The 54,444-nt window shown below is 72.7% G+C and carries 59 protein-coding genes and 3 pseudogenes (1 of these 62 only partly in view); 37 read left to right on the top strand and 25 right to left on the bottom strand.

What is annotated here, in order from left to right:
* Both lysX and B0E53_RS01285 read left to right on the top strand, forming a co-directional pair.
* A protein-coding gene (lysX, locus tag B0E53_RS01290; protein WP_281492821.1) for a bifunctional lysylphosphatidylglycerol synthetase/lysine--tRNA ligase LysX crosses the window boundary here: on the top strand, positions 1-2,048 show its 3' portion. The gene continues 1,288 nt to the left of window position 1, outside the view; 2,048 of the gene's 3,336 nt are visible here — the last part of the coding sequence; its start codon lies beyond the left edge, outside the window; it ends in the stop codon at positions 2,046-2,048.
* Entirely contained in the window at positions 2,045-2,701 is a 657-nt protein-coding gene (locus tag B0E53_RS01285; protein ID WP_107074234.1) for a DUF998 domain-containing protein, read from the top strand. Before lysX ends, B0E53_RS01285 begins: the two co-directional genes overlap by 4 nt.
* On the opposite strand, the gene B0E53_RS01280 is transcribed toward B0E53_RS01285, so the two are convergent.
* Positions 2,698-3,243, bottom strand: a complete 546-nt coding sequence (locus B0E53_RS01280; protein WP_246835157.1) for a glutaredoxin domain-containing protein — start codon at positions 3,241-3,243, stop codon at positions 2,698-2,700. The two genes, B0E53_RS01285 and B0E53_RS01280, sit on opposite strands and share 4 nt — an antisense overlap.
* Before the next feature lie 78 nt (positions 3,244-3,321).
* On the opposite strand from B0E53_RS01280, the gene B0E53_RS01275 reads away from it, so the two are divergent.
* Positions 3,322-4,743 (top strand): DHA2 family efflux MFS transporter permease subunit, encoded by a 1,422-nt coding sequence (locus tag B0E53_RS01275; RefSeq protein WP_107074233.1) that lies wholly within the window; start codon positions 3,322-3,324, stop codon positions 4,741-4,743.
* 294 nt (positions 4,744-5,037) lie between these two features.
* Here the strand turns inward: B0E53_RS01275 and B0E53_RS01270 are convergent, their stop codons facing one another.
* Positions 5,038-5,430, bottom strand: a complete 393-nt coding sequence (locus B0E53_RS01270) for a metalloregulator ArsR/SmtB family transcription factor (RefSeq protein WP_210405850.1) — start codon at positions 5,428-5,430, stop codon at positions 5,038-5,040.
* Positions 5,431-5,474: 44 nt separating this feature from the next.
* On the opposite strand from B0E53_RS01270, the gene B0E53_RS01265 reads away from it, so the two are divergent.
* Complete coding sequence (locus B0E53_RS01265) at positions 5,475-7,466, top strand: heavy metal translocating P-type ATPase (RefSeq protein ID WP_107074232.1); 1,992 nt, start codon at positions 5,475-5,477, stop codon at positions 7,464-7,466.
* Between the two features lie 128 nt (positions 7,467-7,594).
* Here B0E53_RS01265 and B0E53_RS01260 read toward each other — a convergent pair whose 3' ends face one another.
* The 3 genes from B0E53_RS01260 to B0E53_RS01250 form a co-directional block, all read right to left on the bottom strand.
* The gene (locus tag B0E53_RS01260; RefSeq protein ID WP_107074231.1) at positions 7,595-7,966 is read right to left on the bottom strand and encodes a metalloregulator ArsR/SmtB family transcription factor; all 372 of its coding nucleotides are present in this window, start codon (positions 7,964-7,966) and stop codon (positions 7,595-7,597) included.
* Between the two features lie 160 nt (positions 7,967-8,126).
* Complete coding sequence (locus B0E53_RS01255; protein ID WP_246835156.1) at positions 8,127-8,417, bottom strand: phosphatase PAP2 family protein; 291 nt, start codon at positions 8,415-8,417, stop codon at positions 8,127-8,129.
* 30 nt (positions 8,418-8,447) lie between these two features.
* Positions 8,448-9,290 (bottom strand): LysR family transcriptional regulator, encoded by an 843-nt coding sequence (locus B0E53_RS01250; RefSeq protein WP_107074229.1) that lies wholly within the window; start codon positions 9,288-9,290, stop codon positions 8,448-8,450.
* A 71-nt stretch (positions 9,291-9,361) separates the two neighbouring features.
* On the opposite strand from B0E53_RS01250, the gene B0E53_RS01245 reads away from it, so the two are divergent.
* On the top strand, positions 9,362-10,603 hold the full coding sequence (locus B0E53_RS01245) for an MFS transporter (RefSeq protein ID WP_107074228.1): 1,242 nt from the start codon (positions 9,362-9,364) through the stop codon (positions 10,601-10,603).
* A 114-nt stretch (positions 10,604-10,717) separates the two neighbouring features.
* Here the strand turns inward: B0E53_RS01245 and B0E53_RS01240 are convergent, their stop codons facing one another.
* Together B0E53_RS01240 and B0E53_RS01235 are read right to left on the bottom strand one after the other, a co-directional pair.
* Entirely contained in the window at positions 10,718-11,032 is a 315-nt protein-coding gene (locus tag B0E53_RS01240; RefSeq protein ID WP_107074227.1) for a TraR/DksA C4-type zinc finger protein, read from the bottom strand.
* 32 nt (positions 11,033-11,064) lie between these two features.
* The gene (locus B0E53_RS01235; RefSeq protein WP_107074226.1) at positions 11,065-11,880 is read right to left on the bottom strand and encodes a rod shape-determining protein; all 816 of its coding nucleotides are present in this window, start codon (positions 11,878-11,880) and stop codon (positions 11,065-11,067) included.
* A 520-nt stretch (positions 11,881-12,400) separates the two neighbouring features.
* On the opposite strand from B0E53_RS01235, the gene B0E53_RS01230 reads away from it, so the two are divergent.
* On the top strand, positions 12,401-12,625 hold the full coding sequence (locus B0E53_RS01230; RefSeq protein ID WP_107074225.1) for a hypothetical protein: 225 nt from the start codon (positions 12,401-12,403) through the stop codon (positions 12,623-12,625).
* A 54-nt stretch (positions 12,626-12,679) separates the two neighbouring features.
* Positions 12,680-12,910, top strand: coding sequence for a potassium transporter TrkA (locus B0E53_RS01225; protein ID WP_107074224.1), 231 nt, complete (start codon positions 12,680-12,682; stop codon positions 12,908-12,910).
* Between the two features lie 4 nt (positions 12,911-12,914).
* Here B0E53_RS01225 and B0E53_RS01220 read toward each other — a convergent pair whose 3' ends face one another.
* The 4 genes and pseudogenes from B0E53_RS01220 to B0E53_RS38910 all read right to left on the bottom strand — a co-directional run bounded on the left by B0E53_RS01220 (position 12,915) and on the right by B0E53_RS38910 (position 15,520).
* Positions 12,915-14,144, bottom strand: a complete 1,230-nt coding sequence (locus tag B0E53_RS01220) for a helix-turn-helix domain-containing protein (protein ID WP_107074269.1) — start codon at positions 14,142-14,144, stop codon at positions 12,915-12,917.
* A 94-nt stretch (positions 14,145-14,238) separates the two neighbouring features.
* A complete protein-coding gene (locus B0E53_RS38920) occupies positions 14,239-14,793 on the bottom strand; it encodes a hypothetical protein (protein ID WP_246835155.1) in 555 nt (184 codons plus the stop codon).
* A 173-nt stretch (positions 14,794-14,966) separates the two neighbouring features.
* Positions 14,967-15,071: pseudogene (locus B0E53_RS38915) on the bottom strand (hypothetical protein); the annotation flags it as partial.
* Positions 15,068-15,520 carry a helix-turn-helix domain-containing protein gene (locus tag B0E53_RS38910; RefSeq protein WP_246835154.1) on the bottom strand — a complete coding sequence of 151 codons (453 nt, stop codon included), beginning with the start codon at positions 15,518-15,520 and terminating at the stop codon, positions 15,068-15,070. The pseudogene B0E53_RS38915 and the gene B0E53_RS38910, both read right to left, overlap by 4 nt.
* 89 nt (positions 15,521-15,609) lie before the next feature.
* Between B0E53_RS38910 and B0E53_RS01210 the strand changes: the two genes are divergently transcribed.
* Together B0E53_RS01210 and B0E53_RS01205 are read left to right on the top strand one after the other, a co-directional pair.
* Complete coding sequence (locus tag B0E53_RS01210; protein ID WP_107074223.1) at positions 15,610-16,203, top strand: dihydrofolate reductase family protein; 594 nt, start codon at positions 15,610-15,612, stop codon at positions 16,201-16,203.
* The gene (locus B0E53_RS01205) at positions 16,200-16,670 is read left to right on the top strand and encodes a PPOX class F420-dependent oxidoreductase (protein ID WP_246835153.1); all 471 of its coding nucleotides are present in this window, start codon (positions 16,200-16,202) and stop codon (positions 16,668-16,670) included. Before B0E53_RS01210 ends, B0E53_RS01205 begins: the two co-directional genes overlap by 4 nt.
* A gap of 42 nt (positions 16,671-16,712) precedes the next feature.
* On the opposite strand, the gene B0E53_RS01200 is transcribed toward B0E53_RS01205, so the two are convergent.
* Positions 16,713-17,132 (bottom strand): PPOX class F420-dependent oxidoreductase, encoded by a 420-nt coding sequence (locus B0E53_RS01200; protein ID WP_107074222.1) that lies wholly within the window; start codon positions 17,130-17,132, stop codon positions 16,713-16,715.
* 61 nt (positions 17,133-17,193) lie between these two features.
* On the bottom strand, positions 17,194-18,396 hold the full coding sequence (locus B0E53_RS01195) for a serine hydrolase (RefSeq protein ID WP_210405849.1): 1,203 nt from the start codon (positions 18,394-18,396) through the stop codon (positions 17,194-17,196).
* A gap of 598 nt (positions 18,397-18,994) precedes the next feature.
* Here B0E53_RS01195 and B0E53_RS01190 point away from each other — a divergent pair.
* Both B0E53_RS01190 and B0E53_RS01185 read left to right on the top strand, forming a co-directional pair.
* On the top strand, positions 18,995-19,396 hold the full coding sequence (locus B0E53_RS01190) for a hypothetical protein (RefSeq protein WP_107074220.1): 402 nt from the start codon (positions 18,995-18,997) through the stop codon (positions 19,394-19,396).
* A pseudogene (locus B0E53_RS01185) lies at positions 19,387-20,825 on the top strand (RICIN domain-containing protein). Before B0E53_RS01190 ends, B0E53_RS01185 begins: the two are co-directional and overlap by 10 nt.
* 88 nt (positions 20,826-20,913) lie before the next feature.
* Here the strand turns inward: B0E53_RS01185 and B0E53_RS01180 are convergent.
* A complete protein-coding gene (locus tag B0E53_RS01180) occupies positions 20,914-21,864 on the bottom strand; it encodes a helix-turn-helix domain-containing protein (RefSeq protein ID WP_107074219.1) in 951 nt (316 codons plus the stop codon).
* Positions 21,865-21,962: 98 nt separating this feature from the next.
* Here B0E53_RS01180 and B0E53_RS01175 point away from each other — a divergent pair, with 98 nt between their 5' ends.
* The gene (locus B0E53_RS01175; protein WP_107074218.1) at positions 21,963-23,024 is read left to right on the top strand and encodes a saccharopine dehydrogenase NADP-binding domain-containing protein; all 1,062 of its coding nucleotides are present in this window, start codon (positions 21,963-21,965) and stop codon (positions 23,022-23,024) included.
* A gap of 157 nt (positions 23,025-23,181) precedes the next feature.
* Complete coding sequence (locus tag B0E53_RS01170; protein ID WP_107074217.1) at positions 23,182-23,604, top strand: DUF6223 family protein; 423 nt, start codon at positions 23,182-23,184, stop codon at positions 23,602-23,604.
* A gap of 36 nt (positions 23,605-23,640) precedes the next feature.
* Here B0E53_RS01170 and B0E53_RS01165 read toward each other — a convergent pair whose 3' ends face one another.
* Complete coding sequence (locus B0E53_RS01165) at positions 23,641-24,303, bottom strand: response regulator transcription factor (RefSeq protein ID WP_107074216.1); 663 nt, start codon at positions 24,301-24,303, stop codon at positions 23,641-23,643.
* Positions 24,300-25,445, bottom strand: coding sequence for a sensor histidine kinase (locus B0E53_RS01160; RefSeq protein ID WP_107074215.1), 1,146 nt, complete (start codon positions 25,443-25,445; stop codon positions 24,300-24,302). The genes B0E53_RS01165 and B0E53_RS01160 overlap by 4 nt, the downstream gene beginning before the upstream one ends.
* A 74-nt stretch (positions 25,446-25,519) precedes the next feature.
* On the opposite strand from B0E53_RS01160, the gene B0E53_RS01155 reads away from it, so the two are divergent.
* The 6 genes from B0E53_RS01155 (at position 25,520) to B0E53_RS01130 (ending at position 29,930) form a co-directional block, all read left to right on the top strand.
* Positions 25,520-25,843, top strand: coding sequence for a metalloregulator ArsR/SmtB family transcription factor (locus B0E53_RS01155; protein ID WP_210405848.1), 324 nt, complete (start codon positions 25,520-25,522; stop codon positions 25,841-25,843).
* Positions 25,840-26,328 (top strand): SRPBCC family protein, encoded by a 489-nt coding sequence (locus tag B0E53_RS01150; protein ID WP_107074213.1) that lies wholly within the window; start codon positions 25,840-25,842, stop codon positions 26,326-26,328. The genes B0E53_RS01155 and B0E53_RS01150 overlap by 4 nt, the downstream gene beginning before the upstream one ends.
* A 102-nt stretch (positions 26,329-26,430) precedes the next feature.
* Positions 26,431-27,174, top strand: coding sequence for a hypothetical protein (locus B0E53_RS01145; RefSeq protein WP_146167537.1), 744 nt, complete (start codon positions 26,431-26,433; stop codon positions 27,172-27,174).
* A 62-nt stretch (positions 27,175-27,236) separates the two neighbouring features.
* Positions 27,237-28,073, top strand: coding sequence for a peptidoglycan-binding domain-containing protein (locus B0E53_RS01140; RefSeq protein WP_210405847.1), 837 nt, complete (start codon positions 27,237-27,239; stop codon positions 28,071-28,073).
* A 214-nt stretch (positions 28,074-28,287) separates the two neighbouring features.
* Positions 28,288-28,485, top strand: coding sequence for a hypothetical protein (locus B0E53_RS01135; RefSeq protein ID WP_107074211.1), 198 nt, complete (start codon positions 28,288-28,290; stop codon positions 28,483-28,485).
* A gap of 77 nt (positions 28,486-28,562) precedes the next feature.
* Entirely contained in the window at positions 28,563-29,930 is a 1,368-nt protein-coding gene (locus tag B0E53_RS01130; protein ID WP_107074210.1) for a pyridoxal-dependent decarboxylase, read from the top strand.
* A 42-nt stretch (positions 29,931-29,972) separates the two neighbouring features.
* On the opposite strand, the gene B0E53_RS38905 is transcribed toward B0E53_RS01130, so the two are convergent.
* Together B0E53_RS38905 and B0E53_RS01120 are read right to left on the bottom strand one after the other, a co-directional pair.
* Positions 29,973-30,653, bottom strand: a complete 681-nt coding sequence (locus tag B0E53_RS38905) for a hypothetical protein (RefSeq protein WP_246835152.1) — start codon at positions 30,651-30,653, stop codon at positions 29,973-29,975.
* Between the two features lie 117 nt (positions 30,654-30,770).
* A complete protein-coding gene (locus B0E53_RS01120; RefSeq protein ID WP_210405846.1) occupies positions 30,771-31,388 on the bottom strand; it encodes a DinB family protein in 618 nt (205 codons plus the stop codon).
* Between the two features lie 62 nt (positions 31,389-31,450).
* On the opposite strand from B0E53_RS01120, the gene B0E53_RS01115 reads away from it, so the two are divergent.
* The gene (locus tag B0E53_RS01115; protein WP_107074265.1) at positions 31,451-32,488 is read left to right on the top strand and encodes a WYL domain-containing protein; all 1,038 of its coding nucleotides are present in this window, start codon (positions 31,451-31,453) and stop codon (positions 32,486-32,488) included.
* Here B0E53_RS01115 and B0E53_RS01110 read toward each other — a convergent pair.
* Positions 32,459-33,013, bottom strand: coding sequence for a hypothetical protein (locus B0E53_RS01110; protein WP_210405844.1), 555 nt, complete (start codon positions 33,011-33,013; stop codon positions 32,459-32,461). The two genes, B0E53_RS01115 and B0E53_RS01110, sit on opposite strands and share 30 nt — an antisense overlap.
* Positions 33,014-33,101: 88 nt before the next feature.
* Between B0E53_RS01110 and B0E53_RS01105 the strand changes: the two genes are divergently transcribed.
* From B0E53_RS01105 to B0E53_RS01070, 8 genes are all read left to right on the top strand, one after another.
* Positions 33,102-33,563 carry an SRPBCC family protein gene (locus tag B0E53_RS01105; RefSeq protein WP_107074209.1) on the top strand — a complete coding sequence of 154 codons (462 nt, stop codon included), beginning with the start codon at positions 33,102-33,104 and terminating at the stop codon, positions 33,561-33,563.
* Positions 33,560-33,910, top strand: coding sequence for a metalloregulator ArsR/SmtB family transcription factor (locus B0E53_RS01100; protein WP_107074208.1), 351 nt, complete (start codon positions 33,560-33,562; stop codon positions 33,908-33,910). The genes B0E53_RS01105 and B0E53_RS01100 overlap by 4 nt, the downstream gene beginning before the upstream one ends.
* A 23-nt stretch (positions 33,911-33,933) precedes the next feature.
* Positions 33,934-34,377 carry an SRPBCC domain-containing protein gene (locus B0E53_RS01095; RefSeq protein ID WP_107074207.1) on the top strand — a complete coding sequence of 148 codons (444 nt, stop codon included), beginning with the start codon at positions 33,934-33,936 and terminating at the stop codon, positions 34,375-34,377.
* A gap of 90 nt (positions 34,378-34,467) precedes the next feature.
* The gene (locus B0E53_RS01090; RefSeq protein WP_107074206.1) at positions 34,468-35,058 is read left to right on the top strand and encodes an NAD(P)H-dependent oxidoreductase; all 591 of its coding nucleotides are present in this window, start codon (positions 34,468-34,470) and stop codon (positions 35,056-35,058) included.
* Between the two features lie 694 nt (positions 35,059-35,752).
* Complete coding sequence (locus B0E53_RS01085; RefSeq protein ID WP_107074205.1) at positions 35,753-36,424, top strand: hypothetical protein; 672 nt, start codon at positions 35,753-35,755, stop codon at positions 36,422-36,424.
* The gene (locus B0E53_RS01080) at positions 36,421-36,816 is read left to right on the top strand and encodes a phage holin family protein (RefSeq protein WP_107074204.1); all 396 of its coding nucleotides are present in this window, start codon (positions 36,421-36,423) and stop codon (positions 36,814-36,816) included. The genes B0E53_RS01085 and B0E53_RS01080 overlap by 4 nt, the downstream gene beginning before the upstream one ends.
* 22 nt (positions 36,817-36,838) lie before the next feature.
* Entirely contained in the window at positions 36,839-37,435 is a 597-nt protein-coding gene (locus B0E53_RS01075) for a DUF3618 domain-containing protein (RefSeq protein ID WP_107074203.1), read from the top strand.
* Between the two features lie 517 nt (positions 37,436-37,952).
* Complete coding sequence (locus B0E53_RS01070; protein WP_246835151.1) at positions 37,953-38,495, top strand: winged helix-turn-helix domain-containing protein; 543 nt, start codon at positions 37,953-37,955, stop codon at positions 38,493-38,495.
* 107 nt (positions 38,496-38,602) lie between these two features.
* On the opposite strand, the gene B0E53_RS01065 is transcribed toward B0E53_RS01070, so the two are convergent.
* Complete coding sequence (locus tag B0E53_RS01065; protein WP_107074201.1) at positions 38,603-43,012, bottom strand: S8 family serine peptidase; 4,410 nt, start codon at positions 43,010-43,012, stop codon at positions 38,603-38,605.
* A gap of 297 nt (positions 43,013-43,309) precedes the next feature.
* On the opposite strand from B0E53_RS01065, the gene B0E53_RS01060 reads away from it, so the two are divergent.
* Positions 43,310-43,870 carry a winged helix-turn-helix domain-containing protein gene (locus B0E53_RS01060; RefSeq protein ID WP_107074200.1) on the top strand — a complete coding sequence of 187 codons (561 nt, stop codon included), beginning with the start codon at positions 43,310-43,312 and terminating at the stop codon, positions 43,868-43,870.
* A gap of 100 nt (positions 43,871-43,970) precedes the next feature.
* Positions 43,971-44,600: a VOC family protein gene (locus B0E53_RS01055; RefSeq protein ID WP_107074199.1), complete on the top strand. Its 630-nt coding sequence runs from the start codon at positions 43,971-43,973 to the stop codon at positions 44,598-44,600.
* 18 nt (positions 44,601-44,618) lie between these two features.
* Here B0E53_RS01055 and B0E53_RS01050 read toward each other — a convergent pair whose 3' ends face one another.
* The gene (locus B0E53_RS01050; RefSeq protein WP_107074198.1) at positions 44,619-46,193 is read right to left on the bottom strand and encodes an FMN-binding glutamate synthase family protein; all 1,575 of its coding nucleotides are present in this window, start codon (positions 46,191-46,193) and stop codon (positions 44,619-44,621) included.
* Positions 46,194-46,387: 194 nt separating this feature from the next.
* Here B0E53_RS01050 and B0E53_RS37250 point away from each other — a divergent pair, with 194 nt between their 5' ends.
* Positions 46,388-46,540, top strand: coding sequence for a hypothetical protein (locus tag B0E53_RS37250; protein WP_168215167.1), 153 nt, complete (start codon positions 46,388-46,390; stop codon positions 46,538-46,540).
* A complete protein-coding gene (locus tag B0E53_RS01045) occupies positions 46,540-47,502 on the top strand; it encodes an N-acetylmuramoyl-L-alanine amidase (RefSeq protein ID WP_107074197.1) in 963 nt (320 codons plus the stop codon). Before B0E53_RS37250 ends, B0E53_RS01045 begins: the two co-directional genes overlap by 1 nt.
* 31 nt (positions 47,503-47,533) lie before the next feature.
* Here the strand turns inward: B0E53_RS01045 and B0E53_RS01040 are convergent, their stop codons facing one another.
* Positions 47,534-47,983 carry a VOC family protein gene (locus tag B0E53_RS01040; RefSeq protein ID WP_107074196.1) on the bottom strand — a complete coding sequence of 150 codons (450 nt, stop codon included), beginning with the start codon at positions 47,981-47,983 and terminating at the stop codon, positions 47,534-47,536.
* 143 nt (positions 47,984-48,126) lie between these two features.
* On the bottom strand, positions 48,127-48,330 hold the full coding sequence (locus B0E53_RS37245) for a substrate-binding domain-containing protein (protein ID WP_281492820.1): 204 nt from the start codon (positions 48,328-48,330) through the stop codon (positions 48,127-48,129).
* A gap of 33 nt (positions 48,331-48,363) precedes the next feature.
* Here B0E53_RS37245 and B0E53_RS01030 point away from each other — a divergent pair, with 33 nt between their 5' ends.
* Together B0E53_RS01030 and B0E53_RS01025 are read left to right on the top strand one after the other, a co-directional pair.
* Positions 48,364-48,531, top strand: coding sequence for a CGNR zinc finger domain-containing protein (locus B0E53_RS01030; RefSeq protein WP_246835150.1), 168 nt, complete (start codon positions 48,364-48,366; stop codon positions 48,529-48,531).
* A gap of 81 nt (positions 48,532-48,612) precedes the next feature.
* Positions 48,613-49,164, top strand: coding sequence for a DUF5872 domain-containing protein (locus B0E53_RS01025; RefSeq protein ID WP_107074195.1), 552 nt, complete (start codon positions 48,613-48,615; stop codon positions 49,162-49,164).
* 20 nt (positions 49,165-49,184) lie between these two features.
* Here B0E53_RS01025 and B0E53_RS01020 read toward each other — a convergent pair whose 3' ends face one another.
* Positions 49,185-50,528, bottom strand: a complete 1,344-nt coding sequence (locus B0E53_RS01020; protein ID WP_107074194.1) for a glycoside hydrolase family 18 protein — start codon at positions 50,526-50,528, stop codon at positions 49,185-49,187.
* A 268-nt stretch (positions 50,529-50,796) separates the two neighbouring features.
* Between B0E53_RS01020 and abc-f the strand changes: the two genes are divergently transcribed.
* From abc-f to B0E53_RS38895, 3 genes and pseudogenes are all read left to right on the top strand, one after another.
* The gene (gene abc-f, locus B0E53_RS01015; protein ID WP_107074193.1) at positions 50,797-52,434 is read left to right on the top strand and encodes a ribosomal protection-like ABC-F family protein; all 1,638 of its coding nucleotides are present in this window, start codon (positions 50,797-50,799) and stop codon (positions 52,432-52,434) included.
* 140 nt (positions 52,435-52,574) lie between these two features.
* Positions 52,575-52,793 (top strand): annotated as a pseudogene (locus B0E53_RS38900) (acyl-CoA dehydrogenase family protein); the annotation flags it as partial.
* Positions 52,794-52,906: 113 nt separating this feature from the next.
* Positions 52,907-53,659 (top strand): transposase, encoded by a 753-nt coding sequence (locus B0E53_RS38895; RefSeq protein ID WP_246835162.1) that lies wholly within the window; start codon positions 52,907-52,909, stop codon positions 53,657-53,659.
* Here the strand turns inward: B0E53_RS38895 and B0E53_RS01000 are convergent.
* Positions 53,633-54,444 (bottom strand): CHAT domain-containing protein (locus B0E53_RS01000; RefSeq protein WP_146167536.1); only part of this gene is annotated, 812 nt, incomplete at its 5' end. The two genes, B0E53_RS38895 and B0E53_RS01000, sit on opposite strands and share 27 nt — an antisense overlap.

Raw genomic sequence — 54,444 nt, 5'->3', positions numbered from 1 at the left:
TCTCGATGGCGCTGGGCCGGCTCGGCGACCCGGCCGACGGCGACTGCGTGCTCGTCGAGGCGCGGGACGCGGACGGCCGGGTGCGGGCGCTGCTGTCGCTGAGCCCGTGGGGAGCCGACGGGCTCTCGCTGGACCTGATGCGCCGGGACCGGTCGGCCGAGAACGGGATCACGGAGTTCCTGGTCGCGGCGCTGATGGGTGCGGCACCCCGGCTCGGCGTCGAACGGGTGTCGCTGAACTTCGCGGTGTTCCGGTCGGTTTTCGAGCAGGGCGCCAGGATCGGCGCCGGCCCGGTCATCCGGCTGTGGCGGCACACCCTGCTCTTCTTCTCCCGCTGGTGGCAACTGGAGTCGCTGTACCTCTCCAACGCCAAGTACCAGCCGCATTGGACACCGCGCTACCTGTGCTTCGGAGAGCGCCGGGAGTTGGCCCGGGTGGGCCTCGCCGCGGCGGTCGCCGAGGGCTTCGTCGCCCTGCCGGGCGGGCGGCCCAGCCCGCTGCAGGGCGCGCCGCCGGCCGGCGGCGGAGTGGGCTACGTGCCGCCGGCCGCCGCGACGGTCCGGGCCGTGCCGCCGGAGCCGGCCGAGGTGCACCTCCCCGAGCAGACCCGGGTACGCCTGGCGAAGCTGGACCGGCTGCGCGCCGAGGGCGTCGACCCGTACCCGGTGGGTTTCGCGCGTACCGACGGCTGCGCGGCGGTGCGGGCACGGCACGCCGGGTTGGCGCCGGACACCGGCACGGGGGAGAGCGTGTCGGTGGCCGGCCGGGTGCTGCTGGTCCGGGACCACGGGGGCGTCTGTTTCGCGACGATCCGGGACGGCAGCGGCGACCTGCAGTTGATGCTGGAGCACGACCTGGAGCGGTGGCGTGCCACCGTCGACATCGGCGACCACGTCGGCGCGACCGGCGAGGTGTACGCGACCCGGCGCGGCGAGGTGTCGGTGCGGGTGGCCGACTGGCGGCTGACCGCCAAGTGCCTGCGCCCGCTGCCGGACAAGCACCACGGGCTGGCCGACCCGGAGGCCCGGGTCCGGCAGCGCTACCTCGACCTCGCCATCGATCCGGCGGCGCGGGACCTGCTGCGGGCCCGCGGCGCCGTACTGCACAGCCTGCGGCGCTCCCTGGCCGACCGGGACTTCCTGGAGGTGGAGACGCCGATCCTGCAGCGGGTGCACGGTGGCGCGAACGCCCGCCCGTTCGTCACCCACAGCAACGCCTACGACCTGCGCCTGAGCCTGCGGATCGCACCCGAGCTGTATCTGAAGCGGCTGGCCGTGGGCGGGATGGAGCGGGTGTACGAGCTGGGCCGGGCGTTCCGCAACGAGGGCGTCGACCACAGCCACAACCCGGAGTTCACGGTGCTGGAGGCGTACCAGGCGTACGCGGACTACCACGTGATGCGTGAGCTGGCCCGGGAGCTGATCGTCGCCGCGGCGATCGCGGTGCAGGGGTCGCCGGTGGTGCGCCGCCCCGGGACGGGCGACACCGTGGACATCGGGGGCGAGTGGCCGGTCCGTACGGTCAACGAGGCGGTCTCCGCGGCGCTCGGCGAGGAGGTCTCCGCCGACACCGACCTGGCCGCCCTGCGCAAGCTCTGTGACGCCGCCGGGGTCGCGTACGACCCGCGCTGGGAGCGCGGCGCGGTGCTGCTGGAGGTGTACGAGCGGCTGGTCGAGGCGCGCACCGAGGCACCGACGTTCTACCTGGACTTCCCGACCGACGCATCGCCGTTGACCCGGCAGCACCGGGACGACCCGCGGCTGGCCGAGCGGTGGGACCTGGTGGCGTTCGGCATGGAGCTGGGCACCGCGTACTCGGAGCTGGTCGACCCGACGGAGCAGCGGCGCCGGCTCACCGCGCAGTCGTTGAACGCGGCCGGCGGGGACCCCGAGGCGATGGAGCTGGACGAGGACTTCCTCACCGCGCTGGAGTACGCCATGCCGCCCACCGGCGGTCTGGGCCTGGGCGTGGACCGGCTGCTGATGCTGCTGACCGGCCGGTCGATCCGGGAGACACTGCCCTTCCCGCTGGTCCGGGACTCCTCGTGAGCCGGGTCGGCCGGGCCCGGGCGCTGCCGGGGCTGGCGCTCGGGCTGGCCGGTGTCCTTTACTCGTCGTGGCTGGTCGGGCCGCTGCTGAACCCGGCCTTCGGCCTCCTCGACGGGTACGCCAGCGAGCTGGCCGCCCGGGACCAGCCGTACCACCTGGTGTTCGGCCTGGGTGACCTGGTCGTCGGCGCGCTCGCGTCGGCGACCGGGTTGGCACTGGCCTGGCGGGCCCGGGGCTGGCCGCGGTGGGCCTGGTGGGGACTGGTCGCCTTCGGCGTGGCCACCGCCCTGGACGGCACGGTGAGCTCGATGGACTGTGCGCCCTCGGCCGACGTGCGCTGCGCCCGGTTGGCGGAGCTGGGCGCGCTGTCCTGGCGGGACCAGTGGCACTCGGTCAGCTCGTCGGTGGCGATCGCCGCCGCGCTGGCTTCCCTGCTCGCGCTGCTGGTGAGCCGGCGCGGTCGCCGCGCGTCGTTCCGCTGGGGCCTGGCGGTGGCCGCGGTGCTGCTGGTGGGCACGGCCGGCACGCTGCTCGAGGTGGCCCACCCGGACGCGGCGCTGGGCGCCTGGCAGCGGGTCCAGCTGCTCGGCCTCTCCGGCTGGCTGCTCTACGCCGGCGGCATTGTCGCCACGCAGGGTGACACCGGGTCCTAGCCGGCCGGCGTGCCGGGGTCGCTGATGGCGGTGGCACAGACGGGGCGTACGTCCTGGCCCAGCTCAGCGTGCTGACCGACCGGCGCGGCCACCGGCTTCGCGGTTGCGGGGGTCAGGTGCGCCTGTAGTTGGTCGTCGGTGGGCTCCACCAGGAAGCTCCCGTCGGGCCAGACCAGGGTGGGAATGCGGCGTTGCCCCTGCTGCAGGCGACGGACCAGTTCGGTCGCGGCCTGGTCCTCGTCGACGTCGACGTACAGGTACGGGACGCGAGCAGCGTCGAGCAGGGCTCGGCTGCGTCGGACATCGGGGCACCAGCCGGTGCCGTACACGACGAGCTCGTCGTGGTGGGGAAGATCGTTGACGGTCAGGTCGGCCTCCTCGTCGCCGGGGCAGCTGGCGATGCCGTCGACGGGTCGCGCGGGGTCCCCTTCAGGCGGCGGGCCAGCCAGCTGCCGGCCGTGAACCAGAACATACCCCTCACCGGTATTCCTTTCAATGCTTCGACACATCGCCTGCCAGTCGGCGGACGTAGGCCGCGTCACTTGACGATCGATACGGGGTGGGGGGTAGAACTTTGCCACTACCCATACCCCCTAGGGGTACGAAGAGGAGCTGCTGCCATGTCATCCACGTCCAAGCGCTGGTGGGCCCTCGGACTGATCGCCCTCGCCCAGTTCATGGTCATCATGGACACCTCGATCATCGGCGTCGCATTACCGCGCATCCAGGCGGACCTCGGATTCTCGCCGGAGAACCTGTCCTGGGTCTTCAACGCCTACGTCGTCGCGTTCGGCGGCCTGCTCCTGCTCGGCGGCCGACTGTCCGACCTGCTCGGCGCCCGCCGCATGTTCGCCGCCGGCTGGCTCATCCTGCTCATCGGCTCCGCCGTCGCCGGCCTGGCCGACAGCGTCGCCGTCGAACTCACCGCCCGCGCCGTGCAAGGCGCCGGCGCCGCGCTGATCGCCCCGTCAGCGCTCACCCTGCTGATGATGCTCTTCGGCGCCGAACCCAGGGAACTCACCCGGGCCCTCGCCCTCTACGGCGCGGCCGCACCCGCCGGTGGCACCGCCGGCGTATTCCTCGGCGGCGTCATCACCGAATACATCAGCTGGCCCTGGGTCTTCTACATCAACATTCCCATCGCCGCCCTCGCGCTGCTGGCCACCCCGACCCTGATGCCCGCCGGGGGCACCCGCCGTGGCTCTCTGGACGTTCTCGGCGCCCTGACCGTGACGCTCGGCCTGGGCGCCGCCGTCTACGGAATCGTCCGCGCCCCCGAGGTGGGCTGGACCTCCGGGCAGACCTGGCTGGTCCTCGCCGGAGCCGTCGTCGCCCTGGCCGCGTTCGTCGCCATCCAGGCATCCCGCCGCGAGCCGCTGATGCGGCTGTCGATCTTCCGCGCCCCGAACCTCGCCGCCGCCAACATCGCCCAACTGCTGCTCGGCGCGGCCTGGATCCCCATGTGGTTCTTCCTCAACCTCTACCTGCAACAGGTCCTCGGCTACAGCGCCTTCCCCAGCGGTGCCGCGCTGCTGCCGATGACGATCCTCATCATGATCGGCATGATCGTGCTCGCCCCGCGGGCCATCGCCCGGTTCGGCCCGAAGCCCATGGTGGTCACCGGCCTCGCGATCCTCGCGATCGGACTCGGCTGGCTCGCCCTGGTCCGCCCCGACGGCACCTTCACCGTCGACGTCCTGCCGGCCTCACTGGTCGCCGCGCTGGGCATGTCGCTGGCGTTCATCCCGTCGCTCGGTACGGCGATCTCCAGCGCCCGACCCGAGGAAGGCGGACTCGCCTCCGGCATCGTCAACACCAGCTACCAGGTCGGTTCGGCGCTCGGTCTGGCCGCGATGACCGCGGTGGCCTCCGCCGCCGGCGCCGACCGGCTCGGCGACCTGCCCGCCCTCACCGACGGCCACTCCGCCGCCTTCGTCGGCGCCGGGATCATCGCCGCCGCAGGCGCGGTCGCCGCCGGAATCACCCTGCGCGGAGCCAGGCGGCAGCCGGCCGAGGACGCCGAGCCCGTGAGCGTCGGCTGATCCGAGCGCGAACCATCGGCCGCCCACAGGACGCCGGTGGATCAGCCCGAGCCTGGCTGATCCACCGGCGCCGACCTGCTCGCCGCCGCCGTCGACCCTGCCGCCCCGGCCGTCGTGCGCCTGGAAGCTGCCCTGCACACCAGTGCGCACATCCAGGACCACTCGGCGCGCCACCATGGCGGCGCACTGGCACCGTTCCTCTTCCAGAGGCCGTGCAGCGCCTGGTCACCGTCACCCTGGCCGGCCCGGCCGCCCCTCCCGCCGGCGGTCGGCGCGAGGCTGCGGGCCAACCTCTCAACCGATGTTGACTGCGGGCCTCGACTCGTGCACGTGCGGGTGATCGTCGTGTCGGTCCGGGTGATCCGCGTGGTCGGCGTGGAACAGGGCCTCCGCGAGCAGCGCCCGTACGTGGCTGTCGGCTGCGGAGTAGTGCACGAAGGTTCCTTCCCGCCGCCCCTTCACCAAGCCGGCGAGCCGCAGCTTCGCGAGGTGCTGACTCACCGCGGTCGGGCTCGCTCCGACGAGTTCCGCGAGGCAGGCCACCGACGACTCGCCCTGGAGCAGAGCCCAGAGGATCTTGATTCTGGTCGGGTCGGCGAGCAGTCGGAAGCCTTCGGCGGCCAGATGGACCTGTTCCTCGTTGGGCATCTGAAAGTCGGGCAGCGTGGTGTGCACGGAACCCACCATAGCTGTGCTCCAGTACTCGTCTGCACATCTGCCTGCTTACCTTCATGGCTACGCAGGTATTGTGGCTTGTCGTGACCAGCTCGACCCTCTCCCCGGCCCCTGTCACCACCGGCCGCCCCGCCGGCCCCGGTCTCCTCGCCCGCTTCTGGGCGCTGACCGAGGTGCGGTGGGCGACGATCGCCACCGGACTGTTCGCCCTCGGCGGTGTGGCCCAACTGCTCGACGGGCCCCCGGCGCTGTGGTGGGCCCTCTACCTCGCGTGTTACGCGGCCGGGGGATGGGAGCCGGCGCTCGCGGGCCTGCGCGCGCTTCGTGAACGGACCCTGGACGTCGACCTGCTGATGATCGTGGCGGCGATTGGGGCGGCGAGCATCGGGCAGGTGTTCGACGGTGCCCTACTGATCGTCATCTTCGCCACCTCCGGAGCGTTGGAGGCGGTCGCGACTGCCCGGACCGCCGACTCGGTGCGCGCCCTGCTCGACCTGGCACCCGAGCGGGCCACCCGGCTGCTGCCCGATGGCGAGGAGGAGGTCGTCGACACGGCAGACCTGGCCGTCGACGACGTCATCCGGATCCGGCCGGGGGAGCGGATCGGTGCCGATGCCGTCGTGCTGGACGGCGCCAGTGACGTCGACCAGGCGACGATCACCGGGGAGCCTCTGCCGGTGGCCAAGACCGCCGGAGACGAGGTGTTCGCCGGCACCCTGAACGGAACCGGCGCCCTCGTCGCCAAGGTGCACCGGCCGGCCGGCGAGTCGGTGATCGCCCGCATCGTCGCGCTGGTCGAGGAGGCCTCCGCCACCAAGGCGAAGACCCAGCTGTTCATCGAGAAGGTCGAACAGCGCTACTCCGTCGCCGTGGTCATGGCGACCCTTGCCCTGTTCGGCGTCCCGCTCGCCGTCGGCGCCGAACTGCAGCCCACCCTGCTGCGCGCCATGACCTTCATGATCGTCGCCTCTCCCTGCGCGGTGGTGCTGGCGACCATGCCACCCCTGCTGTCCGCCATCGCCGTCGCCGGCCGCAACGGTGTGCTCGTCAAGTCCGCCGTGGTCATGGAACGACTCGCCGACACCAGCCTGGTGGCGTTCGACAAGACGGGAACCCTCACCACTGGAACCCCACGCCTCGCCGGCATTCACACCACCGGTGGCATCGACGCCATCGAACTGCTCCGGCTGGCCGCGGGGGCCGAGAACCCGAGCGAGCATCCCTTGGCGGTGGCCGTCGTCACCGCCGCCCGGGAACATGGACTGCTCGTCCCGCCTGCCGGTGACTTCGACTCCACCCCGGGCCGCGGCGTCTCGGCCGTCGTCGACGGCAAGCGCGTGGCAGTCGGCCGGCCCAACCTGCTCGACGAACGACTCGAACCCGACACCGACACCGACGAGATCCGACGCGCTGTCACCGACGTCCAGGCCGCCGGCCGCACCGCCGTCGTCGTTACCGTCGACGGACGGCCGCAGGGCGTGCTCGTCCTCGCCGACCACATCCGGCCGCAGGCCGCCGCCACCGTCGAATCCCTCACCGCCCTCACCGGCGCCACACCCGTCCTGCTCACCGGCGACAACCCCGGCGCGGCCCGACACCTCGCGGCCGAAGCCGGGATCACCGACACCCACGCCGGCCTTCTGCCCGCCGACAAGGTCGACCGGGTCCGCGACATCCAGACCCAGGGACAACGGGTCCTCCTCGTCGGCGACGGTGTGAACGACGCCCCCGCCCTGGCAACGGCAGACCTGGGCGTGGCGATGGGCCGCCGGGGATCAGACCTCGCCCTCCAAACCGCTGACGCCGTGCTCGTCCGCGACGACCTGAGCATGCTGCCCGCCGTCATCGACCTGTCCCGGCGAGCCCGCCGAGTGGTCAAGGCGAACCTCCTGATCGCCGCGGCGTTCATCGTCGTCCTCGTAACCTGGGACCTCATAGGCAACCTGCCCCTGCCCCTGGGCGTCGCAGGCCACGAAGGCTCCACCGTCATCGTCGGCCTCAACGGCCTCCGGCTCCTACGCCAATCGGCCTGGCGGCGGACGGCGTGAGCCCAGCGGCGGTTCGGACGGTATCCGCGCTTCCCGGCGCCGCCGTCTGCACCAGCCGGACCTTTGGCGGGATCAAACCGGCCGTGACCAGAGCGGACGCCATGGCTGGCGGCCTTCGCCACTGGCGCTCAGCGGGCCTTCCTGGTCGCCCGCTTGCGGGGCGGCGTCAACAGCTCGGCGATCGCCGCGATCGCGGACGGCACCAGGCGGTAGTACGCCCAGACGCCCCGCTTCTCGCGCTCGAGCAGGCCGGCCTCGGTGAGGATCCGTAGGTGGTGACTGACGGTCGGCTGGGAGAGGCCGAGCGGCGCGGTGAGGTCACTGACGGACGCCTCGCCCTCGGGAGCGGACTGGATCAGACTGAGCAGTCGCAGCCGCGCTGGGTCGGCGAATGCCTTCAGCACTCCCGCGAGCCGCTCGGCATCGCCACGTTTGATCGGCTCGCCAGCAAGCGGCGAGACACCAGGGGCAGCTGTTTTCGGGGTTCCCACGTCATGCATCGTTGCACCAACACCATCAATAGGCTGGCCGAATCCAGGACCAGGCCACCGGCGATCCGCGGGAAGGGTCCCGGTACCGGCCGCGTCCGTGGCCGGACGGGGTGTTGGCAGCGCGATCCTCAGGTAGCCGTAGGAACGACGAGGCCGGTGAGGTGACCGGTCACCGGCGTGCCGGGGCAGCCCGGCCGGTGGCCACCGGGTCGCCGGCCCGCAGCAGGGGCCGTAGCCGGGTGCGGTCCAGCCGGTCCAGGGCGACGTCGATCGGGCGGTGGGTGAGCAGGTAGCCGAGCAGGGCCACTGTGGCGCCGACCGCGAAGCCGGCCAGCACGTCGGCCGGATAGTGCGCCCCGATGTAGATCCGGGCGAAGCCCATCACCGCGGCGGCGGCCGCGGCCAGCAGGCCGAGTCGCCAGCTCACCAGGACCAGGCCGGCCGCGACGGCCCCGGCCACCAGGGCGCCGACACGTGGAGTGCCGCAGCCTCAGATCATGCGTCGTAGCGCGGTCTCCACGGCATCGATCAGCGGATCACCTTCGGTCCGCGGGTGCCGTGCGAGACCGAGCTCGACATCCGGCAGGGTGGGCAGGCCGTCCGCGTCGTGGCAGGCCATGGCCGGTTCGAGGTTCGCGGGCATGAGCGCCGCGACGCCGAGCCCGGCCCGTACCGCGGCGAGCACACCGACCAGGCTGTTGCTCTCGAACGCCACCCGCCAGCGCCGGTCGGCGCGGTCCAGCGTTTCCAGTACGGACGTGCGCCAGGAGCACGTGCCCGAGAACAGCACCACGGGCAATGGATCGGCGGCCACGTCCACGCCGTGGCCGATCGCCCAGACCAACGGGCGGCGTACCGTCCAGCGCGGCGGCCCGGGGAGGTCCGGCACCTCGTCGAGCACGAGTTGGACGCGGCCCGCGTCGTAGGCCTCCCGGATCGCGGTGTCGGACAGGCTGAGCACCTCCAGCGTCGCGCCGGGGTGCAGCCGGGCGAGATCCGCGAGGGCCTGCGGAAGCTGGGACGCGGCGAGGTCTTCGAGCAGTCCGATGCCGCAGCGGCCGGTGAGCGCGCGCCCGGTCTCGGTGAGTGCCTGCGCGGAGAGCGAGAGTATGCGTTCGGCGTACGGCAGGAGCTCCGCACCCGCCCGGGTCGGCGAGACGCCGGACGGCGACCGGTAGAGCAGCGGACGACCGACAACGCTCTCGAGCCCGCGCAACTGCTGGCTGAGCGCGGGCTGGGTTTGTCCGAGCGTGGTGGCGGCGCGGCTGATGCTCCCCGCCCGTACGGCGGTCACGAACGTTCGCAGCAACGCGGTCTCCAGATCCCTGGCCATAAGGATTCATTATGCGCGCTCCAACAATTTCAGCGGTTCCTATGGCCCTGCCGAGGATCTAGCGTCATGCGGTGACGAGATACCGAGAAGTGCTCGCCCTGCCAGGAATGGCGGCGCTGCTGGGCGTTTCGCTGCTCGCCCGTGCCGCGATCACCGCTGACGTGATGGCGCTGACGATGCATGTCGTACTCGGCCTGGGCATGAGTTACGCGGCAGCGGGCGGTGTGGCGGCGGCTCTGACCGCCGGGGTGGCGCTGGGCGGGCCGCTGCTCGGCCGCATGATCGACCAGCGGGGCCTGCGTAGCGTGCTGCTGGCCACTGTCGTACTGCAGGTCGTGTTCTGGCTGAGCGTGCCGATGCTGCCGTACGGGGTTCTGCTGGGCGCCGCCTTCGTGGCGGGCCTGCTGATGGTGCCGGCCCAGGCGGTGACCAGGCAGGCGATCGCCGCGATGACGACGGAGGGACACCGCCGGGCCGCGTTCGCGCTGGAATCGGTGCAGGGCGAGTTGTCGTACATCGTGGGCCCGGCGGTGGTGATCCTGGGTGCGGCGAAGACGTCACCCGCTGTGGTGGCGTGGGGGGTCGGCGCCGCCATCGCGGCCGGCGGAGCCGGGATCGCCCTGCTCAACCCGCCCCTGCGTGCCGACGGCGAGGCGGATGCTGGCGCGACCGGGCGGCCCCCACGCCGGGAGTGGCTGGGCGCCGGCATTGTTGCCGTCCTGACGATGGCGTTCGGCGCCACGACGCTGCTCAGTGGCGTGGACCTCGCCATCGTCGCCACGCTTCAAGAAGCAGGTCAGGTGTCCTGGGCCGCGGTGGTCGTAGCCGTCTTCGGCGTCGCCTCCGTCGCCGGCGGGCTGATCTACGGCGCGCTGTCCCGGCCGCTGCCCACGTGGTTGCTGCTCGGCTTGCTCGGGCTCGTGACGATTCCCGCCGGGCTTGCCCACGACTGGCCCTGGTTGTGCGCGGCCGTTGTCGGCGCCGGGCTTCTCACCGCGCCGACCCTTTCCACGGTGGCCGACGCGGTGAGCCGGCTGGCGCCGGCCAGCGTGCGGGGTGAGGCCACAGGTCTGCAATCCTCGGCGCAGAGCGCGGGTTTCGCGCTCGGATCCCCGATCGCCGGGGTGGCGATCGACGCCTCCATGCCAGGGGGTGGCTTCGCGGCGGCCGGGCTGGCCGGCCTCGCCGCCGCGCTGACTGGAGGCCTGCTGTCCCGCCGTTCGCCGCGAAGGCGGTCTCGGCTCAGCGATCCCGGCCGCGCCGGGGCGCCGGGCCGTGAGCCGCGCCGGGCCGACGCCCGGCCCGGGACATGAGGTACGCGCCCGGATCGTGCGCACGGGGGCACGGTCTGGACGAGACGGATTTCCGCCGGCCCTCCGGCGGGTCGTCCGGCGCGGACAGCGCCAGGGCCCGGCACCGCCGACCGGTCAGCCACGTTGCTGGCACGGTACGCAGAAGCGGGCCGAGGGCAGGATCTCCAGCCGGGCCCTCGGGATGTCCTGGCCGCAGCGCTCGCAGACGCCGTAGGTGCCCTCGGACATGCGCCTCAGCGCCTGGGCGGTGTCGGCAATGCCTTGCTGGGCCACCTCGATCAGCCGGCGCAGGGTGTCCGGGTCGTGGCCGCCGTGGTCGCGCTGCCGGGAGAGCAGCGTCAGCTCCGTGAGCTGGTCGGTGTGCTCTCTGAACTGGCGTTCCAGCAGCTCGCGCAGCGTCTCGGTGCGGTCGTCCAGGGTGTGCGTCATGGTCGTTGGTCCTCTCGGGCAGAAGGTCGAGTTCAGTCGCTCGCGGGGTGTCGGGTCGCCGCGACGGCGGCCATACCGGCGCCGGTCAGCGCGGCGGTGCGCGGTGAGGCGGCGCGGTGCACGGTCGCGCCCAGCGTGGCGACCAGCCGGGCGGTCAGGTCGGGTCGGGTAGCCCCGTCCCCGACCACGATCACGCCCCGGGCCAGGGAGGCGCGGACCAGCGGCCGCACCGCCGGCTCCTGTCGCAACTCGCGGACGAGCCTCGTCGTGGTGTCGGCGAGCATGGCGGCGGTCACCGCGTGGTTCAGGTCACGGGTGCCGACCTCGGCGCGCCGGGCGGCGACCACCTGACCGTCCTCCAGCAGGGCCACCTCGGTGAGTTGGGCGCCGATGTCGGCGAGCAGCAGGGTGCCGGCGGCAGCGCCGGCACCGATGGCGCCCGCCCGTACGCTGTCGACGAACAGCAGTCGGGACGGCGCGAGTACGGCGTTGAGCACGCGGCGCGTCGCTTCCTGGTCGGCCGGAGTGGCGAGTACCGGACGGCAGGCGACGACGAGCGCCCCCATCGGCACCGGGGTGCGGTGGTCCCGCAGTAGCCGCCGCAGCTCGGTGGCGCAGGCCGGGCCGTCGACGATCCGCCCGCGCCGCACGACCGGTGTCCGCAGGCCCTGGCCGACCGGGACGCTCAGTACTCCGCCGGGTCCCAGCCAGATCCGGAGCTGGGCGCTGCCGAGGTCCACGGCGATCGGCTCGGGGCGGACGGGCACCACCGGGCGAGTGGTGTGGGACCGGCCGACCAGCATGCCGGTGCGGGCCGGAGGGTGAAGGGAAGTGACGTTGCCGGACATACCGACCTCTTCTACGTAGCGATGCACAGCCGTCCGGTGGACGGGGCGGGATGGTGGGCGGGTGGCCAGGCCGTGGTGGGCGACCGTCAGGCCGCTGCGCGCGACGGCGTCAGCTTGCCGGGCCCAAGGGCGTCGGCAGTCCGCCGGCGGCGGGGGGACGCGGCCGGCCCCGGACCGGGCCACCGCTGGCCGGACCGGGAACCCGGGCCGGTCCAAGCCGCCACAGCGGCGGACAACCGGCGGACACGGGCGGCGTAGCCACCGGCGTGCGGGTCATCATCACCGCCTCCTCGCTGTTCGGGTACCGCGTCGGACCTCCAGCGTCGCCCGGAAGCAGAGGGTTGGCATTGCACGTGACCGACCAATAAAAGCCCGCTTGATTGCCGGCCGCCGGCGAACGCCATCGCTTCGCGTCCGGCTGTCGTCACCGCTCGTGGCGGTCCGCGATCCGGGCCGGCTTCCCGGCGACGTCCCTGTGTCGGGCCTCGGAGCGGTCTTCGGATGACGCTATGGTGGCCGCATGCGTAACCGACAGCACCCCATCGGCGTCGAGCGGCCCCTCGCGCTGTCGATGCGGGCCGTGCTGGCGGTTGTCGTCGCGGCGGTTCGCGCCGGCTGCGCGCTCGGCGTGTGCATCGTGGTCCGGCTGAACCGCGCCATTGCGGGCTGCGTTCCCGCCTGGTCGGCCGATCGGGCGCCGCCGGAGGGCGGGACAGCCGCTCGACCGTCCATCGCGTTGCCGTAGCGCCGACCCGCTCCCGGCCGGCCCTGGGCAGCCGTCCCGCAAGGAGCTCTCGCTGTGAACATCGAACGCACGACGCTGCCCGGCATCGGAGTACGACACACCTTCACGACCGGACAGGGCCGCCGGATCGGCATCGTGGAGTACCAGGTGGGCGACCGCCGAGACGTCGTCCACGACGACCCCGACGATCCCGACAGCATGATCAGCATCACCCTCACCCGTACCGAGGCCAACGCGTTGGCCGCCCTGCTCGGCTTCCCGGAACTGGTCGCCGCCCCGGCCTGACCCGCTACGCCGGCAGCGGCCGACGCGGCCAGTCCAGGGCCCGCGCCCCGAGTACGGCGGCGTGCAGGGTGAACCTGTCCCGCGGATCGGCGGGGTCGTAGCCGCTCAGCGCCCGGACCCGGTCCAGCCGATAGGTGACGGTGCGGACGGACACGTGCAGGCGGCGGGCCGCCTCGGTGGCGACCTCGCCGCAGGCGAAGTACTCGATCAGGGTGTCCAGCAGCGGCTCGGCGCCGCCCCGGGCCTGGCTCAGCGGTGTCAGCACCGCCCGCACGAGGTCCACCATCGCCGCCTGATCCCGCAGCAGGACGCGGTAGATGAGCAGGTCGTGAGCGTCGATCACCGGTGTGTCGGCGTGCAGTCGCCGCGCCGTCGTCAGCGCCTCGCGGGCCTCCTCATAGGAGCGGGCGATACCGTACAGCCCCGGGTGGGGGCGACCCACCGCCACCTGCCACGGCCGGCCCCGCACCAGACGGTCCAACTCGCCGTGCATCATCCGCCCCAGATCCGCCACCGACCCGCCGTCGCCCCCGGCCCGGTCGGGCGTCACCGTATCCGCCGGGGCGATCACCACGAGCAACCCCTCCTTCGTGGCCACCAGCACGTCCCGGTCACCCAACCGGTCGAAGATGACCCGCTCCAGGGCGCTGATCGCCGCCTCGGTGTCCGGCAGCCGATGACCCGGTGCGGCGAGCGCGACCTGGTGCACCCGGGCCAGATCCAGCCCGAACGGCTCGGCCCGCTCCACCAACCCGCCGAGATCGGAGTCCCCACGCAGCAGGTCGTCGACGAGTTCCCGGCGCAGGGTCTCCTCCCGGCGAACCAGTTCCCGCCGGGCCGCCGCATAGCCCTCGGCGAGAGTGGCCACGGCGCTGTCGACCACGTGGAGCACGGCGTCCGCCGCAGCGCGTACCGCCTCACTGTCGGTGGAACGGGCCAGGTGCGGCAGGTGCCGCCAGAGCCGCCGTGCCGCGGACAGGTAGAGGCGGACGGCCCGGCCCGCCGACACGCCCTGCTCGGCGGCGCGTCGGCCGAGCGCCCCCACCGCGTCGAGTTCGCCGCGGCGCGGCCGGCGGCCGGTCACCGCCGCGTCCGTCAACAGCCGTAGATAGTCGCCGAGCAACTCCACCGGCACGCCGCCGGCGTCGGCGCTGGCCTCGCGGGCCACCTCGGTCAGCCACCCGTCATCGCCGCGGGCCCCGGCCGGAGCCGGTCGGCGGGCGCTCTCGGTCATCGCGGTCTCCCCGGGCGGGGCCGGCACCGAACACCGACCCGATTCGTCCAGCCTATGGGCGCAGGCACGACGCCCGACGGGAGCGAGAGCCCGGTCAGCTCGTGCTGCCCTCGGCGACCGTGTTCCGTGCCTCCGTGTCCGTTTCCTGAGAGGCGGCCCAGGAGGCGAGCAGGCGCAGGGCGTCCTCGCAGGGGGAGCCGGGCTCGGCGGTGTAGATGGTGAGGGTGAGGCCGGGTTCGGCGGCCATCTCCAGCCCTTCGTAGGCGAGGGTGAGGTCGCCGACAACGTGGTGGTGGAAGTTCTTGGCGCCGGTGTCGTGGTGCCGGACGTCGTGGGCTCCCCAGCGCCTGCGGAACTCGTCGCTACGGGTGGAGAGTTCGCCCACGAGGTCGTGCAGGTCCTTGTCGTGGGGGTCGCGGCCGGCCTGGGTACGCAGGATCGCGACGCACACGTCGGCGGCCTGCTCCCAGTCGGGGTAGAAGCGGTGCGCCCTGCCGTCGAGGAAGGTGAACCGGGCGATGTTGGCGCCGTGGTGCGGCTGGGCGTACACCTCGGCGTAGAAGGCTCGGGCGAGCTGGTTGGCGGCGAGCAGGTCCAGGCGGCCGTTGCGGACGAACGCGGGGCCGGCGGTGACCGCGTCGAGGTCCATTGCAGGCTGGGGCGTACCGACCACTGCCGGGCGGTGCGGCGGCTGGGGCGCATGAGGGCGCTGGTGCCGTCGGCGGCTCGGGCGAGGTCGAGCAGGTGTGCCCGCTCGGCGTCGTCGAGCTGCAGAGCGCGGGCGATGGCGTTCAGGACGGAGGGGGAGACGCCGGCGAGGGCATCGCGTTCGAGTTTCGAGTAGTACTCGATGCTGACGCCGGCCAGTGTCGCGACCTCGCTGCGGCGCAGCCCGGGACCCCGCCGGTTGGGGCCGGTGGCGGTCACACGGCTGCACCCGGGCCGGGCAGCGGGTCGACGTCGTTCGCGTGCATCGGCTCCCCGCAGTGGGCGCAGCGCAGGTCGACGCCGCTGACCTCGCCGCACGCGTGGTGGCGGTAGAGCACGGGCGGGCCCGCCTCGCCGGCGAGCCACTTGTCTCCCCAGCTGGTCATGACCATGAGCAGGTCGACCAGTTCGGCGCCCTTCTGCGTCAGGACGTACTCGTAGCGCGGTCGCTGGTCGTAGGGACGGCGCTCGAGCACGCCCTGGTCGACGAGGTGGTTCAGCCGCTCGGTCAGGACCTTGCGCGAGATCCCGAGGTCGCCCTGGAGCTGCTCGAACCGGGTGAGCCCGACCCATACGTCCCGCAGGATCAGCGGCGACCAGGGCTCCCCGATGACGTCGAGCGTACGCGCGATCGAGCACGCCATTTTGCTGAAGTCCGTGCGCTGCATGGAACCAGTCTAGCAATCAGGGTTCCCTCAAGGAACTGAGGCTGTTATGGTCAGAGTCTCTTGAAGGAACTCCAGGAGGGATCACGGACTTGAGCAAGGTCTTCAGCGCCCACGCCGTCTCGGTCGACGGCTACATCACGGGCCGCGAGCCCGGCGCCGGGCGTGGGCTCGGCGACGCGACGATGCTCTTCGACTGGTACTTCGACGGCGACACGCCCAGCCAGGTGTTCGACGGGTTCCGGCTGAGCGAACCCAGCGCCCGGGTCTTCGACGCCCTCGCCGGGCGCGTGGGCGCGGTCGTGGCGGGCCGCAACACGTACGAGGACTCCGACCATTTCGGCGGCGGCAGCCCCCATCCGACGGCCCGGCTCTTCGTCCTCAGCCACCGGCCGGCACCGGAGATGACCGAGCGGCAGACCCTCGTCACCACCGGCATCGCGGACGCGATCGCCGCGGCCCGCCAGGCCGCCGGCGACAAGGACGTCGGCCTCATGGGCGGCGGCGTCGTGACCGAGGCGTTGACGGCGGGGCTCGTCGACGAGGTGATCCTCCACCAGGTGCCGGTCCTGCTCGGCGGCGGCCGGCCCTTCTTCCAGGCTCTCCCCGAGCACGTCCGCCTCCGCCTCGTCGACGCCGTCGCGGCACCCGGCGTCACCCACCTCCACTACGCGGTCGAGCGATGACCCCGGTCGCCGACACAGCCACGTCCCCCGCCGAGAACCACCGCCACAAGCCCACCGCGAACCCACGCCAGGAGATGATCACGATGCTCGACCCCGATGTGCGCCGCGTGCTCGACGGCACCTCCATCGCCCACCTCGCCAGCGTCCTGCCCGACGGCGCACCCCACTGCACCCCCGTCTGGATCGGCACGCACGGCGACCACGTCGTGATCTACACCGGACCGGGCACCCGCAAGGCCCGCAACCTGCGCCGCGACCCGCGGGTCGCGCTCTCCCTGACACCGGCCGACGACCCGTTCCAGCCGGTCGTCGTACGCGGCCGCGTCATCGAGTGGCTCGAAGGCGACGTGGCCTGGACGATCGTCGACCAGCTGGCCACCAAGTACACCGGCCAGCCGTACCCGCGAGGCGACGAGCGCGTCGTGGCGGTCATCGAACCCGAGCGGCAGCAGATGGGCGTCGCCTGAACGGCAGCGGCACGGGCCGCGATTCGACTATGCGACGCCGGGTCAGCCGACCTGGTTGTTGTCCTTCAGCGCACCCCACCCGTGCCAGCGGTCGATCTCGATCAGAGCGCTGACCCGCCGGCGATCGCGCCGTGGATAGGCCCTCCCCGTGTATTGCTGGGCGAGCCGGTCGATGTCGGCCAGGTCCTCGTCGTCGCGGAGTTCGACGACGCGCCCGACGATTGTGACGTGGGTGTACCAGGCCTGCTCGTCCAGCACCGTCAGGGTGACCCGGGGGTCGTTGCGGAGATGGTCCAGCCGGCGGCGGTCCTCGTCCATGTTCACCATGATCCGGCCGTCGTCCCACAGGTACCAGGTGGCCGCGGAGACCGGCTGACCGTCGGGCCGGAGGGTGGCGATGACGGCGGGGTTCGCCTTCCGCAGCATGGTGATCGCAGGTTCCGGCAGCGGCGGTCTCGACATTGTTCTCCTCGCGGCAGCGTGACCTTCGCAATGTACGCAACCGCCGGGCCGATCGGGCCGGCTACGGTTTGGCCGCCGCGCGCGCCGCCCCCCGTCGCCAAGGGGCCGCCAGGAGCAGGACGGCCAGGGCGCCTGCGACACCCGAGCCGGAGATGATCACCCACGGCAACGACCGCGCGGCCCGGGCCTGCCCGTGCTGCTCGGCCCTGAGTTGGGCAAGGGGACGGTCGTGCTTCCTGTCGTCCGGGGCCACCAGGCGACCGACCGACGCGTCGGGGGAGAGCGCGAAACCCCAGTTCAGCAGCGCCGCGGCCTCGCCCAGGCTGCCCAGCGGGGCGGTCTCCGCGCCGAGCAGGGTCACGGCGAGCCGCCGGCCGTCGCGCTCGGCCACCCCCACGTACGTCTGCCGTGCCAGATCGGTGAAGCCCGTCTTTCCGCCGAGCGTCCCCGGGTAGTGGTCCAGCAGAGTGTTGTCGTGGGTGATGGAAAAGCCCGGCCGTCCCGGCTCTGCCGGTATCTCCGCCACTCGGGTGGCGATGTACCGCCGGAAGTCCGCGCGGGCGTAGGCGGCGCGGGCGATCAGCGCCAGGTCGTACGCGCTGGTGTACTGTCCCGGACCGTCCAGGCCGGACGGTGTCGCCGCGTGGGTCTGGTTGGCGCCCAGGCGGTGCGCCTCGTCGTTCATCGCCTGCACGCCGCCCTGCCGGCCGGCGGCGCCGCCCCCGACGCGGGCCAGCACGTTGGCGGCGTCGTTTCCCGATTTGAGGAGTAGCCCCAGCCAGAGGCTCTCGATCGAGTAGCGGCCGCCGGGCACCAGCCCCATCACCGAACTGGCAGGGTCGAGATCCTGCAGGTCCGCCGGCGTCACCTCGACCACCTGGGTCGGGTCGAGGTGGGGCATCAGGGCCGCGGCGAGCAGCATCTTCTGCACGCTGGCCGGCGTCCGGTGTTCGTGCGGGCCGCAGCCACCCAGCACCGCGCCACTGTCGAGGTCGGCCACGACCCACGAGGTGGCGGTCACCGCCGGGGCCATCGGCGCACCGGCTGGGACGGACAGTCCCGCCGTCGCCAGCGACTCACCTCCGACGGCCAGGTCGGCGGGACCGACCGGTGGCGGCGACGGTGCGGCGGGCGGGGGCACCGGCGGCTTCACGGCCGGGCAGGGCACGTACGGCGCGGCCGCCCGCGCCGGTGACGTGGACACCACGGCGGGCGCGGCGAGGAAGGCGCTGAGCGCCACCGCGACAATGCGAATGATGGTCACGTCAATGCACGGTAATCGCCAACCAGGCGGGCACGGCCGAGTTGCAGAAACTGGTCCCGCGAGGGCGAGAATTCCGGCCTCGGCCCCGGGGCACTCCTTCGGCCGCCTTGTGCCGTTGCGCGAGGCTCCGGCCGTATGACGATCGGCGCTGGTGACGGTGAATCGGCACAGTCGGGATGTCCTCCGGCCTCCACCGGAACCGCGCGGCGAGGTCAGGAAGGGATGGGCGGGCAGTCGGCCGTTCATTTCGTGGAAATGGTGGCGAACAGATATCGCCAGGTCGTGTCATCAGGCGAACAGTGGAAAGGTTTTCGTTCTGGCTGACACGCGGCGAATGATGACAGACGAGGTGACGTTCTGCTGGATCCGCCGAACAAACAGCGCAGCTCGTGAACATGACCACCGAGCGTGCTCGGGGCGGGTGTCGCGCCGAGGTAGGCCGACGCGGCGCCGAAGGAGCCAGTGATCTTGCCGGCCGTCCATTGTGGGATCATGGAGACTCATGCGCGCGGTCTCCGCGCCAGAGCTTTTGGAGGAATGTGTGAGCGGATCAGCGCGACGGCTGGCCACTGCGATTCTCGCCGCGACCGTTGCCACGGTGACACTCGCTTCGCCCGCGCAGGCAGCGACGAATCCGTTCACGGCGGCACAGGCGTGCAACAACGACTTCGGTGGCTCGTGGGCCTACGCCAGTGACGGCCACCGGTCGATCTACTCGTCGGACGGCACCAAGGTGGGCGACGTCTACCTGATGTACAACAGCGCGAGCGGATACAACTGTGTCGCCACCCTCAAGCGGGTCGCGGTCGGCTCGACGACCGGGGTTTCCGCGGAGATCCGGGTGGAGGGCGGTTCCTGGGTCGACGACTCCGGCAGCTTCAAGTACTACGCCGCGATCCAGCGCTCCGCCGTCGACAAGTGTGTGATGTACCGCGGTGAGGTCCTGTACGGCACCAGCTGGCAGAGCGCCGGCCGGTCCAGCTGGGGCAACTGCGGCTGAGCCTTTGTGGCGGTGAGGTCTCCGGTGGACGGTTCAGCGACCGGAACAGTTGGAACTCGTTCGGCTGCAACATCAACGAGTCACTGATCCGGCAGTCCGCCGACGCCATCGTCGCCAGCGGAATGCGCGATGCCGGCTACCAGTACGTCGTGGTCGACGACTGCTGGTTCAACCCGAACCGCGACGCAGCCGGCAATCTGCAGGGCGACCCCGGTCGATTCCCCAGCGGCATGAAGGCGCTCGGCGACTACCTGCACGGCAAGGGCCTGAAGTTCGGCCTCTACCAGGTGCCGGTGGACCGGACCTGCGCGCAGTACTTCGGTTCGTATCCAGGTGCCACCGGCAGCCAGGGGCACGAGGCGCAGGACGCCCGGCAGTTCGCCGCCTGGGGCGTGGACTTCCTCAAGTACGACTGGTGCTCGCCCAACGGCACCATCGACCAGCAGGTGGCGACCTTCGCCAGGATGCGGGACGCCCTCGCGGTGACCGGCCGGCCCATCGTCTACAGCATCAACCCGAACAGCATCCACGCCAAGACCGGCCCGCAGCGCAACTGGGGCGACGTGGCGAACATGTGGCGGACCACCGAGGACATCACCAACGCCTGGGACACCGGCCAGACCAACGGCTACCCGATGGGCATCCAGAACATCATCAACGTCACCGTGCCCCTGGCCGGGTACGCGCGGCCCGGCGCCTTCAACGACCCGGACATGATGGAGGTCGGCCGGGGCGGCATGACCGACACCGAGATGCGCAGCCACTTCGCGATGTGGGCGGTGCTCGCGGCGCCGCTGATCGCCGGCAACGACGTCCGTTCCATGTCGTCGGCCACCCAGAGCATCCTGACCAACCGGAACCTGATCGCGATCAACCAGGACAGCCTCGGCCTGCAGGCCACCCAGGTCTCCTTCGACGGCACCCGACGCGTGCTGGCCAAGACGCTGGCCAACGGTGACGTCGCGGTCGCGCTGTTCAACCAGGGCAGCGCCACCACGACGATCTCGACCACCGCTGCCGCCGTCGGCAAGACCGGCACGAGCTTCACCCTGCTCGACGCCTGGACCAACGCCACCAGCACCACCGGTGGCGCCATCTCCGCCAGCGTCCCCGCACACGGCACGGTGGTCTACGGGGTCAGCGGCGGGGGCACCACCCCGCCGCCGGCCACCAGCGGCGCACTGGTCGGGGCGGCCTCCGGTCGCTGCCTGGACGTTCCCAGAGCAACACCGCCAACGGCACCCAGCCGGTGATCTGGGACTGCAACGGCGGCGGCAACCAGCGCTGGAGCCGGAACGCCGACGGCACCATCCGGGCCCAGCAGTCCGGCCTCTGCCTCGACGTCAACGGCGCGGCCACCGGCAACGGCACCACCGTCATCCTCTGGACCTGCACCGCCGCGGCGAACCAGCGGTGGACCATCCGGTAGGGGCTTTCCCGGCCCGGCCCGCCGCGGCCGGGCCGGGCCGATTCGGCGTCGGGTCGACGTCCGCTGACCGTTCCCGTCCGTCGGTTGCTCAGGCCGAGGGCGAGGCGCTGCGGAAGGTGCGACGGTAGACGTCCGGGGGTACGCCGACGGTGCGGTTGAAGTGCCGGCGCAGCGTCGTGGCGGTTCCCATGCCGGCCAGGTGGGCGATGGCGTCGATGCTGTCGTCGGTGTTCTCCAGCAGCTCCTGGGCCCGGCGGATCCGCTGCGAAGAGAGCCACTGCAGCGGGGTGGTGCCGGCTACCGACTTGAAGTGGCGGGCCAGGTTGCGCGAGCTCATGTTCGCCTGGCGAGCCAGGTCCTCCACGGTCAGCGGGCGGTCCAGCCGTTCCAGCGCCCAGGGAACCAGGTTGCCGAGGGGATGGTCGTCACGGGCGGGCACCGGGGTGGTGACGAACTGGGCCTGGCCGCCGGCGCGATGCGGGGGCACGACCAGGCGCCGGGCGACGGCGTTGGCGACCGTCGAGCCGTAATCGCGGCGGATCAGGTGCAGGCACAGGTCGATCGCGGCGGCCTTGCCGGCGGAGGCGAGCACGTTGCCGTTGTCGACGTAGAGCACGTCCGGGTCGACCCGCACCCGGGGGTAGCGGGCGGCCAGCGCTTCGGTGTGGGCCCAGTGCGTGGTGGCGCGCAGCCCGTCCAGCACCCCGGCGGCGGCCAGCACGAACGCGCCGGTGCACAGCGAGACCATCCGTGCGCCCGCCTCGTGGGCCGCGCGGACGGCGTCGAGCAGGTCGGGTGGCAGGTCCGCGTCGATGTCCTCCACCGCGGGGATGATCACCGTGTCGGCGCGGGCGAGCCGGTCCAACCCGTCGTCGGGTTCCATCCGGAACCTGCCGACCCGGACCGGGCCCGGGCCGCAGACCACGAGGTCGTACCACGGGTCGGCCAGGCCGGAGGGGTCGCGGACGAAGACCTCGCAGGCCATGGCGAGCTCGAAGTGCAGCATCGCGTCGGTGGCGGCGAGCGCGACAGTGGCCATGTCCGAAATTGTACGGGGCATGGCGTTCCAGACACTGTCCGGGGCCGGCCGCTGCTGGGAGGCTCTTCCCAGTCGATCTTTCGAGGGAGGAACCGCGGATGGATTCGGGTCAGACGGTGGCGGTGTTCGGCGCGTACGGACACACCGGGCGGTTCGTGGTGACGGAATTGCGCGAGTGCGGGTTCGTCCCGCTTCTCGTCGGTCGTGACGCGGGCCGGCTCCAGGCGCTGGCGGCGTCGCATCCGGGGCTCGAACACCGGGTGGCGTCGGTCGACGACCCGGCCTCGCTCGACCGGGCCCTGACGGGTGCGGCCGCGGTCGTCAACTGCGCCGGACCGTTCGCCTCGACCGCGGCCCCCGTGATCGAGGCCGCGCTCCGCACGGGGATCCCGTACGTGGACGTGGCGGCCGAGATCGAGGCCAACCTCGACACGTTCGCGCACTTCACCGACCGCGCCCGGACCGCGGGCCTCGCGGTGGTCCCGGCGATGGCCTTCTTCGGCGGACTCGGCGACCTGCTGGTCACGACGGCGATGGGCGATTGGACGGCCGCCGACGAGGCGCACGTCGCGTACGGACTGAGCAGTTGGCACCCCACTGCCGGGACCCTCGCCTCCGGCACGGTCTCCCGGGAGCGGCGCGCCGGCCGACGGGTCCGCTACACCGGTGGCCGGCTGGAGTATCACGTCGACGAGAGCGCCCTGCCGACCCTGGAATGGGACTTCCCCGCTCCGCTGGGCCGCCGGACCGTCCTCGACGGGTTCACGATGGCCGACGTCGTGACCGTGCCCAGCCACCTGTCCATCCCCGAGGTGCGCACCTACATGACCACCGACGCGGCCCAGGACCTGGCCGGTCCGGACACCCCCGCGCCGGCCCCGGTCGACGAGCTCGGCCGGTCCGCACAGACGTTCACCGTCGACGTCATCGTGCGCTCGGGCGACACGCGACGACGCGTCGTCGCCCACGGCCAGGACATCTACGCCATCAGCGCACCGCTGGCGGTCGAGGCGGTCCGGCGCATCCTCAGCGGTCGGACGAGGACGTGCGGCGTCGCCTCCGCCGGCCAGATCTTCGACGCGCCCGACTTCCTCCGCGCGCTGTCCGCCTACCTCTCGCTCGAACCCTGCCACGAGTCCCGCGCGCCGCAGTTCGCCTGATCGCCCCGCCACCGGCGGGACAACCCCGGTGGTACGGCGTCCCGAGCGCGCGCAACCCGGGTAGTAGGCCCATCGGCAACTCCGGCATGACGACCCGGGACCACTCCGGTACATACGCTGCCGCAGGTACTCGTCATGCCAGCGAAGGGGATCCCCGATGAACGTCCGTCACCTGCTCACCGTCGCCACCGCCGTCCCGCTCGGGGCGTTCGGGCTCGCCGCACCGGCGGCCGCGCACGTCTCGGCCCAGCCGATCGCCGCCAGTGCCTACACGATGAGCGCCGGGCGACTCGGCGCCAGCCTCGCCGCCCTGCTGGGCCTGGCCGGCGTGATCATCGGCGGGCTGGCGCTGGCCCGCCCCACCAGTCGTGTCGGCACCGCGTCCGGGCGGCTCGGCGCCACCGGGGCCCTTGCGGCGGGGCTGATCGGCATGGCTCTCGGCGGGCTGGTCGCGGCCACCTCCGACGGTGGTGTCGGCACCGGCAACGGGCTGGGCGGCGCGTACGTGGCCCTGGTGGTGGGGCTGATCGCCGTCGTCCTCGGTGGGCTGGCTCTGACGCGCTCCCGCCGCGCCGCCTGAACCGGCCGGCCCGGCCGTGGCGCCGGGACGTCGTGGTCAGGAGCGGGTGAGCCAGCCGGGAACGGCCAGGCCGGACTCGTACGCGAGGATCACCAGCTGGGCCCGGTCCCGGACCTGGGTCTTGGTCATGATCCTGCTGACGTGCGTCTTCGCGGTGGCCGGGCTCAGCACCAGACGCGCCGCGATCTCGTCGTTGGACAGGCCGGCGGCGACGAGCGCCATCACCTCCCGCTCCCGTTCGGTGAGCGCGGTCAGCCGCGGCCCCGGGTCCGGGTGGGTGGCCCGGGCGGTGAACTCCGCGATCAGCCGGCGGGTGATCGCCGGCGCGATCAGCGCGTCACCGCGGGCCACCACCCGCACCCCGTGGATCAGCTCCGCCGGCTCGGTGTCCTTGACCAGGAAGCCGCTCGCGCCGGCCCGCAGCGCGCCGTAGACATAGTCGTCCAGGTCGAACGTGGTCAGGATGATCACGCGGATGGCGGAGTTCGGGGCGATCTCCCGGGTGGCGGCCAGGCCGTCCAGCCCGGGCATCCGGATGTCCATGAGGACGACGTCCGGCCGCAGCTGCCGGGCGAGGCGCACCGCCTCGGCGCCGTCGGCGGCCTCGCCGACGACCTCGATACCGTGCTCACCGTCCAGGATGGACCGGAACCCGGCGCGTACCAGGGTCTGGTCGTCGGCGAGCAGCACCCGGATCACGCCGGGTCTCCCGCCGGCACCGGGCCCGGCCGCAGCGGCAGGCGGGCGCAAACCCGGAAGCCGCCGTCCGGCCCGGAACCCGTGGTCAGCGAACCGCCCAACGCGCGGGCCCGCTCGCCCATGCCGAGGATCCCGTTGCCGGGCGCGCCCGGCCCGCCGGTGCCGTCGTCCTCGACCTCCACCAGCACGTCGTCCCGGTCGGGCCGGACCCGGACCACCGCGGCGGTCGCGGTCGCGTGCCGGGTCACGTTGGTGAGCGCCTCCTGGACGATCCGGTACGCCGCCAGGTCGACCTCCGGCGGCAGCGGCCGGATCTCGGCGACCTCGGTGCGGATCGCCAGCCCGGACCGCCCGGCCGTGGTGACCAGCTCGCCGAGGCGGTTCAGGCCGAGCGCCGGCGCGGTCGGCGCCTCGCCCTCCTGCCGAAGTGCGCCCAGCGTGCCGCGCAGCTCCCGCAACATCTCCTTGCTGGTCTGTTTGATCGCGGTGAGCGCCTGCTCGGACCGGGTGGGGTCCGGGCGGTGCAGCGCGGCGCTGGCCTGCACGTTGATCAGCGAGAGGTGGTGGCCGAGGGCGTCGTGCAGGTCGCGGGCGATCCGCAGCCGCTCCTCGGTGGCCCGGCGCCGGGCCTCCTCCTCCAGCCGCTGTTCCGCGGCGAGCGTCCGGGCCCGCGCCTCGGCCAGGTAGGCCCGGCGGTTGCGGGTCACGCCGACGATGACGGCGGTGAGCCACCCGGCGTGCAGCAGCGTCGCTCCGTTCCCGGTGTTCCCGGTTCTGCCGTAGCTGTCCGCGAGGGCGAAGGCGGCCACCGAGGCGAGACCGAGCCCGATGGCGACGGCGAGGTGCCCCTCGTCGACCACGGTGTAGAGCGCCACGACGAACACCAGCATGATCGGCCCGGGGCGGTGCAGCAGCGCCCCGTACGCGGCGACGGCGGCCAGCGCCACCACGCCCACCGCCACCGGATGGCGGCGACGGAGGTACAGCACGGCGGAGGAGGCCAGCACGGCCGACAGCGCCGCCCATTCGGCGGCCGTGTCGATGCCACGCGACTGCACCACGAGACCGACCAGGGCGATCAGGCCGACCATGAGCACCAGGGTCACGTTCGCCACCCGGCCGTGCCGCCGCCCCGTCCACATGCGTCAAAGCGTAACCCGCCCCGGCCGGCGCGTGACCTTGACGCACCGCATCGGTAAGTCGTAGCGTACCGTTCGTGGCTACTTACCGAACCGCCGATGGTTGGGACGCGTTGGGTGATCCCACCAGGCGTGCCATCGTCGCGTGCCTGGCCGAGCGGCCCCGCGCCGTCGGCGAGCTCGCCGACGAACTGCCGGTCAGCCGGCCCGCGGTATCCCAGCACCTCAAGGTCCTCAAGGACGCCGGGCTGGTCACCGACCAGGCGGCCGGCACCCGCCGGGTCTACCGGCTCAATCCGGCGGGCGTGGCCGCGCTGCGCGACCAGTTGGAGACGTTCTGGCGCCGCGCGCTGGACAGCTATCAGGACGTCGTCGAAGAACCGACCGAGGAGACCCCATGACCGGAACAACAGCCGCAGTGGTCCGCAGGCAGATCGTCGTCGAGGCGCCGCTCGAACGGGCGTTCACCGTGTTCACCGAGCGGTTCGGTGACTTCAAGCCGCCGGAGCACAACCTGCTCGGTGCGGCGATCGCGGAGACGGTGTTCGAGCCCAAGGTTGGCGGCCACATCTACGACCGGGGTGTCGACGGCAGCGAGTGCCGCTGGGCGCGGGTGCTCGCCTACGAACCGCCGAACCGGGTCGTGTTCAGTTGGGACATCGATCCCCGGTGGCAGGTCGAGACCGACCCGGACAACACCAGCGAGGTCGAGGTCCGTTTCGTCGCCGAGACCCCGCAACGCACCCGGGTGGAGCTGGAGCACCGCCACCTCGACCGGCATGGTCCCGGCTGGCAGGCCGTCGGCGACGGCGTCGGTCACGAGGAGGGATGGCCGCTCTACCTCACCCGGTACGCCGCACTGTTCACCGGAGCGGATGAAGGTTAGTTTCGGGTCAATCAGCATCCACGGCAAGAATATCCAATCGGGCGTGGACCGGGCCGCGGGCAGCCGCTAACTTCCTCAGCTATGTGGAAGACTGTCGATGTCTTGCGTGGGCGACCGCGCGGCCCGGTCGCCGCGGTCACCGCCGCCGCGCTCTCCGTCGTCCTGATCGGGGCCGTGCCGGGCACGGCGTACGCGTACGCCGACTCGGCCACCGGCATGATCAACACCTCGGGTACGGCGCTGAGCGTCCGGTCCGGGCCGGGGACCGGCTACGCGGCCTGGCGCACAGTGTCCGACGGCTCGACGGTCACGCTGCTGTGCCAGACCAACGGCCAGTCGGTGACTGGCACCTACGGCACGACGACGCTGTGGGACCTGCTGTCCAGCGGCGGCATGGTCTCCGACGCCTACGTGCACACCGGCTCGGACGGCCAGGTCGTCAACAGCTGCGCCTACGTCGGCGACGAGCCGTCGTCGAAGGCGAACCCGCGATCGGCCAACGGCGCGATCGACTGGGCCTTCCAGCGGTACCGCTCCACCGCCTACGAGAACCTGTGCCTGGCCTTCGTCGCCCAGGCGTACGGATGGGGCGGCTCGGGCTGGAACACCGCGGAGATCGGCGGTGACTGGGAGAGCAGCCATGGCTACCTGAACAGCTCCGGCATCCCGCCGCGGGGCGCGCTGGTCTGGTACCACAACTCGGTGGGCACCGGGCATGTGGCGATCAGCCTGGGGCAGGGCAAGGTGATCGGCACCTCCGTCGGCGGCGGGGTCGGTGTGGCCGGGTACCTCGACCACGGCTCCTACCGCGGCTGGTCGGTCGCCTACCTGCCGGCGGCCTGGTGATGCCGGGAACGCCAGCCGCGCCGGGGCGGCGACCCGGGCACCGCGACCGGCCGGCGGAGACCGTGCTGGACCGGAGGCACCTGCTCGGCCGTGCGGCCGCGGCGACGCTCGGCGCGGTCGGTGCCGGGCTGCTCGGGGCGGGTCCGGGCAGGGCGGCCCTGCCGGAGGTCGACATGGAGGCGCTGATCAAGGCGGCGCAGATCGACCCGCGGCGTGCGGACACCGCGATCACCGCCGGCAGCCGGGACAGCGTTCTCCTCGTCGAGCGGGCGCTGCGGGACCGGGGCCTCCTCGTCGCCACGTACGTGGACGGTCACTTCGGCACCAGCACCGTGGCGGCGTACGCCGCCTACCAGCGATCTCTGGGGTACGCGGGCCTCGACGCCACGGGCCTGCCGGGGCTGACCTCGCTGCGGACACTGGGGGACCAGCGCTTCACCGTGGTCCGGCCACTGACCCCCGGCGGTGTCCTCGACTTCCGCGGCGTCCGCGTGAACAGCCGGACCAGGGCGATGCTGCTGGAGGCCGAGCGGCTGCTCGGCCGCCAACTGGCGATCAGCCAGGGCTCGTACAGCACGAGTGACCCGACCTCGGCCGGCACCCACGACGGCGGCGGCGCGCTGGACCTCGCGGTGGACGGCATGTCCGGCACCTACCGCACGACGGTGGTACGGCATCTGCGCCGGGTCGGCTTCGCGGCCTGGTTGCGGACGCCCGCGCAGGGCAACTGGCCCTACCACATCCACGCGGTGGCGCTGGCCGACACCGACCAGTCGGCGCCGGCGCAGCACCAGGCGGGCGACTACTACCTCGGGCTCAACGGGCTGGCGAACCGGGGCCCCGACGACGGGCCGGCCGTGAGCCCCGTGCTCACCTGGGAGGAGTACCAGCGGAGCTGATCGGAGCTGTCGCAGCAGGAACGCGTAACGGCACCGGGACCCACAGCGCTCTTCTTGTGCAGAGAACGCTGGAAGCACCCTTCCCGGGGCGGGCGGAAACTGGAGGTTCAGGGCCCGAGGTGCCGCCCGGTCCACTCGAACAGCACAGGAAGTACTCATGGTTGAGCATGCACCGTCAATCCCACGCCCGCAGCGACGGCCGGAAACCACAGCGGTGGAGCCGACCGAATCGGAGACCGGGGCTCAGGTTCAACAACCCGAGCCCGAGGAACGGCAGAGGTCGACCTGCCAGCACTGCCGGCAACCCCTGTTCAAGGACTGGCTGTGGGGATGGATGCACACGGCCAGCGGCTACCTGTGCCAGGATCCCACCACCGGCGAGCGGCTGTGCCAGCCCGCCACCCCCGCCTGACTCCTCCGTCGCCGCACCCGTTTCGCGGGCGAGCACGCCTGGCAGGAGAAGAGGAGGTACGGGGATAGGGTGCGGCGGTGGAGGAACTGAGTCACCTGTTCCGTCTGGCCGCGGACCACGCGGCGGCATACCGGCGGTCGTTGCCGGATCGGCCGGTCGGCGTGCCGATCGACCAGGCCGCGTTGGCCGACGCCTTCGCCGGCCCGTTGCCCGCCGCGCCCTGCCCGCCGGAGCAGGTGTTGGCGGACCTGCTGGCCGCGGCCGAGCCCGGCCTGGTCGCCAGCGCCGGCCCGCGGTACTTCGGGTTCGTGGTCGGCGGCGCGCTGCCGGCGGCGACCGCGGCCGACATCCTCGCCGCCGGTTGGGACCAGCTCGCGTTCAACGCCGTCACGTCGCCGGCTGCCATCGCGGCCGAGGCGGCCGCCGGCGGTTGGCTGAAGGAGCTGCTGGGGGTTCCAGCGTCGGCGTCGGTGGGTTTCGTCACCGGGGCGCAGGCGGCGAACACCGCCGGGCTCGCCGCCGCCCGGCACCAGGTGCTGGCCGACGCGGGGTGGGACGTGGAACGGCGTGGGCTGCTCGGGGCGCCGCCGATTCGGGTGATCGCGGGGGAGGAGCGGCACGGCACCATCGACCGGTCGCTGCGTCTGCTGGGTCTCGGGGTGGACGTGGTGGAGCCGGTGCCGGCCGGGCCGAACGGCGCCATCGACGTCGGCGCGCTGCGGGCCCTGCTGCGGGCCGGTGCCCCGGCACCCACCATCGTGTGCCTGCAGGCCGGCAACGTGAACACCGGGGCCTGCGACGAGCTGCGCGAGGCGTGCGAGCTGGTCCACCGGCACGGTGGATGGGCGCATGTGGACGGGGCGTTCGGACTGTGGGCCGCGGCGAGCCCGGCCCGGCGGCATCTGGTCGACGGGCTGGAACTGGCGGACTCGTTGGCCTGCGACGGCCACAAATGGCTGAATCTGCCGTACGACTCGGCCTTCGCGTTCTGCACCCGGCCCGACGTGCACGCGGCCGCGATGTCGTACGCCGCCGCCTACCTGGTCGGCTCCGGCGGCGCGCCGGTGGGCGCGGACCTCACCGCCGAGTCCTCGCGCCGCGCGCGGGGTTTCGCCGTCTGGGCCGGACTGCGCGAGCTGGGCCGCGACGGGGTCGCGGCAGTGGTCGACCGGTGCTGCGCGCTGGCCCGCCGGTTCGCCGAGGGCCTGACCGCGGCCGGGTTCGAGGTGGCGAACGAGGTGGTCCTCAACCAGGTGCTGGTGGGCTTCGGCGACGACGCGCGCACCGACCGGGTGGTGGCGGCGGTGCAGGCGGACGGCACCTGCTGGGCGGGCGGTACGACGTGGCGGGGCCGGCGCCTCATGCGGCTCTCCGTGTCGAACGCGACCACGACCGAGGCGGACGTGGACCGGTCGGTGGCCGCGATCACCCGCCTCGCCGCCTGACGTCGACCGCAACCCGGCGGGCCGGGTCCGGCCAGGGCGGGGTTAGACCCGGGGGATCAGCACGCTGCGCAGCGCGCCGGTGATCCGGTCGAGCCGCCGGTCGGTGGCCTGCCGGTCGATCAGCGGGGGCGTGCAGAGCAGGACCGCGCAGGTGGCCAGGACCGCTCCGGCGACGACCGCCAGCGTGACGGCGACGGCCGCGGCCGGCACCAGCGCCAGCACCGCCAGCCGCAATCCGGCCGGCCGCCCGCCCAGCCAGGACAACCATCCGCGCCCGGCCAGGCAGCGCGGCGACGCCAGGCACTTCCACGCGATCAGGTCCAGGGCGACGCCGGCGACGGCGAGCACGTACAGGGCGGTGAGCGTGAGCGCCAGCAGCCGGCACAGGGACCGGACGGCAGCGTCGGAACCACGGTTCGCCGGGCGCATCCAGATCGCCACGTTGACCAGCATGAACGGCAGCAGGAAGACCAACAACAGGGTCCGGGCCATGGTTCCGGAGGGCAGGTCGCCCCAGCGGTACGCCTCCCGCGTCACCCGCGCGCCGTCGCCCGACGACCGGCGGCGGGTCCGGTAGAAGCCACCGCTGCGGTCGCCCGCGACCTGCTCGGTCTGCAGCGTGTCCAGCACCTCGCCGGCGCTCGCGCCGGAGGCCCCGTGCACCCGCAGCTCCACCACGTCTTCGGGCCGGCCCGGCCCGGTCCACCGCGCTGCGTCCGACATCCGCCCCCCGAGCCGTCCTGGGGGTCCGAACCGGGTGGACCCGGCCGAGGCGGGCCCCGCCGCTCGCGGCGGTCTACCCCTCCCGGCCGGGTCCAACCTCGGGCACCGGGTCACCGCTCAGGTGGACGGCTGGCCGTCGAGGGACTCGCGCAGGATGTCGGCGTGCCCGGCGTGCTGGGCGGTCTCGGCGATGACGTGCAGCAACACCCGGCGTACGCTGCGCACCGCTCCGGGCTCCTGCCAGGGTGCGTCCGGCACGGGGTGCGTCGCGGACAGGTCGGGGACGGCGGCGACGATCTCCTCGGTGCGGGCGGCGACCTGCTCGTAGCGGGCGAGGATCCCGTCCCGCGTCTCGCCCGGCAGCATCCGGAAGCCGTCCTCGTGGTCGATCAACCACTGCGGGACCTCCCGCGCGGTACCGGCCATGAGGTCGGCCCAGGTGACCCCGTCGGGCAGGTCGAAGCGCATCGCCGACGGGCCCTCGACCACGAAGCGGAGCCACGCTTCCTCCATGGCCGTGACGTGCTTGATCAGCCCGCCCAGGCAGAGTGCGCTGACCGTCGGCCGCTCGCCGAGCTGCTCGTCGGTGAGTCCGCGGACGGTGATGGTGAGGGCCGCTCGCGCCGTCGCGAGGTCGGCGAGCAGGTCGGCGCGCTCGGCGTCGACGGTTGCGCGGGGCGTGGTGGCAGCGTTCATGGTGTTCGGGCCCTTCTCGTCGGTGTCGATGACTGGCATGCGGCCACCGTCGCAGGAGAAGAGGTCAGGTAGTGGCCTCTTCTCCGGGCAGTATGGGAACCATGCCGAAGACCGCCGCGCGACTGCTGACCCTGCTCTCGCTGCTCCAGGCCCGGCGCGACTGGCCGGGGGCGCTCCTGGCCGAGCGGCTGGAGGTCAGCCCGCGCACCGTGCGCCGCGACGTCGACCGCCTGCGCGAGCTCGGCTATCCCGTCGCGGCGCTCAAGGGGCCCGACGGCGGCTACCGGCTGGACGCCGGGGCCGAACTGCCTCCGCTGCGGTTCGACGACGAGCAGGCCGTCGCGCTGGCCATCGCCCTCCAGATCGCCACCACGACCGGCGCCGGCATCGAGGAGGCCGCGGTCCGCGCGCTGCACACCGTCCGGCAGGTGATGCCCGCACGGTTGCGCCGCCGGATCGACATGCTCCAGGTCACCGCCGTCGCGCGGCCCGCGGCCCGCCCGGTCCCCACCGTCGACAGCGGCGTGCTCATGGCACTCAGCGCCGCCGTCCACGCCCGCGAGGTGCTGCGCTTCGACTACACCCGCGCGACCGCGACGGAGGGCGCCGGCAACCCGGAGCCGGCGCCGCGGCGCCGGGTGCAGCCACACCACCTCGTCGTCTGGGGCGGACGGTGGTATCTCGTCGCCTGGGACCTCGACCGTGAGGACTGGCGCACCTTCCGGGTCGACGGGATCACCCCACGCATCCCCACCGGCCCCCGGTTCACCCCGCGGGAGCTGCCCACGGGCGATGTGGCCACCTTCGTGGCCCGCAAGTTCCGGGGCTCTGGCGGCCCCGGCGACTGGCCCTGCCGAGGGGAGGTGATCCTCGACCTGCCGGCCGCCGCGGTGTCCCGCTACACCCGTGACGGGCTGGTCGAGGAACTCGGCCCGGACCGCTGCCGGCTCGTCCTGGGCTCCTGGTCCTGGCCCGGCCTGGCCGCCGCCCTCGGCGCGTTCGACGCCGACCTCCAGGTCGTCGGCCCGGCCGAGCTCAGGGACGCCTTCGCGCGCCTGGCCCGCCGCTACGGCGACGCGGCGACCGGGGGCCCCGGTCGCCCGGGCCGGTCAGGCCGTCCGCCGGCCGCGCCCGAGTGACAGCAGCAGGCCGGCGGCGGCCAGGGCGGCTCCGGCGACGGCGGCGTACCCCGGAAGGTCGGCGGGAATGCCCAGGTAGACGGTGATGCCGAGGATGCGGGACAGGCCCCAGGGCAGCAGCGCGAGCGCGGTCCAGAAGGCGAACCAGTACCGCCCCGGCCCGCGCCCGGCGAGCGCCGCCAGGAGCAGCGTGCCGCGCAGCAGCGCGACGCCGCCGACCACGGCCCACAGGTGGAACGGGTCGCGCCGGCCGACGACGAGGCGTACGACGAGGGCGAACAGCGCCCACCCGCCGAGGGTGACCAGCAGGTGCGCGGGGGCCGCGAACCAGGTGAACACGAGCCGGCTCGCCACCAGGACCACGGCGGGAACCAGCCACACCAGGATCCGGTCCAGCCGGGACCCGGGCGCGGGCAGCGCCGCGACCCGCCACGGCCGGACCGCGCCGAGCAGCGACCCGAACGCCTCGAACTCGCGCCGGGCCTGGAACTCCACGATGCGGCGGTGCGCGCCGGCTGTCGCCATCCGCCCGGACACCAAACGCAACGTTTGGTTGCGCGAAGCCACCTGTCGGGGTAGCGTCATGCGCAACCAAACGTTGCAGGAGGATGTCGTGGAGTTCGGAACCATCGAGCGTGAGATCTACGTCGAGGCGTCGCCCGAGATCGTCTTCGAGGTGGTGAGCAGCCCCGATCACCTCAAGCAGTGGTGGCCGGACGACGCCCGGTACGACCCGACGCCCGGATCGACGGGGGAGATCGTCTTCGGCGACCGCGACGCCGGCGGGACGGTGGTGCCGTTCACCGTGGTCGACGCGCGGCCGCCGCGGCGGTTCTCGTTCCGGTGGACCCAGCCGGCCGGCGAGGTCGCGGCGGCGGGCAACTCGCTGCTGGTCACCTTCGACCTGACCCCGTCCGGCGGCGGAACGCTGCTCAGGATGACCGAGACCGGCTTCCGCGAGATGGGCTGGGAGGTCGCCGTCCTGGAGCAGCAGTACCGGGAGCACGGCACCGGCTGGGACTTCTACCTGCCGCGGCTGGTGGCGTACGCGGCGACGCTGGAGGTGCGGGCGTGAGCACCGGGGTGGCCGAGCAGGTCGACGACGACCTCTGGTCCGCGATCGGGGACCCGACCCGGCGGCGGATGCTCGACCTGCTGCTCGTCGAGGGCCACGGCACCGCGACCACGCTGAGCCAGCAGATGCCGGTCACCCGCCAGGCGGTGGCCAAGCACCTCGGCGTCCTCGACCGGGTCGGCCTGGTCCGGGCGACGCCGGCAGGCCGCGAGAAGCGGTACCGGGTGGACGACGCGCAGCTCGCCCGCGCGGTGGCCCAGCTGTCGTCGGTCGGATCGGCGTGGGACGCCCGGCTGCAGCGGATCAAGCGGATCGCCGAGGCGATCCAGCACACCCGACAGGACTGACAACGAGATCAAGGAGAGTCGAGATGGTGGACATCCTGCACCGGGTCGGGGTCAAGACCCCGACGCCGGAGAAGGTGTACGAGGCGCTGACGACCGTCGAGGGCCTCGCCGGCTGGTGGACCGACGACACGAAGGGCAGCGGCGACGTCGGCGGCGTCCTCGAGTTCCGGTTCCTGCCCGGCGGCTTCGACATGGAGGTCGTCGAGCTGCGGCCGTCCGAGCGGGTGGCATGGCGGGTGGTCGACGGCCCCGGGGAGTGGCTGGGCACCACGATCGACTGGGACCTCCACCAGGACGGCGACTACACGATCGTGCTGTTCAAGCACCGTGGCTGGCGGGAGCCGGTGGAGTTCATGCACCACTGCAGCACCAAGTGGGGCTCCTACCTGATGAGCCTGAAGTCGCTGGTCGAGACCGGCGAGGGGGCGCCGTCGCCGCGGGACGTGCAGATCAGCGACTGGCACTGAGTCCGGTGATGGTGCCGTTCGAAACCATGCCGACCGGGTAGACGCCGCCCGCGCCCGCGGTCGCCGGGCCAACGGACGGAAGGGACGGCAATGACCAGGATCGGCATCATCATCGGGAGCACGCGGCCCGGACGTAACGGGGAGACGGTGGCCCGCTGGGTTCACGAGATCGCCGCCAAGCGCGACGACGCCCAGTACGAACTCGTCGACATCAAGGACTTCAACCTGCCCCACCTCGACGAGATGGCACCGCCGTCACTCGGCCAGTACACCCAGCCCCACACCCTGCGGTGGGCCGAGAAGATCGCCTCCTACGACGGCTACGTCTTCGTCACGCCGGAGTACAACCACTCCACCTCCGGGGCGCTGAAGAACGCGATCGACTTCCTCTACGCCGAGTGGAACAACAAGGCGGCCGGGTTCGTCAGCTACGGCAGCGTCGGCGGCACCCGGGCGGTGGAGCACCTCCGCCTGGTTGTCGCCGAGTTGCAGATGGCGGACGTACGGGCCCAGGTCGCGCTCTCGCTCTTCACCGACTTCGAAAACTTCAGCGTCTTCAAGCCCGGTGATCACCAGGTCGGTGCGGTGAACACGATGCTCGACCAGTTGACCGCGTGGAGCGGTGCCCTGGCGAACCTGCGGTCCGGCACGACGATGGCCACCCCTCAGTCCGGCGCGTAGCCGGTCGGACCGGGCCAGTTGGGGCGTCAGCCCGTCAGTGACTCGCCGCCGGCGCCGCCGTTTCCCGATCGCGACCGGTCGCGGCGCCGCTGAGGGCCGACGCGTCCATGCCGCCACCGGCGACAGCGTCACCCGCACGGGCAGTGGGATCGCCGGCCCATGCCTCTCCCGCGGTACGACGACGCGCCGCCCGCACGACCGCCAACCCCACCGTCGCCGCCGAGAGGGACAACGCCGCTGCCTGCAGCAGCCGGCCTCTCCTGCCCTGTCCGCGCTTCATACCGATCGCTCCTCTCACTACCGGGTTGCCTCCCGTCTCATCCTGGAGGTGCGAGAGCGACGGTGCTGGCGGGTTCGGCGCCGTTGACACGTTCGGGCTGTTCCGGCCGGCGTGCCGACGGCCTGCCGGCCACTCGTGCCCGGTTCCCACCGCCACAGCAGACCCGCATAAGTGCCGCTCACGTGGGCATTCACCGAGCGACCTGAGGCGAGGTACCCGGCAAGGCGAAGAGTGCAGGTCGTGCTTGCCGCACATTCGAACAACACCGCGAGGCCATGCGTTCAACGCCGACCCCGCGTGCCTGTCAGTAAAGGCTGATCCGTCCTTTGAACCGACTTTCAGCCGGCCTGGCGGGCAGAGCGGGGGAGCTTCCCGGTCGCGTCGCTGGCCGGGAGCGAGGGAGGGAACAGGGCTATGACGGCAACCAACCAGAGCCGCTCGCCGGGCGGCACCGGCGGGCAGGCCCGGCAGGAGGCTTCCCGGGTCGGCCACGCCGCCGCGCAGACCGGCGGCAAGGTCGCGCACGCCGCGACCGAGCAGGGCGGGCACGTGGCCGCCGAGGCGTGGCAACAGACCCGCAACCTGACCGGGCAGGCCACCACGCAACTGCAGGACCAGGCTCGGACCCAGCAGCACCGGGCCGCCGAAGGGCTCCGCGACCTCGGCCGCGAGCTCGGCTCGATGGCGGAGCGGAGCGGGGAGTCCGGAATGGCCGGCGAGGCGGTCCGGCGGGCGGCGGACGCTGCCCAGCGGGCCGCCGGGTGGCTGGACCAGCGGGAGCCCGGTGAGGTGTTGGACGAGGTGCGGGGGTACGCCCGGCAGCATCCGGGCACGTTCCTCGCCGGCGCCGTGGTGGCGGGTCTGCTGGTCGGCCGGCTCACCCGCAACCTGACCGCCTCCGACGGGGCGGGTCCCGGCGCTCAGCCGGCCCAGCCCGCGCAGCCGCCGCCGGCGCCGATGTCGTCCGAGCGGACGGTCGAGGCGCCGTACGCCGGAGAGCAGCCGTACACCGGGGTGGCCCGGGCGCAGAACGTGTCGCCCCCCGGCCGGCCGGAGCCGGAGGTCCCGGGCGGGGTGGCGCCGTGAGTGCCCCGGAGAAGGAGCGGAGCCAGGCCTCCGTCGGCGAGCTGCTGGGCGAGGTGACCCGGGATCTGTCCACGCTGGTCCGCCAGGAGGTCGAGCTGGCCAAGGCGGAGCTGCGCGAGGAGGCGAGCCAGGCCGGCAAGGCCGGCGGGATGTTCGGCGGCGCGGCGCTGGCCGGCTTCCTGACTGTGCTGTTCGTGTCCTACGCGGTCTGGTGGGGACTGTCGAACGTGATGGACGAGGGCTGGGCCGCGCTGATCGTGGCGGTCATCTGGGCGGTCGCCACCGCCGTCCTTCTCGCCAGCGCGCGGACGAAGATGCGGCAGCTCCGTGCGGTCTTCCCTCGGACGAAACAGACCGCGCGGGAGATGCCGCAGGCCATGCGAGGCCGCTGACCGAGCCAGGAGGGAGCGGATCATGTCCAACGATCCGGACCGGATCCGATCAGAGATCGAGAACACCCGGAGCGAGCTGAGCAGCGACGTGGATGCCCTGACCGACAAGGTGAACCCGCGTCGAATCGCCGGTGAGCGCGTCGGGCAGGCGCGCGGCGTGCTGACCCGGGCCAAGGAGAAGGTGATGGGCGCGCAGATGGACGGACACAGCGTCGGCCAGCGGATGTCCCAGGCCACCGGTTCGGTGCGGAACGAGGCGCGGTCGCTCGGGCAGCAGTCCCGGGAGCAGGCACAGGGCAACCCGCTGGCGGCCGGCCTGATCGCCTTCGGCGCCGGACTGCTGGTCTCCTCGATGATCCCGCCCAGCCGTCCCGAGCGGCAGTGGGCCGGGCAGGCCCGGGGCATGGTCGGTGAGCACTCGGCCGGGCTGCGCGAGCAGGCGGGCCAGGTCGGTCACCAGCTCCGGGACAACCTGCGGGAGCCCGCGCAGCAGGCGGCCCAGTCGGTGCGGTCCACCGCCACCCAGGGCGTGTCCGCCGTCCGGGACCAGGGCCAGTCGGCCGCCCACCAGGTTCAGGAAGAGACGCATGCGGCCGCCGACGACATGCGGCGTCGCTGAGCCGGTCGAACGGGTCGAGCCGCCGACCCACCACGTCTCAGGACGGCCTCGTCCCGCCGCGTGAGCACGGTCCGCTGTCCACCGGGCAGCGGACCGTGCTCACGCGGTCAGGCACGGGCCTCGTACTGGTCGTGGCGGGGTACGGCGCGGTCCACTCCTGCTTCACCGAAGTTCCAGGCCGTACCGCTGGGCCGATGCGGGTTGTGCGGGCCGCGCGAGCCGCCGGAGAAATGCCGTCGTCATCTTCTCGACGGCTGTTGCGGTGACGTTAACGGCTATACCAATCATCGGTGAGCGGCTATATGATCGCGGTCAGCAGGCCATCAATGCCTCACCACGCAACGCAGGTCCAGCACGCCTTTCCCGGAGCCGACCCGCAGGTGTCCGCATCCACCCACGCCTGGCGGTCGCGTGCGACCACCTGCGCCGCATCGGCGCGCGTAATTGCCCGGTGCGGCGCACCAGCCTCACCAAAGGGTGGGAAACGGAAGGGCGAGTGATGACAGGGAACGCGTCCTTGGTCATTGCCATCGCGTCCTCGGCGGCGGAACGCCGGCAACTCGCCCAACTGCTCGGCGGCACCGAGGCGTTCCTGATCGTTTCGAGCGTCCACCAGGCACGACGGTTCCTCGATCTGGTCCGCCGCCCCGCGGAGGCTCCGGCCGCCCCCGACGCGGTCGCCGCCGCCCCCGAGGCGGTCGCCGCCGCCCCCGAGGCGGTCGCCCCCGCCCCCGACGTGGTCGTCGCCGCCCCCGCGCCGGCCGGCCAGTCCGTGCCCGGGCTGGACGTCGACTCCGACCGGCGCGTCCTGCGCTGGCGGGAGCGGGAGGTCGGGCTGACGCCGCTGGAGCACGACCTGCTGGTCTGCCTCACCGGCACGCCCGGCGAGGTGTGGACCTACGCGCGGCTGCACCGCGCGGTGTGGGGCAACGACCATCTGGGACGCGGCTCCGACGTGCACTCGGTGGTACGCCGGGTCCGGCGCAAGCTCGGCCGGCTGGGCGCGGCGCCCACGATCCAGGCGGTACGTGGCGTGGGCTTCCGGCTCGCGTCGTCCTGAGCACGGGTTCCCGGCGCCGCCCGAGGGACCGACAGGGCCGTCCACGCGGCTCGGCCCGCCCGGCGGGAACACCGGGCGGGCCGAGCCTCTGGAACGGCGATCAGTGGTCAGCAGCGAACGGGTGACAGGGTGAAGTCCTCCACGGTGGGCGTGGCGGTGCTGATTCTCGCCTGACGGGTCTGGGGCTTCCAGCCGTCCTTGGCGACGATGATGGTGAGCGGGTTGTTGCGCCGGTCCATCCAGTAGGCGTACCTGCCGTCGGCGTCGGTGGCGAACGTCCAGGACATCGCCCACGAGTCGACCTGGACGACCGCGCCGGGCAGCGGCGCGGTGGCGCCCTGGCAGCTCGTGCCGGAGACGGTGCCCATCAGCTTGCCCCAGGTGGTCGGCGGCTGCGCGATCATGCTGACCGCCACCGGCTCCACGGTGTACGGCGTGTTCTCCTTGATCGCGACCGACGCCGAGTACGTGCCGGGCTGGTCCACGTTGGCGGTCATGCCGACCGTGACCGTGACCTTCTCACCCGGCGCGAGGGTGACCTTCGACTTGTCGATGGTCAGCCAGCTGACGTCCGCCGGCCCCTCGGCACACTCCTCGAAGCCGGGCAGCACCTCGCTGTCCTTGGTGGCGGTGAAGCCGCCCGAGGAGCCGCCGACCTTGTAGAAGCCGCAGGCCGCGCCGCCGCGGTAGCGGGGGGCGTTGGCGTTGGGCAGGTTCGCCCACGAGTCGGTCGCCGGGTCGTACGCGAAACCGGCGTTGGTGATCGCCCCGCCCTGGGAACCACCGACGACCAGGAGCTTGCCGTTCGCGACGGCGAACGAGCTGGCCCAGCTGTCGGCCGGCGCGTCCGCGACGGCGGTCCAGGCGTTGGCGCCGGGGTCGAAGGCGTAGCTGGCCTTCTGCGAGGTGGTGCCGTCGTTGCCACCGGTGCAGTAGACGGTGCCACCGATCCCGCCGCAGGACAGGAACGCCACCGACTTCGGATAGTTGGGCAGCGTCTCCCAGGTGTCGGCGCCCGGGTCGTACCGGACCACCGAGTTGGACATCGGCAGGCAGCTGGCCGTGGTGCAGCCGCCGACGGCGTACAGCTTGCCGTCCGCGACGGCCTGGCCGGCGGCGGCCCGCGGCGCGGGGTTGTTCGCCTTCTTGGTCCAGGTGTTGGCCGCCGGGTCGTACGACCAGGTGGTGCCGTCCGGACCGGAGGCACCCCAGCCGCCGGTGGCGATGATCCTGCCGTCGACGACCCCGACCGTCATGGCGTTGCGCGCGCCGGGAAGGTCGGCGATGGCCGTCCAGCTCTGGGCGATCGGGTCGTACGCGTAGTTCTTCGCGCTGGACGCCGTGCCGTCACCGCCGGCGATCGAGTAGACCTTGCCGTCGAGGTTCACCACCCGGTTGTCCATCACGTTGGCCGGGTAGTTGGCGATGCCCGTCCAGGGCGCCGCCTGGGGACCGGCCGGCGTGGCGGCGGCCGCGGTGGCCGACTTGCCGGACGGACGCGCGGCGAACGACGTCGGGGCGGTGAGCCGCTGCGCCGGCGCGCCGGTCGAGCCGAGCAGCTCCTGCTCGGACAGCCGGGACCCGTCGGCCCGCTGCAGCACGAACCCGCCGTCGCGTTCGGTGAACTCGACGTTCACGGGCGCCCCGCCGGTGTTGGTCACCGTGAAGGTCTTGTTGACCTTGCCGGTGGGCATCCGGACCGTGCCGGTCACCGACGTCGGCTGCACCGCCAGCCGGCCCGCGGCCAGCTGGAAGTTCGCCGCCGTCGCCCAGTCGGTCTCGACGTCGACCTGCTTGGTCTGGCTGACGTAGTTGCCGGCCCGGGCGGTGAACGGATGTGCGCCGGTCAGCGACGAGAACATCCAGTAGAAGCCGTCGGCCAGTTCGGTGTCGTCCGGCGTCGCCACCGTGGTGGCCTTCTCCGCCGGGCGGTCGTCACTGGTGACGGTGGCGCCGTTGACGTATCCGTTGTCGTTCTTGTCCCGGACGTGCCCCAGCACCAGGCCGCCGTTGACCGGCTTGCAGATGATCCGGCTGCCGATCAGCACGTTGTCGACCTGCCACCACCATTCCCAGGAGGCCTCGTAGTAGTGGAACCGGACCCGGACCTGTGCCTGGCCCGCGGCCTGCGGGATGGGCACCTCGGTCACTCTCGGCCCCCGGACGTCGGCCGCCTGCCGGAGCACGTTGCTCCAGGTGGTGCCCCCGTCCAGGCTGAGGTCGACGTCCGCGCGGTCGGAGTTCAGCCAGTTGTAGTCCTGGTTGAACCGGATCACCGGCGTGGCGACGTCGGTCAGGTCGACGACCGGGCTGACCAGCGAGGTGTCCTGCCGCCCGCCGCTGCCGTAGTCGTCGCTGTCGATGATGGCGAACCGGCCGGCTCCGCCGGTCAGGTTGCCCCGGTCACCGCTGTCGGTGAACTTCCAGACCTGGCCGGTGCCGGCGTTGTCGACCACGGACCAGCCCTCGGGCACGGTGTCCCCGTCGAAGGTCTCGTACTCGCCGTCGGAGCTGTTGGTGTAGCCGGGCGCCGTGGTGCACGCGGCGGGGTCGGCCGGTACGGCGATGTTGCTGGTGACGTTGCCGGAGCCGACCACAACCTCCTTGGTCACGCTCGGGTAGCCCGGGTACTGCGACTCGACCTTCAGGCGGTAGGTCGCCCCGGCCGGGAGCTTGAGGCTGTAGCGGCCGTTGCCGGGCGTCGTGTAGTCGGAGACCGGCAGGCCCTCGACGCTCACCTTCGCGTAGAGCGGCCAACCGTGTCCGGAGCCGTCGGTGACCTGCCCGCCGACGGTGACGCTCGGCACCGCCGTCAGCGCGACGTCGAGGGTCGTGGTCGCGTTCGTGGTGACCGTCGCCGACAGCGTCCGGCTCTGGTAGCCGAACGCCGAGACGGCGACCTGGTAGTCGCCGGCCAGCAGCAGCGACGAGTACGTCCCGTCGGCGCCGGTGGTCAGGGAGCGGGTCGCCGCACCGGTCAGGGCGACGGTGGCGCCGGCGATCGGGGCGCCGGTGCCCGCGTCGGTCACCTTGCCGGCCAGGGTGCCGTTGTCGCCGATCGGGGCGGCGTTGAGCAGCGCGAGCGCGTCCAGCCGGCCCTCGCCGTAGACGTTGTTGTCGTCCGTGCTGCCGCCGCACTGGGTGTCGGCCTTGTCCACCGCCGTGTTGTCCAGCAGCGCGCGGGTCGCCGCGACGTCGCCGACCAGGGTGGGTGCCGCCGACCAGAGCAGCGCGACCGCACCGGCGAGGTGCGGCGCCGCCATCGAGGTGCCGCTGTAGCTGGCGTACGTGTTGTTCGGGACGCTGGACCGGACGTTGACACCGGGCGCCGCCAGGTTCGGCTTGATCTCGCCGTTCTGGCCGGTGCCGCGGGACGAGAAGCTGGCGATGTTGTTGTTGATGTCGTACGCGCCGGCCGAGTAGTTGCTGGACAGGCTGCCCGGCGAGCCGCTGGTCTGGCACGAGGGCCCGTTGTTGCCGTTGGACCAGGTGCCGAAGATGCCCGAGGCGGTCCAGGCGTCGGTCACGTCCTCCATGAACGGCTCGGTGGAGGGCAGCGTGGTCCCCCACGAGTTGTTGATGATGTTCGGCCGCTTGCTGGCGTCCGGGTTCTGCCCGTTGAGGTCGGTGGGTTCGAGCATCCACTGGCCGGAGGAGATCAGCGCGGCGTCGGTCGGGCAGCAGCCGTTCGCGGCGATCCACCTGACCCCGGGGGCGACGCCGATCTGGTTGGCGCCGTCCGAGCCGGCCATGGTGCCCATCGTGTGGGTGCCGTGGCCGTCGGAGTCGCAGGGCGCGGTGGCACAGTCGCCGGCGGCGTCGAACCAGTTGTAGTTGTGGTCGAAGGTGCCGTCACCGTTGTTGCCGCGGTACGAGTTGACCAGCGCCGGGTGGTCGAACTGCACGCCGCTGTCGATGCTGGCCACCGTGATGCCGGCGCCCTTGACGCCGTACTGGGACCAGACGTCGTCGGCGTTGATGTTCGCGATGCCCCACTCCAGGGCGTTGACCGACTTCTCGTCGGTGCCCTTGGTGACCTCGGGGAGCTTGTACTCCGTCGGGGCGTACAGGCCGTCCACCTCGGCGTGGGCGGCGAAGTTCTGGGCCATCGTGAGGGAGCCGCCGCTGACCTTGATGGCGTTGGTCGCCCAGAACGTCTGGTATTTCGTGCCCGAGCGGTCGAGTTCGGCGCGGATCCCGGCCTGGCTCTCGGCGGCGGTCTTCTTCAGCGCGTCCGCGACCGCGGCGCCCCGCTTGGCCCAGTCCTTGTTCGCGCCGGCCTTGCCGAGGTCGGCCCGGTCCTTGAAGTGGATCCAGAAGTCGCCCTCGCTCTTGCCCTGAAGTTGCCGGGTGAGCTCGGGGCGGATCTTGTCGCCGGCCGTGGCACCGGTTCCCGTTCCGGTCTGCGCATGTGCGCCGGTTCCCGTGGCGGCCAGGCCGGTCGCGGCGAGGACCAGTGCCGCCCCCGCGCTCACCAGCCGACCGGCCAGGTCCTTCCTGTGTGGACGTCTCAGCATGGGTGCTGCCTCCTCCAGAACGACCCGCGATGTTCGAGCCATGGCGGAAGGGCGCAGGAGACTCCTCTCCCGTCGGATCGACAGCGGTGTGAACGAACCCCCCAGGCCCCCTAGGCGCCGTGCGGGTCTACGCCGGCTGCCTGAGTGGACACTATGATCGACAGGAAAGCGCGATCAAGAACCGTACGTGAGCAACTTGTCACCAACAGTTCGCCACTGGACGGCTTGGTTGACAACTTCTGTCACGGCGATTCCCAAGGCGGGCAACTTTTGTCGTTGTTCCTGGGGGGTGGTGCGGTGATCGGGAACGAGACAGGTTCGGCGGGCGGCATCGATCCGGGGGAGAAGCCCTTCCCCCTGGTGATCGGGGTGACGCCGTCACCGGCCGAACGGATCCGGCTCACCGAACTCCTCGACGGCGTCGCGCCCCTGCTCCTGGTGGCCGACCTCGACGAACTACGGAGGCTGATCACGCCGGCGGCCGTCGATCCTCCGCCGGCCGTCGCCCCGGCGCCCCGGGCCCCGGACGACGCGCTGGTCATCGACGGGGCCCGCTCCATCGCCCGGTGGGGGAACCGGGAGGTGGTCCTCACCCGGCTGGAACGCGACCTGCTGGCCTGCCTGACCGCCGAGCCGGTCCGGGTCTGGAGCTACGCCGAGCTGCACCGCTCCGTCTGGCAGGACGAGGGGTTGCAGCGGAAGGCGGACGTGCAGTCCCTGGTCAAGCGGCTGCGCCGCAAGCTCGACCAGTTGGGCACCGGTGTGACCGTCGTCGCGGTACGCGGTGTCGGACTCCGGCTGACCGATCACCGGCGCCCTCGGGCGCAGGGCGGCGGTGCCCCGTCGGGCGGCCGCTGACCGCCGCCCGGCTCACCACGGCGATGCGGAAACGGGGCAGCTCGCGGGTGGGGGAGCAGTAACGTGGCGGGCGAGAGGCCAGGCCACCAGGGAGGTCGCGATGAGCGCGACGGATGTCCGCCGCAACGACGCGAGCGGGAGGCCGAGCCGGAACGTCGACCTGAAGCTCGAGGTGGTCGTCATCCCGGTGGCGGATGTCGACCGTGCCAAGGAGTTCTACGGGCGCCTCGGGTGGCGGCTCGACCGCACGCCGCCCGGTGTCGTCCAGTTCACGCCGTCGGGCTCCGGATGCTCGGTCCAGTTCGGCCCCAGTCTCACCGCCGCCGCGCCCGGGTCGGCCAAGGCGTACCTGATCGTCGCCGACATCGAGGCGGCCCGGAACGCGGTGGTCGCCGCCGGCGTCGAGGTGAGCGAGATCTTCCACCCCGGCCCGGGCGGCCCGGCCAGCGGTGTGGACCCGGAGCGCCGCAGCTACCTCTCCCGGGCCGAGTTCAGCGATCCCGACGGCAACTCCTGGCTGCTCCAGGAGATCACCACGCGGCTTCCGGGGCGCGTCGAGTCCGCCGCGCCCTCGTTCGCCTCCGGCAACGATCTGGCCGCGGCGCTGCGCCGCGCCGCCGCCGCCCACGGCGAGCACGAGAAGCGCACCGGCGGGACCGACCCGAACTGGCCCGACTGGTACGCCGCGTACCTGGTCAGTGAGCAGACGGGCGCGGAACCGCCCAGGTGAGCGGGTTGCGGGCGCGGCTCAGCCCACCGCGGTGGGGGAGGGCGGCGCGCTGCCGCCCTGCGGCGCCTCGGCGGTCATCAGCCGGACGATCTCGGCGCGGTCGACGGCGGAGGGCAGGCCCCACCCCGGGCGGTACCCGTACACCCGGTCCAGCGGGGTGGAGGCGGTGCGGCCGTCGAGCACCTCGACCGCGCCGGTGTCGATCAGCCCGGGGTGCTCGACGCCGCACGCCTCGGCGACCTTGACCAGGTCGCGCCGCAGCGTCCGGACGTAGTTGGCGGCCCGCACCGACTTGCGGGCCGGGTCGACGCCCCGGGCCAGCCACGGGTTCTGGGTCGCGACGCCGGTGGGGCAGGTGTCGGTGTGGCACTTCTGCGCCTGGACGCAGCCGATCGCCAGCATCGCCTCCCGGCCCACGTTCACCATGTCGGCGCCGAGCGCGAACGCCACCACGGCGTTGTCCGGCAGCCCGAGCTTGCCGGCGCCGACGAAGACCACCTGCTCGTGCAGGTTCCGTTCGGCGAAGACCCGGTAGACCCGCGAGAAGCCCTGCTGGAACGGCAGCGACACCGAGTCGGTGAAGATCAGCGGCGCGGCGCCGGTGCCGCCCTCGCCGCCGTCGACGGTCACGAAGTCCACGCCGCGGCCGGTGTCGCGCATGAGCGTGGCCAGCTCCGCCCAGAAGCCCAGGTCGCCGACGGCGGACTTGATGCCGACCGGCAGGCCGGTCTCGGCGGCGAGCAGTTCCACCCAGTCGAGCAGGCTGTCGCAGTCGGAGAACTCGGCGTGCCGCGACGGGCTGACGCAGTCCCGTCCCTGGGGGATGCCCCGGGTGGCGGCGATCTCGGCGGAGACCTTCGCGGCCGGCAGCAGACCACCGAGGCTCGGCTTCGCGCCCTGGCTGAGCTTGATCTCCAGCGCCCGGACCGGCGCTCCCGCCACGAGGTCCTTGAGCCGGTCGAGGCTGAACCGGCCGCGCTCGTCCCGGCAACCGAAGTACGCGGTGCCGATCTGGAAGACCAGGTCACCGCCGTTGCGGTGGTACGGCGACAGCCCACCCTCGCCGGTGTTCTGCAGGCAGCCGGCCAGGGCGGCGCCCCGGTTCAGCGCTTCGACGGCGTTGCCGGAGAGCGAGCCGAAGCTCATGCCGGAGATGTTGACCACCGACTCCGGGCGGAACGCGCGGGCCCGGCCCCGGGCGGCGCCGAGCACCTTCGCGCAGGGGAGCGTGACGTCGTGCCCGGCGGCGGGGGAGGACGGCGGCACCGCCCGGCCGAAGGTGCGGTGCTTGATGATCGGGTATCCGGGGGTGTACTCGATGTCGTTGTCGGTGCCGAACCCGAAGTAGTTGTTCTCCTGCTTAGCCGACGCGTACACCCAGCGCCGCTGGTCGCGGGTGAACGGCCGCTCCTCGTTGTTGCCGGCCACGATGTACTGGCGCAGCTCGGGCCCGATCGATTCGAGCAGGTAGCGGGCGCGGCCGAGGACGGGGAAGGTGCGCAGCAGCGCGTGGTCGCGCTGGAGCAGGTCGCGCGCGACGAGGGCCGCCACGGCGGCGACGGCGGCGGGTACGGCTCTACGGGCCCAGCTCATGCCGCCACTCTTTCCGGGATCGCCGCCGGCCAAACGGCCCGGCGCGCGGGACTTCCCCGGTCGGCGCACCGGAGCGCCCGCGGGACTGCCAATTTCCTTCAGCTCGACGACCGAAGCCGAAGGCTATCGACATCGACGTCCGTGACGGTATACCGTCCCGCCAACGTTCCTCGACCGGTCGCTGAAGGAGTGCCATGACCCCGTCACGAACCGTCCGTCTGCGGCGCCGAGGGCTGCTCGGCATCCCCGCCCTGGTGGCCGCCGCGCTGACCGTCGCGGCCCGGCCCCGCGCGGCGGCCGCCGCGCCGAAGGCCGAGTGCCTGGCCGACCTGCTCGGGGACTCCTGATGGCGACCATCCCCTGGCTGGTGGACGTGCTGCGGGCGGCCGGGGTGCAGGTCGTCGTGGAGGGCGACTGGCTCAACCGGATGCGCCCCGGCTCCTTCGACCCGATCGGAGTGCTCTGGCACCACACCGCCTCCACCTCCAGTGCCACCAACCCGCACCCGGCGCTCAACATCTGCATCAACGGCCGCTCCGACCTGCCCGGCCCGCTCTGCCAGGCGCTCGTCGACTACCACGGCGTCTTCCACGTGATCTCGGCCGGGCGCTGCAACCACGCCGGCACCAGCGGCGGCAGCGGGCCGATCCCGGCCGGTGACGGCAACACCATGCTGATCGGCTGGGAGATCGACTACAACGGCGTCAGCCAGGAGATGACGGCGGCCCAGTACGACGCCTCCGTGGCCGCCACCGCGGCGGTCCTCACCCGGCTCGGTCGGGACGCCAGCTACGCCCGCGGGCACCGGGAGACCAGCACCACCGGCAAGATCGACCCGTCCTTCATCGACCTGGACGTGATGCGCGCCGACGTCGCCGCGAAGATGGCCGGTGGCACGGCCTGGTCCTCGATCGTGGACAACGCCACCGCCGGGCGCTTCACCGCCAGCGCCAACTGGGGCGTCTCGTCCTACTCGGGGCAGCGCTACGGTGCGGACTACCGCTACGCCGACCCGGTCGCGGCCAGCGACGCGGCCTGGTACCGGTTCAACGTCCCGGCCGCCGCCAACTACCGCGTCGACGCCTGGTGGCCGGCCAACGCCGGCTACAACGGCTCGACGCCGTACATCATCGCCACCACGACCGGCAACCGGACCGTCTACGTCGACCAGCGGGCGACCGGCGGCCAGTGGCGTACCCTCGGCACCTTCGCCCTGCCGGCGGGGGACGCCAACCGGGTGGCGGTGAGCCGGTGGAGTTCGGCGGGCGGCCTGGTCATCGCCGACGCCGTCCGGCTCACCCGGGTCTGAACCGTCCCGGGCAACCACCGCCCGGCCGGGCTCAGCCCGGCACGGGCCGGCCCATCTCCGCCAGGATGCCGGTGCCCTGGCCCAGCTCGATCAGGTATCCGTCGGGGTCCCGGAGGTAGCACCGGATCTCCATCCCGTGGTCCTTCGGTTCCGTCAGGAACTCACCGCCCCGGGAGCGCCACAGCTCGTAGACGGCCCGTACGTCGGTGACCCGGATGTTGAGCGCCCCACTCAGGGTGTCCGGGTCGGTCGGCGCCCGCGCCGTCACGGTCGGCTTGTCGTCGGTCGGGCCGCCCTCGTCGTTGAGCACGAGGTAGCTGTTGTGCAGGCGGAGCACGGCCGGCCGCCGGTCACGCACCACCGTGGCGCCGAGGACCCGGCGGTAGAACTCCCGCGAGAGGTCCACGTCGCGCACGATCAGCAGGTGGGTGACGACCAGGCCGTGTTCCGGCTGGAAGTAGTCCGGTGCCTCATCCGTCACGGCGTCCCCTCCCTCGGCCCGCCGGATACCCGGGTGCGGGCGCAGCACACCCCGCGGAGCCCCGAACTGGTGGCCGACTGACTCGCGTAGAAGCAGCTTCACGTCCGAAAGTGGCCGCGACGGCGGTGTGGACCGCCGAACCGTCAACCGGCCGGGCCGGTGCTTTCCCGGGGCAGGATCGCGTGCGGCGCGGTGATCCGGGCGGGCGGGGCGCCCGGGCGGTCGAGCCGGGCGACGGCCAGCGCGACCGCCGTCCGGGCGAGGAACGCGGGGTCGGCCGAGACCGAGGTCAGCGTCGGTCGCGAGTAGCGGCCCTCCGCGCTGTCACCGATCCCGATCACGGCCACGTCCGTGGGCACCCCGTGTGGAGCCGGCTCAAGGTGTGCGACCGGGACACCTGCCGGTGGGCCTACTACGACGCCTCCCGCAACCAGGCCCGCCGCTGGTGTTCCATGGCCGGCTGCGGCAACCACGTGAAGATGCGCCGGGCCTACGCCGTCCGGCGCGGCCGCCGGTCCGGGGCGCCGGACACCGGCCCGGACCGCTGACCCGGCGGCCGACCGCCCGGAGCCCGCGCCGATCCGGCCGGCCGGACGCATGTGGCGCGCCGTCCCGGGAACGCCTTCCACATGGCCAGGTACACGAAGCCGGAGCTCAGGGAACAGCTCAAGGAGGAGATCCAGGCCTCCGACAAGGGCGGCCGGCCGGGGCAGTGGTCGGCCCGCAAGTCGCAGCTGCTCACCAACGAGTACAAGAAGCGCGGTGGCGGCTTCGAGGGCCCCAGGGACCAGCGGCAGCGGTCGCTGCAGCGGTGGGGCGCCGAGGACTGGCAGACCCGGTCCGGCTCCACCCGGGCGCGCCGGAACGGCGAAACCGCTCGTTACCTGCCCAAACGGGCCTGGCAGCAGCTTTCCGACGAGCAACGGCGCGACACCGACACGAAGAAGCGGCAGGCGTCCCGGTCCGGGCGGCAGTACGTGGCCAACACCGGCCCGGCGAAGCGCGCCCGCCGCGACGCCACGTCGGCCGGGCAGCTGTCGGACCTGCCGGTCACGGAGGCGGTCAAGCTGGTCCGTGGCCTCGACACGCGCCAGCTCCGCTCCGCGCTGCGGCGCGAGCGCGACGGCAAGGCCCGCAAGACGCTCGTCCAGCGGCTGGAGTCGGAGCTGGCCCGGCGCTGACGACGGTGGCGTGCCGGCCGTTACGGCGCCGCGAGGCCCACGCTGACCGTCCGGGTCAGCGTGGCGTTGTCGTCGTCGCCGTCCAGCGACCAGACCATCGCCCCGGCCAGGCCGGCCCGCCGGATGTAGAGCGTCTTCTGGAACACGACCGCCGGGTCGTCGTACGTCCAGAAGGTCGTGCCGTCGAAGAGCCAGGCGTGCCCGGCGCGCAGGTCGCGGTGGACGGTGTAGCCCTTGCCGGGCAGGGTCTTGAGCTGCTTGTAGTCCTCATAGCCGGCCTCGAAGGTGGCCGGCGCGGGCCCGGCCGCGGGCTGGAACAGCCCGTCTCCGCTCCCGGTGACGCCGGTCCAGCCGCGACCGTAGTACGGGATGCCCAGGACCAGTTTCCCGCGCGGCGCGCCGCGGGCGAGCCAGCCGTCGATCGCCACCTCGGCGGAGAAGTCCGGGCTGTCCGGCGCGCCCGACGGCACGCGCAGCGCGGACTGCTGGTTGGTCACCGGATCCCAGGAACCGTGGAAGTCGTACCCCTGCACCGTGGCGAAGTCGAGGTACCGGAAGATCTTCCGGCCCTCGTACCCGGCGTCCATGGCCGCCGGGTTGGCCGGCAGGAACGCGGTCAGCGCGTAGTGCTTCCGGGCCTGCCGGCCGTACGCGTCGAGTTGCCGGCGGAACTCGGCGAGCAGCTTGGTGAAGTTCTCCCGGTCCTCGGCGCGGACCACGTTGCCCGGCTCGCCCGGCCAGTTCGGCCACTCCCAGTCCAGGTCGATGCCGTCGAAGACGCCCGCGGCGGCGCCCGGGCCGCCGCTGCCGCCGTCCAGGACGGGAAGGTTGCCCTTGAGGTAGAGGTCGATGCAGGAGGCGACGAACGCCCGGCGGGACGCGTCGGTGCGTGCGGCGTTGGAGAAGTACGTCGACCAGCTCCAGCCGCCCAGCGAGATCATCACCTTCAGGTCGGGGTGCCGGGCCTTGAGCTTGGCCAGCTGGCCGAAGTTGCCGTTGAGCGGCTCGCCCCAGGCGTCGGCCACGCCGTCGACGCTCTCCTCCGCCGGGACGGGGCGCTGGTAGTCGGCCCAGGCGTCCCCCTCGCCCGGCCCGCCGTCCACGTAGCACCGTCCGTCCTCGCTGACGTTGCCGAAGGCGTAGTCGACGTGGGTGAGGCGGCTCGCCGCCCCGGAGCTGTCGAGCTTCTTCACCGGGAAGGCCCGGCCGTAGATGCCCCACTGGGTGAAGTAACCGACCCGGTGGTACCCGGCCCGGCGGGGTGAGCCGTCCGCGGCGCCCGCGGCGCTCGGCGGGGCAGCCGTGACCAGCATGGTCGACAGGGCGGCGAGGGCGGTGAGGCGGCGGTGGCGGAACGGTCGCATCGGCACTCCCACGTCGGACGGAGCGGGATCAGTTAAGAGACCTTTCTGATCGATGAAGCTAAGCCGGTCGGCATTCGCGGTCAAGAGCGCCGCGCGGAGTTGCTAGGCTGGCCGGGCGAGCGCCGAGAGACCGCGCTCCGATTCGAAGGAGACCGACATGACGGGCGACGACGACATCTCCGGGTGATTCCCGGCCCACCTCGTCGCATCCCTGTCTCGTCATCCGGGCGGCCGTGCCCTGCCCGGCTCAACCTTGAGGGTCTCTCCAATGTCCGACGCCTGCGTCGTTTGCAGCAACCTCTCCTTCTCCTGGCCGGACGACACCCCGGTCTTCCAGGACCTGTCCTTCACCGTGCCGCCCGGCCGGACCGGCCTGGTCGCGCCGAACGGCGCCGGCAAGACCACCCTGTTGCGGCTGATCGCCGGCGACCTCACCCCCACCGGCGGCGCCGTGACGGTGGACGGCGTGCTCGGTTACCTGCCGCAGAACCTGCCGCTGGCTGGCGACTTGACCGTGGCCCAGGTGCTGGGTGTCGACGCGGTGCTCCGGGCGCTGCACGCGATCGAGGCCGGTGACGCCCGCGAGGAGCACTTCACCACGGTCGGCGACGACTGGGACGTGGAGGAGCGCAGCCGGGCCGAACTCGACCGGCTGGGCCTGGGGGACGTCCCGCTCGACCGGCGGCTGGACACGCTCAGCGGCGGGCAGGTGGTCTCCCTCGGCCTCGCGGCGCAACTGCTCCGCCGCCCCGACGTGCTACTGCTCGACGAGCCGACCAACAACCTCGACCTCGAGGCGCGGCAGCGGCTGTACGCGGTGCTCCAGGAGTGGTCCGGCTGCCTGCTGCTGGTCAGCCACGACCGGGCCCTGCTGGACCGGATGGACCGCATCGCCGAACTCGACCGCGGTGAGGTGCGACTGTTCGGCGGCAACTTCACCGCGTACGAGGAGGCAGCCCGGGCGGCCCGGGAGGCGGCCGAGCGCACCGTGCGCGGCGCCGAGCAGGAGGTGAAGCGGGAGAAGCGCGAGATGCAGCAGGCCCGGGAGCGGGCCGAACGGCGGGCCGGCAACGCCGCCCGCAACCTCGACAGCGCCGGCCTGGCCCGGATCGTCGCCGGGGGGCTCAAGCGCAGCGCCCAGGAGTCGGCCGGCCGGTCCCGGCAGACGCACGCGAACCGGGTGAGTGAGGCCCAGTCCCGGCTCGACGAGGCCAGCCGGGCGCTGCGCGAGGACCAGACGCTGACCCTGGACCTGCCGGAGACCACCGTCCCCGCCGGCCGGACGGTCGTGGCGGGGGAGCGGATGCAGGTCCACCACGACGGCCGGGCCGTCTTCGCCGGGGTGGGGGTGGACCTGAGCATCCGGGGACCGGAGCGGATCGCCCTGACCGGCCCCAACGGCGCCGGCAAGTCCACCCTGCTCCGGCTGCTGCGCGGGGACCTCGACCCGGAGGGCGGGGAGGTGCGCCGGGGCGAGGGCCGGGTCGCGTACCTGTCGCAGCGGCTGGACCTGCTCGATCCGGATCGGACGGTGGCGGAGAACTTCGCCGCGTACGCCCCGGACCGGCCGCCGGCCGAGCGGATGAACCTGCTGGCCCGGTTCCTATTCCGCGGCGCGCGCGCCCACCTGCCGGTCGGCGTGCTGTCCGGCGGCGAACGGCTGCGGGCCACCCTCGCCTGTGTCCTGTACGCGCAGCCGGCTCCTCACCTGCTGCTGCTGGACGAGCCGACGAACAACCTCGACCTGGTCAGCGCGGGCCAGTTGGAGAACGCCCTGGGCGCGTACCGGGGAGCGTTCGTGGTGGTGAGCCACGACGAGCGGTTCCTCGCCGAGATCGGCGTGCGGCGGTGGCTCCGCCTCGACGGTGGCCGGCTCCGCGAGGTGCCCGCACCCGACCCGGCTTGAGCCCTCCGCCGCGCTCGGCGGAAGCGGGGTCTGGACGGACTTAAACTTGCACCGCTAGTTTATGCCGCATGGACCTTCAGCTCTCCGCCGAGCAGGTGGCGGCCCGGCGGCTCGCCGCCGAGTTCGTCGACCGGGAGGTGATGCCGAACGCGACGGCCTGGGACCGGCGGGAGGAGGTCGACCCCGACATCGTCGGGAAGCTCGGGCGGCTCGGCTTCCTCGGGCTCACCGTCCCCGAGGAGGACGGCGGGTCCGGCGGCGACCACCTCACCTACTGCCTGGTCCTGGAGGAGCTGGGCCGGGGCGACCCCGCCGTCCGGGGAATCGTCTCGGTGTCGCTCGGGCTGGTCGCCAAGTCCGTCGCCGCGCACGGCTCGGCGCCGCAGCGGGCCGAGTGGCTGCCCCGGCTCTGCTCCGGCGGCGCACTGGGCTGCTTCGCCCTCACCGAACCGGACAGCGGCTCGGACGCGGCGTGGCGTACACCGGCTCGCCGGCCCAGCTCAAGGCCGTCGCCAGCAGCGCGATCGGCGAGTCCGACCTGGTGCACCGCGACGGGATGTGGTTCCTGTACGCCTCGGTCGAGGTGGCCGAGGCGCCGTCGTATGAACCGGACGGCTTCCTCGGCGTGGACCTGGGCATCGCCAACATCGCCAATGACTCCGACGGCAACCGCTACGCCGGCACTCGGCTCAACGGCTACCGCCGCCGGCAGCTGCGGCTGCGGGCGCGGTTGCAGCAGAAGGGCACGAAGTCGGCCAAGCGGCTGCTGGCCCGGCGCACCAACAAGGAGGCGCGGCACGCCGCGAACGCCAACCACCGCATCGCCAAGACCATCGTGACCGAGGCTGCACGCACCGGTCGCGGTATCGCCGTCGAGGACCTGACGGGGATCCGCGAGCGGGTCCGGCTCAGGAAGCCCCAACGGGTCACGCTCCACTCGTGGTCGTTCCACCAGCTCGGCGGGTTCCTTGCCTACAAGGCACGCCGAGCGGGTGTACCGTTGGTCCAGGTCGACCCGCGGTACACCTCCCAGACCTGCCACGGCTGCAAGCACCGCGACAAGCGGAACCGGCCCGACCAGGAAACCTTCACCTGTCGGTCGTGCGGGGTCGTTGCCCACGCCGATCGCAATGCGGCTCTCAACATCGCCGAGCGCGGTGTCGAGAGTTGGGGCGCAGTCAACCGCCCGCACGTGGCATCACCTCGCAGCCAGCGAGGGGTTTGACCCACAAGCCCGCCCATTCACGAGCGGGTAGTTGACTCCGACGTGGAGGTGGCCGGCCCACCGGGTCGGCGTCGCCGGGAACTCGTCGCGGACGGCCCGTACCGTTTCGGCGAGCACCCGGGCCGCCGCGGCGGTGTCCGGCGGGCGGGTGCCCCCGTCGGTCAGCCCGGCGTAGAACGCGGCGGCGACCCGCGCGCTGTCCGGGGTCCGCCAGGTCGTGCCGACCACCCCCCGGAAGCCGGCGAGCTGGAACGCCGCCGCCAGGTGCAGCGGCTCGTCGGTCAACCGGGGGTGCGTCGCGGCGGAGCCGCACGCCGAGAGGAACGCCAGTTCGGCCCGCTCCAGGTGGTAGGAGCCCACCATGTGCGGGCTGAGCGTGCGCCCGCCACCGAGGCGCAGCCCGCCGGTCAACATCGAGGCGACGCGCGTGTCGGCCTCGGCGTGGCAGGCGAAGTGCGCGATCGGGTGCTCCCGGAGCGCGTCCTCGACCGCGTCCTGAGCCACCTCGGTCCCGGCCAGCACCGTGGAGCCGGGCAGCAGCCGGGCGACCTGCTCGACCTCGGCGCGTACCTGGGACAGCGCCGGCAGGTCCCGCGCGGTCGGCACGCCGACGACGGCGGCCGTGGCGGTCGTCGGCCGTGGCGGCCGGTCCGCCCCCGCGTGGGCCAGGGCCGTGAGGGTCGGCGTCCAGGACGACACCGCACGGTCGAGGACGGTACGCCGGCCGCCCGGCTCGCGGTGGTGACCGGCCGCGTGCAGCGGGAGCCGGGCCAGCGCGCCGACCG

This window comes from Micromonospora sp. MH33 (assembly GCF_003013775.1).
Lineage (GTDB): Bacteria > Actinomycetota > Actinomycetes > Mycobacteriales > Micromonosporaceae > Micromonospora > Micromonospora fulviviridis.
The sequence above is the reverse complement of the archived record's forward strand: the minus strand, read 5'-3'. Positions and strand labels throughout refer to the sequence as shown.

Bases quoted from the DNA above. Each gene is read 5' to 3' on its own strand.
- B0E53_RS01200 (WP_107074222.1), bottom strand. From the start codon at position 17,132: ATGTCGAGACCGCCGCTGCCGGAACCTGCGATCACCATGCTGCGGAAG.
- B0E53_RS38910 (WP_246835154.1), bottom strand. From the start codon at position 15,520: ATGCAGCGCACGGACTTCAGCAAAATGGCGTGCTCGATCGCGCGTACG.
- B0E53_RS01120 (WP_210405846.1), bottom strand. From the start codon at position 31,388: ATGCCAGTCATCGACACCGACGAGAAGGGCCCGAACACCATGAACGCT.
- B0E53_RS01160 (WP_107074215.1), bottom strand. From the start codon at position 25,445: ATGTGGACGGGGCGGCGGCACGGCCGGGTGGCGAACGTGACCCTGGTG.
- B0E53_RS01110 (WP_210405844.1), bottom strand. From the start codon at position 33,013: ATGGCGACAGCCGGCGCGCACCGCCGCATCGTGGAGTTCCAGGCCCGG.
- B0E53_RS01085 (WP_107074205.1), top strand. From the start codon at position 35,753: ATGACGGCAACCAACCAGAGCCGCTCGCCGGGCGGCACCGGCGGGCAG.
- B0E53_RS01095 (WP_107074207.1), top strand. From the start codon at position 33,934: ATGGTGGACATCCTGCACCGGGTCGGGGTCAAGACCCCGACGCCGGAG.
- B0E53_RS01220 (WP_107074269.1), bottom strand. From the start codon at position 14,144: ATGACCGAGAGCGCCCGCCGACCGGCTCCGGCCGGGGCCCGCGGCGAT.
- B0E53_RS01230 (WP_107074225.1), top strand. From the start codon at position 12,401: ATGCGTAACCGACAGCACCCCATCGGCGTCGAGCGGCCCCTCGCGCTG.
- B0E53_RS01050 (WP_107074198.1), bottom strand. From the start codon at position 46,193: ATGAGCTGGGCCCGTAGAGCCGTACCCGCCGCCGTCGCCGCCGTGGCG.
- B0E53_RS01055 (WP_107074199.1), top strand. From the start codon at position 43,971: ATGAGCGCGACGGATGTCCGCCGCAACGACGCGAGCGGGAGGCCGAGC.
- B0E53_RS01260 (WP_107074231.1), bottom strand. From the start codon at position 7,966: ATGCATGACGTGGGAACCCCGAAAACAGCTGCCCCTGGTGTCTCGCCG.
- B0E53_RS01020 (WP_107074194.1), bottom strand. From the start codon at position 50,528: ATGCGACCGTTCCGCCACCGCCGCCTCACCGCCCTCGCCGCCCTGTCG.
- abc-f (WP_107074193.1), top strand. From the start codon at position 50,797: ATGTCCGACGCCTGCGTCGTTTGCAGCAACCTCTCCTTCTCCTGGCCG.
- B0E53_RS01275 (WP_107074233.1), top strand. From the start codon at position 3,322: ATGTCATCCACGTCCAAGCGCTGGTGGGCCCTCGGACTGATCGCCCTC.
- B0E53_RS01205 (WP_246835153.1), top strand. From the start codon at position 16,200: ATGACCCCGGTCGCCGACACAGCCACGTCCCCCGCCGAGAACCACCGC.
- B0E53_RS01150 (WP_107074213.1), top strand. From the start codon at position 25,840: ATGACCGGAACAACAGCCGCAGTGGTCCGCAGGCAGATCGTCGTCGAG.
- B0E53_RS38905 (WP_246835152.1), bottom strand. From the start codon at position 30,653: ATGTCGGACGCAGCGCGGTGGACCGGGCCGGGCCGGCCCGAAGACGTG.
- B0E53_RS01045 (WP_107074197.1), top strand. From the start codon at position 46,540: ATGGCGACCATCCCCTGGCTGGTGGACGTGCTGCGGGCGGCCGGGGTG.
- B0E53_RS01265 (WP_107074232.1), top strand. From the start codon at position 5,475: ATGGCTACGCAGGTATTGTGGCTTGTCGTGACCAGCTCGACCCTCTCC.
- B0E53_RS37250 (WP_168215167.1), top strand. From the start codon at position 46,388: ATGACCCCGTCACGAACCGTCCGTCTGCGGCGCCGAGGGCTGCTCGGC.
- B0E53_RS01270 (WP_210405850.1), bottom strand. From the start codon at position 5,430: ATGGTGGGTTCCGTGCACACCACGCTGCCCGACTTTCAGATGCCCAAC.
- B0E53_RS01065 (WP_107074201.1), bottom strand. From the start codon at position 43,012: ATGCTGAGACGTCCACACAGGAAGGACCTGGCCGGTCGGCTGGTGAGC.
- B0E53_RS01075 (WP_107074203.1), top strand. From the start codon at position 36,839: ATGTCCAACGATCCGGACCGGATCCGATCAGAGATCGAGAACACCCGG.
- B0E53_RS01115 (WP_107074265.1), top strand. From the start codon at position 31,451: ATGCCGAAGACCGCCGCGCGACTGCTGACCCTGCTCTCGCTGCTCCAG.
- B0E53_RS01175 (WP_107074218.1), top strand. From the start codon at position 21,963: ATGGATTCGGGTCAGACGGTGGCGGTGTTCGGCGCGTACGGACACACC.
- B0E53_RS01025 (WP_107074195.1), top strand. From the start codon at position 48,613: ATGGCCAGGTACACGAAGCCGGAGCTCAGGGAACAGCTCAAGGAGGAG.
- B0E53_RS01250 (WP_107074229.1), bottom strand. From the start codon at position 9,290: ATGGCCAGGGATCTGGAGACCGCGTTGCTGCGAACGTTCGTGACCGCC.
- B0E53_RS01170 (WP_107074217.1), top strand. From the start codon at position 23,182: ATGAACGTCCGTCACCTGCTCACCGTCGCCACCGCCGTCCCGCTCGGG.
- B0E53_RS01240 (WP_107074227.1), bottom strand. From the start codon at position 11,032: ATGACGCACACCCTGGACGACCGCACCGAGACGCTGCGCGAGCTGCTG.
- B0E53_RS01090 (WP_107074206.1), top strand. From the start codon at position 34,468: ATGACCAGGATCGGCATCATCATCGGGAGCACGCGGCCCGGACGTAAC.
- B0E53_RS38920 (WP_246835155.1), bottom strand. From the start codon at position 14,793: ATGGACCTCGACGCGGTCACCGCCGGCCCCGCGTTCGTCCGCAACGGC.
- B0E53_RS01180 (WP_107074219.1), bottom strand. From the start codon at position 21,864: ATGGCCACTGTCGCGCTCGCCGCCACCGACGCGATGCTGCACTTCGAG.
- B0E53_RS01235 (WP_107074226.1), bottom strand. From the start codon at position 11,880: ATGTCCGGCAACGTCACTTCCCTTCACCCTCCGGCCCGCACCGGCATG.